Source organism: Paenibacillus sp. NEAU-GSW1 (genome assembly GCF_009737085.1).
Taxonomy (GTDB): Bacteria; Bacillota; Bacilli; order Paenibacillales; family Paenibacillaceae; genus Pristimantibacillus.
In genome coordinates, this window is the sequence record NZ_WOVL01000037.1 from 1 (window position 1) to 43,818 (window position 43,818).

The 43,818-nt window shown below is 49.8% G+C and carries 42 protein-coding genes; 32 read left to right on the forward strand and 10 right to left on the reverse strand.

Annotation, left to right across the window (positions count from 1 at the left end; all coding sequences use genetic code 11):
- The first annotated feature begins 276 nt into the window (after positions 1 to 276).
- The 18 genes from GOM71_RS21730 to GOM71_RS21815 all read left to right on the forward strand — a co-directional run bounded on the left by GOM71_RS21730 (position 277) and on the right by GOM71_RS21815 (position 20,674).
- Complete coding sequence (locus GOM71_RS21730; RefSeq protein WP_156284919.1) at positions 277 to 732, forward strand: hypothetical protein; 456 nt, start codon at positions 277 to 279, stop codon at positions 730 to 732.
- A gap of 33 nt (positions 733 to 765) precedes the next feature.
- Positions 766 to 1,950 carry a transglutaminase domain-containing protein gene (locus GOM71_RS21735; protein WP_156284921.1) on the forward strand — a complete coding sequence of 395 codons (1,185 nt, stop codon included), beginning with the start codon at positions 766 to 768 and terminating at the stop codon, positions 1,948 to 1,950.
- A 46-nt stretch (positions 1,951 to 1,996) separates the two neighbouring features.
- Positions 1,997 to 4,033 (forward strand): peptidoglycan D,D-transpeptidase FtsI family protein, encoded by a 2,037-nt coding sequence (locus tag GOM71_RS21740; protein ID WP_156284922.1) that lies wholly within the window; start codon positions 1,997 to 1,999, stop codon positions 4,031 to 4,033.
- Positions 4,034 to 4,226: 193 nt separating this feature from the next.
- A complete protein-coding gene (locus GOM71_RS21745; RefSeq protein ID WP_156284924.1) occupies positions 4,227 to 5,204 on the forward strand; it encodes a metal ABC transporter solute-binding protein, Zn/Mn family in 978 nt (325 codons plus the stop codon).
- A gap of 28 nt (positions 5,205 to 5,232) precedes the next feature.
- Complete coding sequence (locus tag GOM71_RS21750; RefSeq protein WP_156284926.1) at positions 5,233 to 6,030, forward strand: metal ABC transporter ATP-binding protein; 798 nt, start codon at positions 5,233 to 5,235, stop codon at positions 6,028 to 6,030.
- A 6-nt stretch (positions 6,031 to 6,036) separates the two neighbouring features.
- A complete protein-coding gene (locus GOM71_RS21755; protein WP_156284928.1) occupies positions 6,037 to 6,987 on the forward strand; it encodes a metal ABC transporter permease in 951 nt (316 codons plus the stop codon).
- Positions 6,984 to 7,862 carry a metal ABC transporter permease gene (locus tag GOM71_RS21760; RefSeq protein ID WP_156284929.1) on the forward strand — a complete coding sequence of 293 codons (879 nt, stop codon included), beginning with the start codon at positions 6,984 to 6,986 and terminating at the stop codon, positions 7,860 to 7,862. The genes GOM71_RS21755 and GOM71_RS21760 overlap by 4 nt, the downstream gene beginning before the upstream one ends.
- A gap of 429 nt (positions 7,863 to 8,291) precedes the next feature.
- Complete coding sequence (locus GOM71_RS21765) at positions 8,292 to 9,743, forward strand: extracellular solute-binding protein (RefSeq protein WP_156284931.1); 1,452 nt, start codon at positions 8,292 to 8,294, stop codon at positions 9,741 to 9,743.
- A 166-nt stretch (positions 9,744 to 9,909) separates the two neighbouring features.
- Positions 9,910 to 11,370, forward strand: coding sequence for an ABC transporter substrate-binding protein (locus tag GOM71_RS21770; RefSeq protein WP_156284933.1), 1,461 nt, complete (start codon positions 9,910 to 9,912; stop codon positions 11,368 to 11,370).
- 126 nt (positions 11,371 to 11,496) lie between these two features.
- Positions 11,497 to 12,243: a Cof-type HAD-IIB family hydrolase gene (locus GOM71_RS21775; RefSeq protein WP_156284935.1), complete on the forward strand. Its 747-nt coding sequence runs from the start codon at positions 11,497 to 11,499 to the stop codon at positions 12,241 to 12,243.
- A 16-nt stretch (positions 12,244 to 12,259) separates the two neighbouring features.
- Positions 12,260 to 12,745, forward strand: a complete 486-nt coding sequence (locus GOM71_RS21780) for a DUF456 domain-containing protein (protein ID WP_156284937.1) — start codon at positions 12,260 to 12,262, stop codon at positions 12,743 to 12,745.
- Positions 12,746 to 12,778: 33 nt separating this feature from the next.
- Entirely contained in the window at positions 12,779 to 14,440 is a 1,662-nt protein-coding gene (locus GOM71_RS21785) for a putative polysaccharide biosynthesis protein (RefSeq protein WP_156284939.1), read from the forward strand.
- 109 nt (positions 14,441 to 14,549) lie between these two features.
- Entirely contained in the window at positions 14,550 to 16,148 is a 1,599-nt protein-coding gene (locus GOM71_RS21790) for a copper amine oxidase N-terminal domain-containing protein (RefSeq protein ID WP_156284940.1), read from the forward strand.
- Positions 16,149 to 16,178: 30 nt separating this feature from the next.
- Entirely contained in the window at positions 16,179 to 16,529 is a 351-nt protein-coding gene (locus tag GOM71_RS21795) for a thioredoxin family protein (RefSeq protein WP_156284942.1), read from the forward strand.
- A 242-nt stretch (positions 16,530 to 16,771) separates the two neighbouring features.
- Positions 16,772 to 17,704: a COX15/CtaA family protein gene (locus tag GOM71_RS21800; RefSeq protein ID WP_156284944.1), complete on the forward strand. Its 933-nt coding sequence runs from the start codon at positions 16,772 to 16,774 to the stop codon at positions 17,702 to 17,704.
- A complete protein-coding gene (locus GOM71_RS21805; RefSeq protein WP_156284946.1) occupies positions 17,701 to 19,470 on the forward strand; it encodes a UbiD family decarboxylase in 1,770 nt (589 codons plus the stop codon). The genes GOM71_RS21800 and GOM71_RS21805 overlap by 4 nt, the downstream gene beginning before the upstream one ends.
- 39 nt (positions 19,471 to 19,509) lie before the next feature.
- Complete coding sequence (locus tag GOM71_RS21810) at positions 19,510 to 20,211, forward strand: Cthe_2314 family HEPN domain-containing protein (protein WP_253944971.1); 702 nt, start codon at positions 19,510 to 19,512, stop codon at positions 20,209 to 20,211.
- 274 nt (positions 20,212 to 20,485) lie between these two features.
- Entirely contained in the window at positions 20,486 to 20,674 is a 189-nt protein-coding gene (locus GOM71_RS21815) for a hypothetical protein (RefSeq protein WP_156284950.1), read from the forward strand.
- A gap of 118 nt (positions 20,675 to 20,792) precedes the next feature.
- Here GOM71_RS21815 and GOM71_RS21820 read toward each other — a convergent pair whose 3' ends face one another.
- Complete coding sequence (locus GOM71_RS21820; RefSeq protein ID WP_111148128.1) at positions 20,793 to 21,038, reverse strand: NifU family protein; 246 nt, start codon at positions 21,036 to 21,038, stop codon at positions 20,793 to 20,795.
- A gap of 93 nt (positions 21,039 to 21,131) precedes the next feature.
- On the opposite strand from GOM71_RS21820, the gene GOM71_RS21825 reads away from it, so the two are divergent.
- Positions 21,132 to 21,356: a YuzB family protein gene (locus GOM71_RS21825; RefSeq protein WP_156284951.1), complete on the forward strand. Its 225-nt coding sequence runs from the start codon at positions 21,132 to 21,134 to the stop codon at positions 21,354 to 21,356.
- Here the strand turns inward: GOM71_RS21825 and GOM71_RS21830 are convergent, their stop codons facing one another.
- A complete protein-coding gene (locus tag GOM71_RS21830; protein ID WP_156284953.1) occupies positions 21,357 to 22,424 on the reverse strand; it encodes an NAD(P)/FAD-dependent oxidoreductase in 1,068 nt (355 codons plus the stop codon).
- 81 nt (positions 22,425 to 22,505) lie between these two features.
- Positions 22,506 to 23,609, reverse strand: a complete 1,104-nt coding sequence (mqnE, locus tag GOM71_RS21835) for an aminofutalosine synthase MqnE (protein ID WP_156284955.1) — start codon at positions 23,607 to 23,609, stop codon at positions 22,506 to 22,508.
- Between the two features lie 442 nt (positions 23,610 to 24,051).
- Between mqnE and GOM71_RS21840 the strand changes: the two genes are divergently transcribed.
- From GOM71_RS21840 to GOM71_RS21850, 3 genes are all read left to right on the forward strand, one after another.
- A complete protein-coding gene (locus tag GOM71_RS21840) occupies positions 24,052 to 24,411 on the forward strand; it encodes a HesB/IscA family protein (protein ID WP_156284956.1) in 360 nt (119 codons plus the stop codon).
- Positions 24,412 to 24,681: 270 nt separating this feature from the next.
- Positions 24,682 to 25,488, forward strand: a complete 807-nt coding sequence (locus GOM71_RS21845; protein ID WP_156284958.1) for an alpha/beta hydrolase — start codon at positions 24,682 to 24,684, stop codon at positions 25,486 to 25,488.
- Between the two features lie 93 nt (positions 25,489 to 25,581).
- Positions 25,582 to 26,064, forward strand: coding sequence for a PCYCGC motif-containing (lipo)protein (locus tag GOM71_RS21850; RefSeq protein ID WP_156284993.1), 483 nt, complete (start codon positions 25,582 to 25,584; stop codon positions 26,062 to 26,064).
- A 378-nt stretch (positions 26,065 to 26,442) separates the two neighbouring features.
- Here the strand turns inward: GOM71_RS21850 and GOM71_RS21855 are convergent, their stop codons facing one another.
- A complete protein-coding gene (locus GOM71_RS21855; RefSeq protein ID WP_156284960.1) occupies positions 26,443 to 27,657 on the reverse strand; it encodes a YhgE/Pip domain-containing protein in 1,215 nt (404 codons plus the stop codon).
- A gap of 162 nt (positions 27,658 to 27,819) precedes the next feature.
- Here GOM71_RS21855 and GOM71_RS21860 point away from each other — a divergent pair, with 162 nt between their 5' ends.
- Positions 27,820 to 28,419, forward strand: coding sequence for a TetR/AcrR family transcriptional regulator (locus GOM71_RS21860; protein WP_173275913.1), 600 nt, complete (start codon positions 27,820 to 27,822; stop codon positions 28,417 to 28,419).
- Positions 28,420 to 28,458: 39 nt separating this feature from the next.
- Here the strand turns inward: GOM71_RS21860 and pstA are convergent, their stop codons facing one another.
- The 4 genes from pstA to GOM71_RS21880 all read right to left on the reverse strand — a co-directional run bounded on the left by pstA (position 28,459) and on the right by GOM71_RS21880 (position 32,623).
- The gene (gene pstA / locus GOM71_RS21865; protein ID WP_156284964.1) at positions 28,459 to 29,349 is read right to left on the reverse strand and encodes a phosphate ABC transporter permease PstA; all 891 of its coding nucleotides are present in this window, start codon (positions 29,347 to 29,349) and stop codon (positions 28,459 to 28,461) included.
- Positions 29,346 to 30,323, reverse strand: coding sequence for a phosphate ABC transporter permease subunit PstC (gene pstC / locus GOM71_RS21870; protein ID WP_156284966.1), 978 nt, complete (start codon positions 30,321 to 30,323; stop codon positions 29,346 to 29,348). Before pstC ends, pstA begins: the two co-directional genes overlap by 4 nt.
- An 82-nt stretch (positions 30,324 to 30,405) precedes the next feature.
- Positions 30,406 to 31,257 carry a phosphate ABC transporter substrate-binding protein gene (locus GOM71_RS21875; protein WP_156284968.1) on the reverse strand — a complete coding sequence of 284 codons (852 nt, stop codon included), beginning with the start codon at positions 31,255 to 31,257 and terminating at the stop codon, positions 30,406 to 30,408.
- A gap of 19 nt (positions 31,258 to 31,276) precedes the next feature.
- Positions 31,277 to 32,623 (reverse strand): TolB family protein, encoded by a 1,347-nt coding sequence (locus GOM71_RS21880; protein ID WP_173275917.1) that lies wholly within the window; start codon positions 32,621 to 32,623, stop codon positions 31,277 to 31,279.
- A gap of 194 nt (positions 32,624 to 32,817) precedes the next feature.
- On the opposite strand from GOM71_RS21880, the gene GOM71_RS21885 reads away from it, so the two are divergent.
- The 6 genes from GOM71_RS21885 to GOM71_RS21910 all read left to right on the forward strand — a co-directional run bounded on the left by GOM71_RS21885 (position 32,818) and on the right by GOM71_RS21910 (position 39,182).
- Positions 32,818 to 33,276, forward strand: coding sequence for a MarR family winged helix-turn-helix transcriptional regulator (locus tag GOM71_RS21885; protein WP_156284971.1), 459 nt, complete (start codon positions 32,818 to 32,820; stop codon positions 33,274 to 33,276).
- 147 nt (positions 33,277 to 33,423) lie between these two features.
- Positions 33,424 to 34,308: a pirin family protein gene (locus GOM71_RS21890; protein ID WP_156284973.1), complete on the forward strand. Its 885-nt coding sequence runs from the start codon at positions 33,424 to 33,426 to the stop codon at positions 34,306 to 34,308.
- Between the two features lie 120 nt (positions 34,309 to 34,428).
- Positions 34,429 to 35,154 (forward strand): response regulator transcription factor, encoded by a 726-nt coding sequence (locus tag GOM71_RS21895; protein WP_156284975.1) that lies wholly within the window; start codon positions 34,429 to 34,431, stop codon positions 35,152 to 35,154.
- Positions 35,151 to 36,233 (forward strand): sensor histidine kinase, encoded by a 1,083-nt coding sequence (locus GOM71_RS21900; RefSeq protein WP_156284977.1) that lies wholly within the window; start codon positions 35,151 to 35,153, stop codon positions 36,231 to 36,233. The genes GOM71_RS21895 and GOM71_RS21900 overlap by 4 nt, the downstream gene beginning before the upstream one ends.
- A gap of 260 nt (positions 36,234 to 36,493) precedes the next feature.
- The gene (locus tag GOM71_RS21905; RefSeq protein ID WP_156284979.1) at positions 36,494 to 37,270 is read left to right on the forward strand and encodes an ABC transporter ATP-binding protein; all 777 of its coding nucleotides are present in this window, start codon (positions 36,494 to 36,496) and stop codon (positions 37,268 to 37,270) included.
- Complete coding sequence (locus GOM71_RS21910) at positions 37,245 to 39,182, forward strand: FtsX-like permease family protein (protein ID WP_156284981.1); 1,938 nt, start codon at positions 37,245 to 37,247, stop codon at positions 39,180 to 39,182. The genes GOM71_RS21905 and GOM71_RS21910 overlap by 26 nt, the downstream gene beginning before the upstream one ends.
- A 378-nt stretch (positions 39,183 to 39,560) precedes the next feature.
- On the opposite strand, the gene GOM71_RS21915 is transcribed toward GOM71_RS21910, so the two are convergent.
- The gene (locus GOM71_RS21915; protein ID WP_156284983.1) at positions 39,561 to 40,127 is read right to left on the reverse strand and encodes a PadR family transcriptional regulator; all 567 of its coding nucleotides are present in this window, start codon (positions 40,125 to 40,127) and stop codon (positions 39,561 to 39,563) included.
- Positions 40,128 to 40,142: 15 nt separating this feature from the next.
- Complete coding sequence (locus GOM71_RS21920) at positions 40,143 to 41,696, reverse strand: MDR family MFS transporter (protein ID WP_156284985.1); 1,554 nt, start codon at positions 41,694 to 41,696, stop codon at positions 40,143 to 40,145.
- Between the two features lie 218 nt (positions 41,697 to 41,914).
- Here GOM71_RS21920 and GOM71_RS21925 point away from each other — a divergent pair, with 218 nt between their 5' ends.
- From GOM71_RS21925 to GOM71_RS21935, 3 genes are all read left to right on the forward strand, one after another.
- Positions 41,915 to 42,061: a hypothetical protein gene (locus GOM71_RS21925; protein ID WP_156284987.1), complete on the forward strand. Its 147-nt coding sequence runs from the start codon at positions 41,915 to 41,917 to the stop codon at positions 42,059 to 42,061.
- Positions 42,062 to 42,247: 186 nt separating this feature from the next.
- A complete protein-coding gene (locus GOM71_RS21930; protein ID WP_253944974.1) occupies positions 42,248 to 42,937 on the forward strand; it encodes an AAA family ATPase in 690 nt (229 codons plus the stop codon).
- Between the two features lie 54 nt (positions 42,938 to 42,991).
- The gene (locus GOM71_RS21935; RefSeq protein WP_156284991.1) at positions 42,992 to 43,513 is read left to right on the forward strand and encodes a GNAT family N-acetyltransferase; all 522 of its coding nucleotides are present in this window, start codon (positions 42,992 to 42,994) and stop codon (positions 43,511 to 43,513) included.
- Positions 43,514 to 43,818: the final 305 nt, after the last annotated feature.

A 43,818-nucleotide genomic window follows, 5' to 3' on the forward strand; every position in this document is an offset into this window, starting at 1 on the left:
TCGAAAGCATACGCTTAGTTTTGCGAAGCAAAACTTGCTTCGAAAGCATACGCTTAGTTTTGCGAAGCAAAACTTGCTTCGAAAGCATACGCTTAGTTTTGCGAAGCAAAACTTGCTTCGAAAGCATGTGCTAAGCAGCGTTCATAATCTACTTGTACGTCTAATCGGGACAAGATATGTCTGCACAACGGAAAGGGCGGCGTTTACGGCATATTATGGGTGGGGTATAATGTTTGATAATGGGTGCTCGCCCGCGTTATAATAGGGGGGATAACAATGGATTTTTTGGATTTCTCAAGTTACGATTGGAACACATGGAGCACGTTTCTTAAGGAGCATTGGATCGTGCTGGCGATTGCGCTTGCCGTTCTGCTGCTCATCATGCGTATTGTGAAAACGGTGCTCCGTTGGGCGTTCGCCGCTGTTATCGTCGTTGGCATAGTCTTATACAGCGGATATAGCATGGATGATCTGAAGGCAATCGGGGCTAAAGTGGCCGACAACGTCAAGGAAGAAGCGGTTGACGCCATGGTTGGCGAGATTAGCAATGCCACATTTACAACGAACTCGGACGGCTCGTTTACTGTAAAAACAGACAATTTGACGCTGACAGGCAAACCGGGCGAAAGGGAAGTATCGGTATCTTTCCGCAATACGCCGCTGGGCACCTGGAAGATTGACGATACCATACAAGCATTAATCGACCAAGCGAAGCAGAATAGCAAAGCTTAGCGAAGCAGGTTTATTGGTAAGGAGCGATGATTTATGACAGATTGGGTTCGTTCGGCAGCTTGGTGGGAACCCGTCACGCTTATCGTTCTGGCCTTGCTGCTGATTTCGCTCCTGCAAGGGATGAGGAGAGGCGCGTCGGGTTCTGCGAAGCGCCTTTTCTTTTTTGTTTGGGACGGCATATGGATCGTCGTGTCGTTGTTCTTTGCGGCCAGAATTGCCGAAAGCCTGTCACCGGTCATTGCCAAGTGGCTTGCCGGACGCATTGTCGTGCCGAAGCAGGAGCTCGATACGTTCGCGCAGCTGTGGTACACATGGGTGACCAGCGTCAAAGATTTTGCTTTATTGCGATTTGGCGTACTGTTCTTGCTGTCGTATGGGCTGCTCAGGCTTGCGGTGTCGTATCTGTTGACGCCGCTTATTTGGCGGCTGCCGTCGCTTCGCTTGGGGAACGGCGAAGCGGCGGGCGCCAGAGGAAAGGGCAGGCATGCGGCTGAGCCAGCAACCGGCGACCGCGCCGCAAGCCGGGCAGCCGGCGCATTAATCGGCGCCATTCACGGCTCCGGGCGCGCCTTCGTCTTCATTGCTGCGTTATTTATTTATGTGTCGATGGTACCAAACGGCATCATGGTGGAAACGATTAAGCAGTCTCCCGTCTATCGCGAAGCGGCTGCTGTGCTGGAGCCGGTAGCAGGCGATGTGATTGCCAGTCAAGGACCGGTGCTTGCGGAAGCAGCGCAAGCGGAATTTCAGAACATTTTACAGCGCAAATATGAAATTATTGACTATGCGATTCCTGCAGACATCGAGTCGGCTGCGCTTCAAGTGACGAAGGACGCCGATGATGACGAGGCGAAAGCGCGTGCGCTTTATGCGTGGCTCGGCACGAGAATCGCGTATGATTGGGATAAAGCCCGCAATTACGAGGAGCGGGGTGTGTGGAAGGAGCAGACGCCGCAGGATACGTTTGATACGCGAACCGGCGTATGCATCGACGTTGCCCGCCTTTATGCCGTTATGGCTAGAGCGGCCGGTCTTGAAGTGCGAGTCGTTACCGGACTTGGCGCTGACGGACGGGGAGGATACGGCCCTCACGCCTGGAATGAGGTGCGTATCGGCGGGGAGCAGGGAAGCTGGATTCCGCTTGACGCTACTTGGGCCTCCTCCGGAGATTGGTTCAACCCGCCGGGCTTCGAGCAGACGCATATTAGGGAGACGTAACGAAGTTTAAAGGATATAAGCATTTTATTTACATGGGGTGAGAGCATTGCACGACGATCCGCAAAAGCGGGAAATTACGAACCGGCGTCATTTTTCTTTTCGATTGAACTTTTTCTTCTTTATTGTATTTGGACTTTTCAGCATTCTTATTATTCAATTGGCTATTTTGCAATTCGTCGAAGGACCGACGCTTAGTGCGGAGGGTAACAAGAAGAGCACGCGAAGAGTGCTGATTGCGCCGATCCGCGGCAACATTTATTCCTCGGACGGAACGCCGATCGCGTATTCGACGTCGACGCAATCGCTCTACTTCACGATATCTCCGGATTTCAAAACAAAGAAGTCGGAAGACGCCGAAGCGATTGCGCAAAGGCTCTATGAAATTTTTGAAGAACTCGGCGACCCGCAATATGCGATGACTGTAGAGGATATTATCCGGCAGATGGACCTTGAATTCCGCCGCAACGTTATCTCGACGCCTCGCCGGATTAAATCGGGGTTGACATCGGAGGAAATCGCCTATTTCATGGAGCATCGCAGCGAGTTCAAAGGCATCGACATCATTGAGGAGAGCGTCCGCAATTACAACGAAGACACGGTGGCGGTTCAGCTCGTCGGCTATTTGAAAAAGTATCGCGGCGTTCGCGACTCGATCGATTTTTACAAGGCGAAAGGCGAGGAAGAGGACTCGCTTTATGAATATTTGGATGAAGAGGATGTCGGCTTTGACGGACTCGAATACATGTATCAGGACGTGCTTCGCGGCACGAACGGCGTTAAGCAATATCCGGTCAACAATGCGGAGCGCATTATCGGACCGATGGAAATTACAAACCCGCAAAAGGGAGCGGATTTGTATTTGACGATTAACCAGAACGTGCAGTTGAAAACCGAGGAAGCGATCGTTAATCATATTAAAAAAATTAGCACCTCGCCGTTATCGTTCGAACGCGCGGAATTTGCGAAAACAGGCTATGCAGTAGCAATGGAAGTTGAGACGGGCAAGGTGGTCGCCATGGCGAGCATGCCGGATTACGACCCGAATATTTGGGCGGGCGGCCGAATCACTACGGAGGACTATAACAACTTCCAAACGGCGCTTGGCAACGGGACCATCCGCGAGGTATACGCGAAGTACGATTCCGACAAGGAGCGGGCGAAGCATCCTTCCTCGCTCGTGCCGCCGGGCTCGACGATGAAGCCGCTCTCGATCCTGATCGGGCTCAATGAGAAGCTGTTTACGACGGAAACCCGATACAATGATAATGGCGTATTCTATTTCGGTAAAGAAGGCCATAAAGTGCCGATCAAGAACGCATCGGATCATGCGTATGGCAAACTCGATCCGGCAAAAGCGATTGAGAAATCGTCCAACCCGTTTATGGCAGCGATGGTTGGCAACAAGCTGTATGAGAAATATAAAGGCATTAAAGGCGTAGACGTGTGGGACAGCTATATGAAGCAGTTTGGACTTGGCGTCCTTACGGGGAGCGGGTTGCCGGGCGAAATTACCGGCACGATCGACTACTATCACGAAGCAGAGAACGCGAGCTCGCAATCGGCGCTCATTCGCGCATCGTTCGGACAGCAAGCCCGGTATACGCCGCTTCAGCTCGTGCAATATGCCTCGATGCTTGCCAATCACGGCAAACGGATGAAGCCGCAATTTGTGAATGAAATTAAAAGCACTGACGGGACGCTCATTCAAGGTTTTAAGCCGGAAGTTCTCAATACGGTTGATTTGCCGGACTCGTATTGGAAAGAAATCGAGGCTGGGATGTCTAGAGTAGGCGTACAGGGCTTTGATGGCGTCTCGTACAGCTTTAACCGGAAAACCGGCACAGCCCAGTCCAGCGTTGCCGGACGAATGGCGGATAATGCCGTATTTATTGCCTACGCTCCCGCCGAAAATCCGAAGCTGGCCGTTGCGGTCGTCGTTCCTGACGGCGAGTTCGGCGGCTGGGGCGCGGCGCCGATTGCCCGCCAAATTTTTGACGCGTATGATTACGAGATCGGCTTGAACGGAGTGCCCGGCAAAAGCAAGCAAACGTCCTCTTTGCCGGACGGCGCGGCAGCGCAATAGCATACGATCTAAAGCATAGAACGTAGTGTCTCGACTTCATCTGGAATGAAGTTGAAACACTACGTTCTTTTTTTCTGGCGACCGCATAAAATAAAAAAAAAGTTGCATCAGAGAAACTTTTTTGTATAATAGAAAAAAAGAGTCTTTTATCTAAAAAATGTTCGTCCATGCAAATTAATATACGATTGAGGAGATGATTGTTGTGATTAAACGTCCTATTGCATCTTATCCTGCTTTTAAACGATTCATTTTCACTATTTTGTTTTTATCGCTAAGCGTGACGCTTTTTGCCGGTTGCGCAGCGGACCAACAGGATGTGTCAGGTCCAGAAGGCAAACTGAAGGTAACGGCAACGACAGGAATGATTGCCGATATTGTCAAAGAGGTCGGCGGGGAAAACGTAGCTGCAGAAGGCCTGATGGGAGCTGGCATCGATCCGCATCTGTACAAGGCATCGCAAGGCGACATTAAGAAGCTGGACGATGCCGATGTCATTTTCTATAACGGACTTCATCTGGAAGGCAAAATGGCGGAGATGTTCGAGAAGCTGGAACGGACCAAACCGACAGTTGCTGTATCGGCTAACTTGAAAGAGGAACAGCTTCGCGCAAATCCGCAAGGCGGCAGCGGCTCGCATGATCCGCATATCTGGTTCAATGTGAAGCTGTGGATGTCGGCAACCGAAGTTGTGCGCGATACGCTGGCCGAGAAAGATCCGGCTAACGCGGACGGCTATAAAGAACGGGCGGCAGCTTATTTGAAAGAGCTTGATAAGCTGGACCTGTACGTAAGCGAGCAGATTAAGCTGATTCCGGAGCAAAGCCGCATACTCGTAACTGCTCACGACGCGTTCGGCTACTTCGGTGACGAATATGGTCTTCAGGTGACGGGGCTGCAAGGCATGAATACGATGTCGGAATACGGCTCAAAGGATGTAAGCAAGCTTCGCGACTTCCTCGTGGACAATCAAATTAAAGCGGTATTCATCGAGTCGAGCGTGCCGCGCAAATCGATTGAATCGGTAATCGAAGGCGCGAAACAGCTGGGACATGAAGTAACGATTGGCGGCGAGCTGTTCTCTGACGCAATGGGCGACGAAGGAACGGTCGAAGGCACCTATATCGGGATGGTAAAGCATAATGTAGATACAATCGTCAATGCGTTGAAATAGAAAGAGGGAAGGAATGGGAGGGATCGGGATGAATCGTACAGAGCCGTTGAGAAACGCAGCCAACATCAGCGTCGAGGCAGCTCCGCTGACCGTTCAAGGGTTGAGCGTCGCCTATCAGAAAAAGCCGGTGCTGCAGCATGTTTCTTTTACTGTAAAAGAAGGCGAACTGATTGGAGTCATAGGGCCGAACGGAGCCGGCAAGTCGACGATGATGAAGGCGGTATTGGGTCTCATTCCAAAGCTGAGCGGCGAGGTGCTTGTCTATGGCAAGCCATACAAGCAGCAGCGAAAGCTGGTCGGCTACGTGCCGCAGCGCGAATCGGTCGATTGGGATTTTCCGACGAACGCGCTTGATGTTGTCACGATGGGCCGTTATGGCCATCTTGGCTGGTTCGGCCGCCCCGGCGTCAAAGAGCGGGCAATCGCGATGGAGAGCCTCGCGAAGGTCGGAATGGCCGACTTCGCCGGCAGGCAAATCAGCCAGCTGTCCGGAGGCCAGCAGCAGCGCGTATTTTTGGCTAGAGCGCTGGCGCAAGACGCGAGCCTCTATTTTATGGATGAACCGTTCGCCGGAGTTGACGCAGCGACGGAAAAAGCGATTATTACGCTGCTTCAGGAACTGAAACGGCAAGGGAAAACCGTTATTGTCGTGCATCATGATCTGGCGACCGTTCAGGAATATTTTGATTCCGTTCTTTTGTTGAACGTGGAGCTGCAAGCCTATGGCCCTACAGAGGAAGTGTTCACACAGAAGCTGCTGCAGCAGACGTACGGCGGCCGGCTGGCGTTTCTCGATCGCGGCGGGCGCGAGGAAACGAAAGGGTGATCCGTGATGGCAAGCTTATGGGCGATTCTTCATGACCCGAATATGCAATGGATTTTTTTAAGCTGCACCCTGCTTGGATTAAGCAGCGGGGTCATCGGCTGCTTCTCTTATTTGCGGAAGCAGAGCTTGATGGGCGATACGCTCGCCCATGCGGCGCTTCCCGGCATCTGTATCGCGTTTATGCTGACCGGAACGAAATCGCTGCCGTTGTTTCTGCTTGGAGCCGGAATCGCCGGAATCGCCGCAACCTTCGGCATCGGCTTTATTACCCGCCATTCGCGGATCAAGCATGATGCGGCGATGGGAATTGTGCTTAGCAGCTTTTTCGGACTTGGCATTGTGCTATTAACGATCATTCAGCATGGCAGCTACGGAAATCAAGCCGGTTTAGACAAATTCCTCTTCGGGCAAGCGGCGGCGATGGTCGCTTCCGATGTGGCGACGATGGCGATTGTGTGCCTGCTGCTTGTATCTGTTTGTGTCGTGCTATTCAAGCAATTTAAGCTTATTTCGTTCGATCCTGGCTTCGCTCGGGGAATGGGCTTGCCGGTATCGCTGCTGGAGCAGCTGCTTATGCTGCTGATGGTAATCGCTGTTGTTGTCGGCATTCAAGCGGTTGGCGTTATTCTCGTTGCGGCGCTCATTATTACGCCTGCGGTTTCGGCAAGATATTGGACGCATCGCCTGGGCGCCATGGTAGCCGTATCGGGACTGTTCGGCGCAATCAGCGGAGCTGTCGGGACGGTAATTAGCAGCACGGCGGCGAATTTGCCTACCGGTCCGCTGACTGTACTGGCCGCAACCGCAGTCTTTATTGCTTCAGTGCTGTTCGGGACGCAAAAAGGACTGGTCGCAAAGCGGATTATTCAGCTGCGAGTAAAGCGCAGGCTGGCTGAAGCTACTCCTATTCCAGAGCATCGTGTGCAGGAAACCGCGAAGAAGGAGGCAGCGCTATGAGTCATTTTTGGATATTGCTGACCGGTGCGCTCGTTGCGAGCTGCTGCGGCATTCTCGGAAGCTTTCTCGTGCTTCGCAAAATGGCGATGATCGGCGACGCGATCAGCCATGCGGTCATGCCGGGAATCGTCATTGCCTACCTGCTCAGTGGTTCGCGAGATTCGTTGCTTATGCTGGTCGCGGCGATGGTGACCGGCTTGCTGGCCGTATTTCTTATTCAGCTGTTTCAGCAGCACGGTATTCAATCCGACGCGTCGATCGGCGTCGTGTTTACGGCGATGTTCGCGGCCGGCGTGCTGCTTGTCAGCTTGTTCGCGCGTCAGGCGCATCTGGATCAGGATGCGATATTGTACGGCGAAATTGCCTATGTCCATTGGAACGTATGGACGATTAACGGAATGAGTCTGGGGCCGAAAGCGGTATGGCTGCTAGGCGTTACGTTAGCGGTAATCGCATCGGTTATAGGCTTGTTCTACAAGCAGTTCAAGCTTTGCGCCTTTGATCCTGCGCTTGCTGCGGCTTGCGGCATTCCGGTCGCCTTGTTCCATTATTTTCTAATGGGCCTCGTCTCGATGGCTACTGTCAGCTCATTCGAGAGCGTAGGCGCGATTCTTGTCGTTGGACTGTTGATCATTCCAGCTGCGACCGCCTATCTGTTGACCGATCGGCTTGGCGTGATGATTTTGTTTAGCGTCGCAGCAGGCATATTCAGCACATTTCTCGGCTATGGAGCGGCAACCGTCTTAGACGCTTCGATTGCCGGCTGCATCGTTTGCGCCGCAGCCTTGCTATTTATTCTTGCACTACTATTCTCGCCTTCCCACGGGTTGATTGCCAAAAAACTTCGTATGCGAAGTCTAAAAAGCATCGCATAACAATGCAAGCAAACTACACAAGTGAATGTTCTTACGATCGCTGTTGAATCCGGATTCCAAATTAAACTATTATTAGTCGGAATTCATATACAAAGGCGAGCGCTGACGCTTCTCCAGAATCATTCACTTGCTCCGTTTGTTGCGGATATGCCATACTATTATTTGGTAAATATTGCAATCAAGCTTGCTTCCTTTGAGGCAAATTTATCCAATCACCTCATTAAGAGTGTGGAAGAGAACCGCATAACATTTCGGAAAACATGATGATGCCAAAGCATCCGGTAACGGGAGCTTTGGTTTTTTTCTGTTGTTGGACATTAAAATTAAAATAAAAATTCCCAAAAAAACACCCTAAAAAATGTAACTAAATCCGGTTTAATACCGTCTATCTCATGTTGGAGATAAATATTTTGAGGAGTGTTAGCAGAAATGAACAAATGGTTGAAGCCAAAGCCAATACTGGCTGCCGCAGCGGCAATGATCGCATTAACGGGATGCAGTTCAGGGGGAAACAGCGCCAAGGACGAGCGGCAAACGCTCCGGGTTATGTACTACGAGGAGCAGTCTTTTTATCAGCAGTACGGCATGCTCTTCTCGGCCATTTATCCGAATGTGAACATCGAGGTTGTGTCTACGCAATCGATCCGGCCGGAAGAAGGCGAAGATTATAATAAGCTGATGGACGATTTCATTGAGAAAGAACAGCCCGATATTGTCATGCTTGATTCGGAAAGATATGCGAAAAGCGCGGCGGACGGCAAGCTTGCTGCGTTGGACAGCTTGATTGAGAAGGACAAGTACGATACGGAAGGTTTAGTTCCGGGAATGCTGGACTACTTAAAGGAAAAGGGCGGCGGCCAAATCTACGGCTTGTCGGCTGATTTTTCAAGCCAGGCCTTGTATTACAATAAGGATCTGTTCGACAAGTACGGCATCGAATATCCGAAAGATAAAATGAGCTATTCCGAAATGATACAGCTGGCTAAACGGTTCCCTACGGACGGCGAGGGCAAGGACCGTGTTTACGGCCTGAAGTTCGGTTACAGCGACAGCCTATTTGATATAGGAACTCAGCTAGGCGGCGCGCTTAGCATGAACTACGTCAACGGGACGAAACAGGAAATGACGATCAATACGACAGGTTGGAAGTCGGTATTCGAAATGGCGCTTGATGTGATAAATTCGAAGGCGCTTTATTTGCAAAACCAGCAATCGATGGACGGAGAAAAAACATACGAAGACTATTTAATGGGAGATCCGTTCTTATCGGGCAAGGTAGCAATGATGATTGACGGACCTTATTTTATGACTCAACTGAAACAAGCGCAAGTTTATTTGAAAGATGAAGAGAAAGAAAAGCTGATCAGCAATTGGGATATGGTGACGGTACCGGTCGACCCGGCGAATCCGGAATACAGCAGTATGGTTAACTTCTACAACATCTTTGGAATTAACAGCAAGGCGGCGAATACGGAAACGGCATGGACCTTCTTGAAGTACATTACCGGTGACGAATTTGCCCGCGTAAGTTCTAAATCATACGGATACGGCAACTTCCCGGTTCGTGTCAAATATTTCGATAATCCGGACAACCGCAATTTTGCCGCCTTTTATGCTTTAAAGCCTAACCCGTTTAATATGTACAAAGATTATGACAAGCTGCCAGAGAAATTCAATCAGGAATTTTACGGCGCGGCTCAGGCGGAGCTGGAGAAGGTTAAAGCCGGCAGTGCAACGATTGACGATGCGCTCGCGCAGCTTCAGACGGTAGGTCAAGGGATGATTGATCAAGGGAAAGCCGCTCAAGCGGAGAAGAAGGAAGAGCCGGCAACGGATTCGCAAGCCGCTGAATCGAACGCAACCGAGGGAGCTTCGCAATAAGTATAAGCGTAAAATAAATATACCAAGCCAAAGAATCCGGTAACGGAACCTTTGGCTTTTTTTCATTTTTAATAAATTTTTCCAAAAAATGAAACCGAAACCGATTTTATAACGTCTATTCCATGATGGGGCCTATTAGATCAATATTAGAGGAGTGTTACAAGAGATGATGAAATGGATGAAACGAAAGCCTATGCTGGCTTCCGCGGCAATGATGATCGCGTTGACAGGCTGCAGCTTTGGCGGGGGCAATGACGCTAAAGACGAGCAGCAAACGCTGCGGGTAATGTTTTATGAAGAGCAATCTTTTTATCAGCAGTATGGCATGCTTTTCTCGGCGCTTTATCCGAATGTGAACATTGAGGTGGTGTCTACGCAATCGATCCGGTCCGAAAACGGGCAGGAAGAGTATAACAAGCTGCTGGATGCATTTATCGAGAAGGAACAGCCCGATATTATTTTGCTTGATCCGGAAAGATATTCTAGGAGCGCGGCAGAAGGCAAGCTTGCCGAGCTGGACAGTCTGATCGAGAAGGACAAGTACGAAACGGAAGGCCTTGTTCCGGGCATGCTGGACTTTTTGAAGGAAATGGGCGGCGGTAAAATTTACGGTTTGGCGGGCGATTTTTCGAGCCAGGCCTTGTATTACAATAAGGATCTGTTTGACAAATACGGCATCGAGTATCCGAAAGACAAAATGAGCTATACCGACCTTATTCAACTGGCTAAACGCTTTCCGACAGACGGCGAAGGCGAGGAACGCGTATACGGTTTGAAATTCGGCTATAGCAACAACTTGTTCGATATGGCTGTCCAGATGGGTTCAATTCAGAATATGAGCTATGTCAATCCTTCCAAAATGGAAATGACAATCAATACGGCAGGCTGGAAGACAACCGTTGAAACAGCGCTTGATGCGATCAATTCGAAGGCGCTTTATGTCGAAGACCCACAAAATATGATGGGCGGAGGCTCGTATGAGGAGTATCTGCTCAGCAATCCCTTTTTGTCGGGCAAAGTGGCTATGATGACTGAAGGGCCATATATTATGCAGCAAATTAAACAGGCGAAAAATTTTTTGAAAGAAGACCAGCAATCGAAGCTTGTCAGCAATTGGGACCTCGTTACGGCTCCGGTCGACCCGGCGAATCCGGAATACAGCAGCATGGTCAAATTCTATAACATTTTTGCTATTAACAGCAAAGCGGCTAATAAGGATGCGGCATGGTCCTTCCTGAAATATATAACCGGAGACGAATATGCCCGCGTTACGTCCAAATCGTATGGCTTCGGCAATTTCCCGGCTCGGGTCAAGTACTTGGACAATCCGGACAATCGCAATTTTGCGGCATTCTATACATTGAAGCCTAGCACTTTTAATATGTATAAAGATTATGACAAGCTGCCTGAAAACTTCCAGATGGAATTTATGGGCGCGGCGCAAATGGAGCTGGATAAGGTGAAAAGCGGCGGAGCGACGATTGATGAAGCGCTCTCCCAGCTGCAGACGGTTGGCCAAGGAATGCTTGATAAGGGCAAAAGCGAGCAAGCCGGCAAGAAGGAAGAGCCGGCAGCGGATTCGCAAGCCGCTGGAACGGCTGAAGGTACTGCCACAGGCACGCAATAATGATAAACAGGGCTATCCCCGGCCATCAAAGATGGCTGGGGATAGCCCCTTTTTCATTTGGAATCTCTCCATTTTGTGCTAAAATGGCAGTATAACAAACATTAGAGAGCGAATGCTGGAGGGAACATGGGAGATTACAAGCTGATCGCGCTAGACATGGACGGAACGTTATTGAACGAGCAAAGCGAAATTAGCAAGGAGAATGGTGAATGGATACAGCGCGCTCTGGATGCGGGCATAACGGTCAGCTTCTCGACCGGACGCGGCTTCCGCAGCGCGTTGCCGTTTGCGGAGCAGCTCAAGCTGGAGACGCCGATGATTACGGTTAACGGCAGCGAGGTTTGGCAGAAGCCGCATGTGCTTCACAAACGGACGCTTCTTAGCCCGGGCTATGTGAAACGGCTTCATGAGGTCGCGCAGCAACATCCGGGCACTTGGTTCTGGGCGTATACGACGGAAGAAGTATTCAATCTGGAGCGCTGGATTAATCCGGCAACCGATTATGAGGCGCATCATTGGCTGAAGTTCGGTTATTACACGGAGGATGAGCAAGTGCGTCAACGTATTTATGACGAGGTAGCTGAATGGGGCGCGCTTGAAATTACAAATTCATCGCCTTGGAATTGGGAGATGAATGCGAAGGGCATTACGAAGGCAAGCGCGATTCGTGAGCTGTGCTCGCTTATGGGCATTGAAATGTCGCAGGTCGTCGCCGTCGGCGACAGCTTGAACGACATCGCTGCCATTCGCGAAGCGGGATTGGGCGTTGCAATGGGCAATGCGCAAGAGGCGGTTAAAGAAGCGGCGGATGCCGTGACGTTGACCAACGACGAGCATGGCGTTGCCGAGGTTATTAAGCGATACGTATTGTAGGAGAGGTTGAGCGAGAATGGATATTTTAGGCTGGTCGCTTGTTATTCTGCTGTTTGTTGTCGGCATGGCCGGCGCTATTTACCCGATATTGCCGGGCGCGCTGGCTATTTACGGAGCCTATTTCGTGTATGGCTGGTTTTTTTCTTTTGAACCTTTCGGATGGTTTTTCTGGACGGTGCAGACGCTGATCGTCATTATATTATTCATAGCGGACTATGCGGTCAGCGCTTGGGGCGTCAAGCGATTCGGAGGTTCCAGGGCGTCTGTAATCGGGAGTACGATTGGCATTATTGTCGGCCCGTTTGTTATTCCGGCATTTGGACTTATTATCGGCCCGTTCGTCGGCGCGGTCATCGGCGAGCTGATCATTGGAACGAAATTCGTCGATTCGCTTAAAAGCGGCTGGGGCTCGCTAGTCGGACTGCTGACGAGCGTCGTCGTGAAATTTATTTTGCAGGCGGCGATGATCATCTTGTTCATCGTATGGATCATTTGGTTTTAAGCAGAAACAGAGAAACGTAGAGGGAAATCCGTCATGAAAAAAGATTCTTTAATCAAAGGCACGCTTATTTTGGCCGCTGCCGCGCTTATCGCCCGGTTTCTCGGCATATTCCAGCGCATTCCGCTGGAGCATATTTTGCAAAATGAAGGGGAAGCGCATTTCGCCATCGCCAATACGCTGTATTTGACCCTTCTTGTCATTGCGACAGGCGGCATACCAAGCGCAATCAGCAAGCTTGTATCCGAGCGGTACGCGCTACAGCGGCCGGAGGAGGCGCAGCGCATTTATCAGGCATCGCTCGTCTTTGGCGCTGCGGCAGGCGTATTGTTGACGGCGCTCATTTATGCCGCTGCTCCGTATTACGCTGTACATATTGCGAAAACGCCTGGAGCGGAGCTGGCGATTCGCGCGATCGCGCCTACACTGTTGATATTCCCTATTATCGCGATGATGAGAGGCTATTTTCAAGGCCGTCAAATTATGTCGGCCGGCGGAATTTCACAAATTATCGAACAGATTTTGCGCGTCGTTGTCGGCGTCGGTCTTGCGCTTCTAGTATTGGCATGGGGGTGGGGCGACAGATGGGCCGCAGCGGCAGCGTCGTTCGGCAATGTGCTTGGCGGCGCAGGCGCGCTAATTGTAATGCTATGGTTTGCCTTCAAGCTTAAACGCTCGGATCGCAGGGAACGGGCGGCTGCCAAGTCAAGCCTTACTGAAGCGCCAGAAGCAGCCGAGGTTCCGAAAGGCTCCAGATTGCCCTACCGCACCATTTATCGTGAAATTTTTACGATTTCGATTCCGATCGTGATCACGGCGATGACCGTGCAATTGATCTATACGTTCGACGCTTCCTTCCTGATCAGGCTGACCCAGGGATGGTATTACGAGAACTACAAGGAGGCGCTTGCCGTCCTTGGCGAGTTCAACTTTAAAGCGCAATCGATTGCCGGCATTCCGCCGATTCTCGCCATCGCGCTGAGCACCTCGATTATTCCGGTCATTTCCGCGGCCTATTCGCTTCGTAATATGAGCGAAGTTCAGAGGCAAACGGCGCTCGTTCTGCGAATCGTTCTGTTTACCGGTGTGCCGGCCGCTTTGACGCTCACTGCGGCTGCCTATTCCGTAACGGGACTACTGTTCAGCAGTCCGTCCGGCAGCGGCGTCGCAGCCGCATTGACCGCAGGAACCGTATTTCAGGCGACGATGATGACGACCAATTCGATTCTGTTCGGTCTTGGCAAGCCGCGCCAGCCGATGATGCATACGTTTGTCGGCATCGGCTTGAAGGGGCTGCTGAGCGTTGCGCTGGCTCCGCTCCTTGGCATATACGGACTTATTATCGCCTCGACGGTTTGCTTTATTGCAATTACGTGGCTCAATCTGGAGACGATCAATAAAGAAGTCAAACTAGTCGTGCTGGGACGCCGCTGGGTTCCTTATTTGCTGACGATTATGGTGTCTATCGCCGGCGGCTGGGGTGCGGAGCTTGGCATGCGCAAGCTCGCGAGCGGCTTGCCGGACAAGCTGGAATATTTGGTTGCCGCTGCGGCAGCCGGCATCGTTGTCGTCGTCCTTTACTTGGGGCTGCTTGCTGTGCTCCGCGTCGTGACGTACGAGGACGCAAAGTCGTTCCCTGGTCCTCTTCGCAAGCTGTTTGTTGTGCTGCTGAAGCCATTTCAATCGAAATCGGCTTAAGGGCAGCGCAACCGTAATGCCAGCCTCCAAACATTTTAATCCAAAGCGATTCATATATTGAAACGGACTGGCTTCAACATTATTCACTCTGGGGAGAGGGGAACCAACATTGAAAAGACTGTTCACCGTTAGAAAGGGACTGGCATTGCTGCTCTCGCTTGTTCTTGTCATCGCGGCCGGCTGCCAAGCGGTAGGCGGCGTCGACTTGAACAGCGTATTGAAAAACGTTTTGAAGGTAAGCTCTATGGAAGGCAAGCAAACGCTTGAGGTGAAGCTGCAGCTGAACAAGCATGCGGCGGACGAAATGGAAGCGGAAGAACTTGAGCTTTTGCAATTGTTCTCGAATTTTAAAGTTCAGTTGGATGAAGTGAAGGTGCAAGACGAAACGCATGCTTCCTACAAAGGAAAGATTATTTTCGGCAAGAACGCTACCGTAATCGGATTCGGCTTAAAGCTGTCCGATGAGGCGGCAGTTATCGATATTGATGGGGCGAAAGCTCCGATCTACTTGGATATGACGCAAGAAGGTTTAACTGATATCATTGGCATTGAAACCGAAGGCGCAACAGAAGAAGAACAAGCTTCGCTGACGGAGCTCGGCCATAAGCTTATTGACGGCGCAGGCAACTACATCATTAATAATTTGCCGAATCCGGACAAGCTTACGGTTGAAAAAGTCGAACTGCCGATCAACGGCCAACAGACCGCTTTATTTCATGTTGCAACTGAGCTTGACGGTCCTGCGATTTGGGAATGGATCAAGAGCTACATTGATGCGTTGATTGCCGACAAAGAAGGGCTTAAGCAGTTTGTTGCGACGATGGTAACACTTCTTGCCGAGCACGAGGGCGTATGGGAATCCGCCGACGCGATCGTAAATCCGATCGAAGAGCTGAATCTTGACTTGCAGGGCCAGTCGAAGGAAGATATCATCAATGAGACGGTTAAAGATATTATGGAAACGTTAACGCTAACTAAGCATGACCTTGAGGAATTAGAGTCGGAAGAATGGCGTACGCTTGAAGACTTGTTCAACGAGGACACGACGGTGAAAGCAGAGCTCTATGTGGACAGCAAACTGGATATCCGCAAGCAGGTGCTTGAAGCAACTATTGAGCCGGATCAAAGCTTCTTCTTCCCGATTGACGGGATTACTATTCGTGCCGTAGCTGAGCGCTGGAATGTGAATGGCGAAGTAGTAGCGGATGAGCCGGTTGTATCGGACGATATGTTTTATGCAGATGAGCTTTCATTAATGCCGAGCTTAGAAGTGCTACGCATGTTCGACAAACAATCGGGAGCGTACAACTTGCTTAAAAACAAGTTTCATATGAATCGGCAAATCGTTGAGCTGCCTACTGATTACGTCGTATATCCTGCAATTTTAACACCGGAATATATTACTTTGATTCCGCTGCGTGACGTTGCTGAGTTAATGGGCGCTGAAGTAACCTTTGATAAGCAAACGAAAAAAGTTAAAGTTATGGATAAGGTGACGAATACGACGATTTATGTTGAAGAAGGCAGCGATACAATGTCGGTTAACGGTAAAGACACAACAATGCCTTTCCCGGCGACTGCAATAAATGGCGCTATGTATGTGCCTGCACGCAGTTTTGCAGCGGCGATTAACGCAAAAATTCATTGGGAATCCTACTTTGACGATGGAGATTTAGATACTTTTATCATTGAGCGCGAAGTCGCTTAAACAGATATTATTTCGGGAGGATGAGTGTGTATGAACAAACTGTCAACAGATGCCGCATTCCGCGAAGCGGTGCAAAGCGAAGATATCATTACGGTAGCTGTATTTAAAACGACTTGGTGTCCGGATTGCCACTTTATTGAGCCGTTTATGCCGGAAGTCGAACAAAATTATAACGGAAAAATCAACTTCTATGAAATCGATCGCGATGAACTTCCCGATCTATGCTCGGAGCTTAATATTCTCGGCATTCCTAGCTTTGTCGCTTTCCGCGGCGGGCAAGAGCTGATTCGCTTCGTAAGCAAACTGCGCAAATCGCGCGAAGAAATCGAACAGTTTCTGGAGCGCGCTGTTCAAGTAGCGGAGACGCTGCCTAGAGGCTAAGAAGTAGTAACGACAAATGGCTTCCTCGCGTTTTTCGCGCGACGGAAGCCATTTTCGTTAGGATGCGCAGGTTCGATTCGGGAAGTTGCCGGCGGAAACGGATTTTTTGGGTGACGATGTCGTAACATAAAGTTCAAAGTTGCTTTTAAATACGGAAACGTCACATTTTTAACATGGCTTTTGCCAATTGTTATCGCTATAATGTGAGGTGAAAAGAAAACCCGAAAAAAGGTGATTTTATTATGGTAACCGGCCGTTTTCGCACGCTTGCTCTCGCATCGTGCATCGGAATGCTTCTTGTACTGCTTGCCGGAGCTTTAGTGACGAATACCGAATCAGGGCGAGGCTGCGGTGACGATTGGCCGCTCTGCAACGGTAAGTTTGTCCCTTCTTATACGCTGGAATCATTAATTGAATATTCGCATCGTCTTGTAACAGGCTTTGAAGGGCTTCTCGTGCTAGCGGCTTTTTATGCGACATATCGGCTATACCGCAGCAACAAAGCGGATTTTATTGAACCGCTTTATTATGCTGGCGCAGCGCTTGCCTTTACAATCGTCCAAGCGCTGATGGGCGCGGCAGCGGTAATGTGGCCGCAGTCTCCGCCGGTCATGGCCATCCATTTCGGCATATCGTTGCTCGCATTTGCTGCAACACTGCTGCTCGTCGTATGGTCCTATCGGGTGAAAAATGGACGGCAGGCATCGTTTGTCGTACCGCGCTCGATTTATCCGCGGGCTTTAGCCCTATCGGTTTATTGTTATGTCGTTGTTTATCTCGGGGCATTCATCCGTCATACGGAATCGGCAGGCGGCTGCGTCGGCTGGCCGCTCTGTAACGGGGAAGTCATTCCGGCGTTTGAAGGCGCGACAACGATCGTATTTATTCACAGAGTGGCAGGATTGATACTCGGTTTGCTCATTTTCGGCATGTACGTTCATATTCGCCGGGTAACGAAAGGCAATGAAGGACTGCAGGTGTCTGCGGCTTGGGCAGTCATTCTCGTCGTCTGCCAAGTGCTGAGCGGCGCGTGGCTGACAGCTACAGTATCGAACGAGGACTGGTTTATTTTCACAAGCTTGCTTCATAATTTAATTATTACCGGTTTGTTCGGCATATTGCTTGATATGCTGATACGTTCCAAGCGGTTGCAGGAGAGGACGGATAACGGTTGATTTTTAACAACTTACGCGAATTTATTGAGGTATTAAAAAAAGATAACGACCTTGCGATTATCGATGTGCCGGTAGATCCTTATTTGGAGCTGGCTGAAATCCATCGCCGGGTAATCGAACAGGAAGGACCCGCGCTGCTTTTCACTAATGTGAAGGGCAGCTCTTTTCCTGTCGTAACGAATTTATTCGGCACGAGCCGCAGAGTAGATCTTGCATTCGGCCCGCGCCCGGAAGCGCTGATGAAGCAAATTGTCGGAGCTGCGGACCGGATTATGCCGCCGACGCTCAAAGCGATCTGGGGAGAGAAAAACTTAATATGGGACATGCTTAAAGTAGGCATGAAAGAGACGCCACCGGCAAACTCGCCTGTATTGCAGACGCTTCGCAAGGATCGGCCGCTTGCCGGACTTCCTGCGGTGACGAGCTGGCAAGAGGACGGAGGCCCGTTTATTACGCTGCCGCTTGTGTATACCGAAAGTCTGCAGGCGCGCAAAAAGCATAATCTCGGCATGTACCGGATGCAAATTTTCGACGATTCGACGACCGGCATGCACTGGCAAATACATAAAGGCGGCGGCTTTCACTATTATGAGGCGGAGCAGCGCAACGAAGCGCTGCCGGTATCGGTATTTCTCGGAGGGCCGCCGGCGTTGATCGCATCGGCAATTGCGCCGCTTCCGGAGCATTTGCCGGAGCTGCTGATGGCTTCGCTTATTCTTGGCGACAAATTGCCAGTCGTGCAAAACCCGCAAGGCGGCCATCGCATCCCTTCGGAAGCAGAGTTCGTTATTAGCGGCAAAGTGCCGCCGCATCTGCGCCGTCCGGAAGGACCGTTTGGCGATCACTTTGGTTATTACTCGCTAACGCATGATTTTCCGATTTTCCAAGTCGATCATGTATGGCATCGTAAAGATGCGATTTACCCGGCAACAATTGTAGGTAAACCGCGTCAGGAAGACTACTACCTTGGCGAGTATTTACAACGGCTGCTTGCACCGGCGTTCCCGATGGTTATGCCGGGCGTTCGCGAGCTGTGGGCTTATGCGGAAGCCGGCGTTCATGCGCTGGCCGCAGCTGTCGTCAGGGAGTCCTATTCCCGCGAAGCGCTGTCGACGGCGTTCAGCATTCTCGGCCAAGGCCAGCTGACGCTCACGAAGTTTCTGATGATTACCGATCAGCCGATCGATCTGTCGAAGTTCGACGTTCTGCTGGAAACGGTGCTTGAGCGTTTCGAGCCGCATGCCGACTTGTTCGTCTTCGACGAGACGTCGCATGATACGCTCGATTATACGAGCGGCAAGCTGAATCACGGGAGTAAAGCGGTTATGCTTGGCGTTGGCGCACAAGTTCGCGAGCTGCCTTCCACTTATGAAGAAGGCGTTATTGAAGAAATTACGAACGCGCAAGTGTACTGCCGCGGATGTCTTGTGGTGTCGGGCGCTTCTTATGAAGCGGAGCCGGAGCTTGCGCAAAGGCTGCTGCAGCGATTGTCCGAGCGCAGCACCGAGTGGCCGCTCGTTATTTTGGCTGATGATGCTAATATTGCTCATGCACAGACGCCGTTTCTATGGACCGTATTTACACGGTTTAACCCGGCTGACGACATCTATGCGAATGCAGATATTCGCCGCCATCACTTTGGCTATAAGCTGCCGATCGTCATTGATGCCCGCATGAAGCCTGGTTATCCGGACGAGCTGTTCCCGCGTGAAGATATTACGGAGCTTGTAGATCGCCGTTGGAATGAATATTTCAATAAATCATGACGTTACAATAGAAGGGCGCTGATCCTTTTGCTGCGTTTCATGTTTGACGAGCCGGAGCGGAAAGCAGAAGGCCAGCTGGCTGATGCAATCCGCTTAATGAATCAATTTGCTGCCATGCTGCAAAGCCGGGTTGAGGCTGGGCAAGATACCGACCACAAGCTTAGAACCTACGAGATATGGACTAAGGGGCTGCTGGCGTCATTAAATGAGCTGGAACAAAGCTGTTATGCGGCAAACCGTTACCGCGAGCGCGTACAGGCCGTTTCCGTCAGCCAAATGTCGGAGGAAGAATTGCTCGATTATCGACGTTACGTCTATTTTGACAAAAATGCTTTCATTCGTGTGTTTTCACTAATGGATAAGCTTAGCATTTTGCTTAACGATATGCTGGAAATGAAGACGGAACGAATCAAGCCTCATTTCTCCTACTTTACGGTATTGCGCAACATGAGGGAGAAGAATGCCCATCCGGGGTTAACCTGGAAGCTGAATGATGTGAAAGAAAAAAACAAAGAAGCGATGAACCGACTGCGGAAACGGCGGAATGTCGAGGTTCATTATATGAATTCGGAAATGCAGGATGACCTGGTGCAAAGCCACAAAGATTACGGCGAAGAAGTGCGGCTTGAAAATATCGCATCGCAAGCGTCTGATCTGGGGCAAGGGCTGGAGCTCGTTGTCGATTCATTGTCGCTTACCTTTCAGTACGCCTGCGAAAAGCTTCAAACTAGAAAAGCGTAACCGGCGGCTTTGATGCGATCCGGAACAAGATCAAGTAAGTTGTGTAAGAAAGCACCGGTATAATCCGGTGCTTTTTGTTGTTTAGGCAATCGTGTGCAGCAGCCGTGATCGGAATAGCGAGGCCGGTTCGCTGAATAGCGACGTAGAGTTCGTCAGAGCAGCATCGTGCGGAATCATGTGCTGAATAGCGAAGCCGGTTCGTTGAATAGCGAAGCAACTTTCTTTGCAAAGCTTTGAAATGAAGCTTTGAATATGAATAGGGAACTAAAGTGCGTTGTTCAAGAATGTTGGTTCGCTGATAGAGAAACTGGATTCGTTGTTTGTGGAAGTGTGCGGCAAAGCAACCTTTACAGCGAACTTGGATTCGCAATATTGCGAAGCTGATTCGCTGTTTGCTTGGGACGAGGCAGAAGGACTGTTCGCGAAGCAGAGGCCGATCTCTAACAAATTTTTAATCCGTTAGGAGAAGCATACACTTCTTGGATGATTCGAAAGAGTCTGCGAGGCCGTTACAGCAGGGTGGATGGCCGGAAAAAAAGAAGGAGCCACCTCTAAACAGGCGACCCCTTCTTTTACATCATTTAGAATACTTGTACGACCTCTTGAACGCCTTCTACCTCTTCGAGAAGGGCACGTTCGATGCCGGCTTTCAATGTGATCGTCGAGCTTGGGCAGCTGCCGCAAGCACCCATAAGGCGGAGTTTAACGATACCGTCCTCCACGTCTACGAGTTCAACGTCGCCTCCGTCGCGTTGCAGAAACGGACGCAATTTATCGAGTACATCCAATACTTCGTCGTACATAGTGTCTTGTGTTTGTTCACTCATTGCAATCATCTCCTTTCTCCCCTATTATAGTACAAAGTGACGCGAATGAAAATGGATATCAAACCTTTATAAGATAGGACATGGTGAAACCAGTTGAGCAAGCCGTTGATTGAATTCTGTGCCGGCAACATGCATCACGACGGCGCCCAAAAACTGTTAAAGCAATTCGAACAAAACGAACAATATCGCGTTATTGAATACGGCTGCCTTGGCAACTGCGGCGAGTGTTACTTAAGGCCATTCGCTCTGGTCGACGGTCAAATCGTTGCAGCGGAGACAGCCGATGAATTGCGTGAAAAGGTGCAGGCTGCGATTTAACTAGCCGAAGTGCCTTTTCGATTTCCAGAGCACGCCGCTCTTAACGAGCCGCGGAATTTTGCCGACGAGCGGCGTACCGCCCATCATGCCGAAGCCGCTTTTTTTGCCAAGCGATCCGAGAACGCCTTTAAGATTTAGTTTGCCGAGACGAGGCGTTTTATCATTCCATACCGCATGCATAACTTCGGCGATTTGTTTGCCTTGCGCGCCAGCTGCTTGTCCGCTAGGGGACAAAGGCAGGGAAGCACAGTCGCCGACGACGAAAACGTCAGTATGATCAGGCAGCTGATGCCATTCGTTAATGATGAGTCGTCCTTGCTTGTCCTTCGGAAGATTTATCCGTTGTACGAGCTCAACAGGCTGAATGCCTGCCGTCCATACTGTAACGTCTGTCAAAATCGTCTCGTCGTTATGCTGGTCGTAAAGCGAGCCTTGCTCTAGACGCGAAAGCGATACGTGGCCGCGCATTTCAACGTGATGCTCGTTAAACCATTGCGCAACGAATTTTTGCAGCGAGCCAGGGAAGGCGGAAAGTACGCTCGGGCCGCGGTCGATAATACGAATGTTCAAGTCCGGACGGCTTTCGCGCAATTCAGCCGCAACCTCAACGCCGCTCAAGCCGCCGCCGATGATTGACACTTGACCGTACGGTTTTACATCGTTCAGAAGCTGGTAAGTACGGCGTGCAGCCGAGAAGGTTTGAATGCTTGTAGAATATTGCTGAGCGCCTTCAATGCCGTGATAATTATCCGTACAGCCCAGGCCGATGACTAGCCATTCATATTCAAGGGGATCTTGCCCTTCGAGATAAACAAGCTTTCTCTCCAAATCAAGCTCGGATACCTCGCCGTATTTATTTGTAATGCGCGGATCAGTCGGGAATTTGACGCGAAGCTCCAGGTCCGAAACTGTTCCCGCCGCAAGCGCGTAATATTCCGTTTTTAAACCTTGATAAGGCATCCGGTCGATAAGCACGATTTCCACATCAAGAGGGAGCTGCTTTTCGAGCAACTCCGCTGCAATAGCTTGGCCGCCGTAGCCGCCGCCTAGTATGACAAATTTTCTCATCCGATCTCACTGCTCCACATTCTATGTTTATTAATTTTGATAAAGGCCTTATTTTGCTAATATGCTCGTCATTGAGAAGGATTACTCATAAACCTTTACTTCATTATAAAATGTATCTCGTTCAACAGGAATTCGGCCCGCGCCTTTAATGAGCCAAATCAAATCCTCGCGTGTAATGCCCTCTGGCGTCAATGCGCCTGCCGAATGGCTAATTCTTTCTTTCACAATGGTTCCATGCGCGTCAGATGCGCCCATCGTGAGAGCTACCTGCGTCAATTGCGTGCCGATATTAATGAAATAAGCTTTAATATGCTGGATATTGTCCAGCATCAACCGGCTTATCGCGATTGTTTTCAAGTCTTCGAACGCCGAATTGCGGCGGCGAATGCCTGCCTTCGGATTAATCGGCTGCATGGAAAGCGGGATAAAGACGAGAAAGCCGTTCGTTTCGTCCTGAAGCTCGCGAATATGAATCAAGTGCTTGATCCGGTCTTCATGGGATTCAATCGAGCCGTACAGCATCGTCGTATGCGTGCGCAATCCGAGACCGTGAGCAGTACGATGCACTTCCAGATACTGGCTGACGTCCGCTTTGTCGACGCGCATTTTTTTACGATAATGATCCGATAAAATTTCCGCGCCGCCGCCAGTCAGCGATTTCAGTCCGGCTTTCATCAGCTCCTGCAGCACTTCCTTATAGCTCAGGCCGCTAATACGCGAGAAGAAATCGATTTCCGCCGCCGTGTAAGCCTTAAGAGTGACTTCCGGAAAACGTTCATGCAACGCTTTTAACGAATCAACGTAGTACTGAAATGGAACATGAGGATTATGGCCGCCGACAATATGGAATTCGCGTACGCCAGGGTGGAAATGCTGCTCGACATACTCGATCATCTGTTGGCCGCTTAACGTGTAGGCGCCTTCCTGGCCTTCATCCTTGCGGAAATTACAGAAGGCGCAATGCGCTTCGCAAACATTCGTAAAATAAAGGCTCATATTTTCGATAAAATAAACCTTTTTCCCGTTTTTACGAAGATTGACTTCATTCGCAAGCTGTCCTATCGTCAGCAAGTCGTCGGACTGGTAGAGGAATACGCCGTCCTCCAGCGTCAGCCGCTCGCCTTGCCGCACCTTTTCGATAATTTGCTGCATATGCGTGTTCTCGCTATGCACAGCCATATTCATGCTGATAACCTCCTTAATAAGCGCGAAGGAACAGGAATATTCATTTCCTTTGCTCACTTATTTGCTGGATTTAGTTTGTGAAAAAAAGAACTTGCCTGCGCCGATTCAGAAAGCTGAACCTATTATAAACCTGTTCGGAAAGTCGGGCAACCTTAAAGTTTATTCAAACGCTTTCAATAAACGCGCGGCGCGGGCTTTGCTTTCGAACGGCGTTCATCTCTTGAGGAAGCGGCGAAAGAGGAGTATACTAAAAGTAAGTAAGGATGGCTTTTACAGTTATGTTAGGGAAAGATCCTGATGTATCAAATGAGTGACTTTAAGCTCCGCTTAAAGATCCTGATGTATCAAATGAGTGACTTTAAGCTCCGCTTAAAGATCCTGATGTATCAAATGAGTGACTTTAAGCTCCGCTTAAAGATCCTGATGTAAGGAGTGATTCGGCATGATCACAATTAGTGAATCGGCGACAGATAAAATAAAAGAAATGCTCGAGGAGGAAGGCACTCCAGGGCTGTTCCTTCGTATCGGCGTAAAGGAAGGCGGCTGCAGCGGCTTCTCGTACGGTATGGGTTTCGATGATGAGGAGCATGACAACGACAAAGCGCTTGAATTGTCCGGCCTTAAAGTTGTGGTGGATGAGGATAGCATGAAATATTTGAACGGTCTTCTGATTGATTGGAAAGACTCTGCTATGGGCGGCGGCTTTACGATCGACAACCCTAACGCTACCGCTACTTGCGGTTGCGGCTCGTCGTTCCGTACGGCGACAGCTGCTGGCAATCCGTCTGCGGATCCTTGCTAATTTGGTCAAAAATTAAACCTCCGGACTTTTGTGTTTATGACACAAAGGCTCGGAGGTTTTTAATTAGTACCAATTTAGTACCAGTTGCCTATCCAGCCAACAACCAGGATGACGCCAAAGGCCGTAAGAACGATGAGCAATTTTTTCTCCCAATAGTTGTGCTTTTTCATGAGGAGCACTCCTTTAACCGTTTATAGACGCTTGCCTGTAAAAAACGATATAAACCTGCTATCATTAGATGACAACGCTTTTATGGAGGTGCCTAGCGGAATGAATAAATTCCCGATTTGGCCAGAAGGTACAGTAAGCGATCAGGGCGAAATTCCGGCATTGACGCCGTATTTGCTGCAATCGGACAAGCCGCTTGCGGCTGTTATTGTATTTCCGGGCGGCGGCTATGAATATAGAGCCGATCATGAGGGTCATCCGGTAGCGGAATGGCTGAACGACATTGGGCTTCATGCCTTTGTTCTTGATTATCGCGTAGCGCCGAACAGGCATCCGATTCCGCTCAACGACGCAAAGCGGGCGATTCGGACCGTACGCAGCCGCGCTGCTGAATTCGGCATTGATCCAAGCCGGGTCGGCATACTTGGCTTCTCGGCAGGCGGCCATCTCGCTTCGACTGCGGGAACGCATTACGATGCAGGCGATACGGCGAATGTTGATCCGATTGAGCGCGAGAGCAGCAGACCGGATCTAATGGTGCTCTGTTATCCGGTCATCTCGTTGGGCGAGTACCGCCATCACGGCTCGCTCGTAAATTTGCTCGGAGAGGATGCTCCGCAGGAGCTTCGCGATTCCTTATCCAGCGAGCTGCAGGTTACGGCGGACACGCCGCCAACGTTTTTGTGGCACACGGCTAACGACGAAGCGGTTCCGGTTCAGAACAGCTTGATGTTCTCGCAAGCGCTCAGCGCCTACGGCGTTCCATTTGAACTGCATGTATACGAGCAAGGCAAGCATGGACTTGGGCTGGCTTATGATCATCCGGAAGCCCATACATGGACGCTGAATTGCGGGAATTGGCTGAACCGCCGGGGATTTGTAGAGGAGCTGTCACCGGTAGAAGAATAAAGCGAGCGCTCGAACAAGCTCGGACAAGCTCGAACAAGCTAGAGGAGTTGGAAAAATAAATTGAGAAAGCTTGCTTATATAGGACTGCTGTCTATGATGCTATTATCCGCATGCGGCGATGGCGGAGAAGAAAACGATCACAGCAATCATAATAGCGGGGAAATCCAAAGTCATGACAAAACAACGCATGCGGCAAACGGCGATTTGCAGGAAAAGACGGCTTCCGCTGACGTCATGCCATCGTTTCTCGCTAATCAGCCGGAAGATATTCGGATCGTGTATCAGGTTGCAGGCAAAGCAACAGATTTGCTGGAGTGGATTCCTTGCTATTGCGGCTGCGGTGAAAGCGCCGGGCACAAAAGCAATTTGAACTGTTTTATTGCTGAAGTGCAGGAAGACGGCTCGGTCGTATGGGACGACCATGGCACACGCTGCGGCGTATGTCTAAAAATTGCCGCCCAATCGGTTCAAATGAAGCAGGACGGCAAATCGACGCTGGAGATCAGACAGTGGATCGACAAAAACTATGCGGAAGGGTTTGCAGCCCCGACGGATACGAAAATGCCATCTGCTTAAAGTGTTTTGGTTAAACAGCGAACTGCGCATTCGAATGTTCTTCCTATCGCCATTGTTCGGGGATTCCTTGTATCAACGAAGCAAGGTCGGAATCCCCGAACAAAAGCGACCGCTGACGCTTTTACAGAATCATCCGAATGCTCCGTTTGTCATTAACCTGCTCACTAAAAAATCGCAAAAAAGCTGTGCAGCCTTCTGCACGGCTTTTTTTTTACGAGCGATTCGCTATGGAAATAGCTCTTTTTTTAACCTGATGGCAAACAAACGGAGCAAGCGAGTGATTCTGAAGAAGCGGAGCGTTCGCCTTTTTATCCGGATACAACAGCGATCGTAAGAACATTCGCTTGCGCAGTTTGCCGATGCCAACATGCTATACTTTTACACTGTCGTTTCTTCAGCAGGTACAGCTTTGGATGCGGCGCGATATGGCAATGCCGACGCTGCGATCAGCGACAATACAAACGCGACGGCTGCTGAAATGACAAGCGTCGTTGTTGACGAAGAGGACAATGACGCTCCGCCAAAGTAGAGCGATTCGCGCAGCGTTTCCGCTCCAAAACGCAGCGGAATCCATGAATACAGCCAATTCTGCGAGAAGGCCGGAAGCATTTGCGAGGGCAATCCCAAAATAGGCGAGCCGAAGAAAAAGATGAGAATGACGATTGGCATCCCTTTCATTCCGAGCCAATTGAGCAGGCAGGTTTGCAGGAAGAAAAAGCTATAGCAGACAAGCGCGAAATATACGCTGAAATTCCCGATGTTCTCGATGCTCATGCCTAGCGTACTCTTCGCAAGCAGCAGCGTTGCTCCCAGCGCCGCCGCACAATATAACAGCCCAATAATCGCTTGAACGGCAATAAGTCCGGCATTGCCCAATCGGTTTGCGGAGCGAAGTTTGCCAATAGCCAGCGTTGTCAAGACAGATGCGATAATCGCGCCGAACCAGGCCAAAATCGTAAACGCAACCGGAGCATTGCCGTTAGCGCTATGCGCAGGCACAGGATGGACGGTTTCTGCTTGGATCGCAATAGGCGAAGCGAGCAAAGCCGCTTGAGCGGTATTGAGCGAATCGCCCTGCGCCTTGATCGTTTCGAGCAGCTGCTCCCGGAGATGATGATTTACACTTTCTCCGATTTTCGTTATAACCTGGCTGGCCATATTGGCCCCGGTCGTATTCATCCCTTGATTGACATAAGCTTTAATCGTCGCTGCTTGCGGTGAAGGGCTAAGCAAGGAAGCGACGTTTGCGCTCAAATTATCAGGCAATACGAGGACGCTGTAATATTCCCGCGCATCCAGTCCTGCCAATGCTTCATCGACGCTTCCTAACACTTCCCACTTTAGCGGAGCGTCCGTTCCTTCCGCAGGCGCGGCAGTAACCTGTTGTAGAATAAGGTTGCCGATGGCGAGCGATTGACCGTTAGGCAATTGCACTTCCTTATCGAGCATGACGACGGCGACAGGCAAATTTTTCGGCACCGGATTCGACGACGAACCCAGCTGTGCGAGCCCCATAATGAAAATAACGGCAACGACGCCAATCAGTCCAATCCAAATCAGTTTGTTTGCCATTATTTGTTTGGCTTTCTCCATAAGATTATCCCTCCATTTAATAGACAAAGTGTTCAATAAAGATCATAATGTTAATTATAAAGAGGATTTAGCGACGATCAATAATCAATCGAGATGCAAAATGTCGTTTTATTGACAGTATGCATCAATGTGTTCATTAACGGAGAAAGCAGGGGCTGCGATATGGAAGAAAAAGCGGATTTGCGAAAAAAACGGACAAAGCGTTTGCTGCGGACAGCGCTGTTGGAGCTTGTGGAAGAGAAAGGGCTGGAGCGAGTGACGGTACGGGATTTGACGGAGCGGGCGGAAATCAATCGAGGCACCTTTTATTTGCACTATCGCGATGTGCCTGATTTTATGGAGCGGCTGTCGGGAGAAATATTCGATGGAATGAAGTCGCTGTTAACGCAGCTTAACCCGTATGAGATTAAGCAATATGCGGAAAAAGGAGTGCCGTATCCCGGTGCGGTGCAAGTGCTGAATTATGTCGCTCAAAATGCCGACTATTTTCGTGTCATTCTCGGCCCTAACGGAGACACCCGATTCTCAATGAAGGTGAAAGAGTTTATGAGCGATCATTTATATTCGCATGTATTCTCTAAAGCATCCGATGAATTCAAATTTCCGCGCGATTATTTAATCGCCTTTATTACATCCGCCAATATTGGACTGTATACGCATTGGATCTTGAACGGTATGTCGATGCCGGTGGAGGAACTGGCGCTGTTTATAACCCGGATTTTATATAAAGGGCCGCTGGCTGTAGCGGAAATATTAAAGTAGAAGAAAGCCTGGCCGGACGGCCAGGCTTTACTTGAGGTGTTAGCCCCGCATCTTCCGCGATTTCAGCCAAAGCGGTATGCGGAATAAGAGGTTGATGAGCAGGACGATGAATACAAGTACAGCAGCCGCTTTCTGAGCGATCTCTTGCGCGTCAGGCACGATCGCTTCCGACTGGACGTACCATAAGTGGACAGCCAGCGTAGCTCCTGGAGAGAAGAGGCTGAAATCCCACATCTCGCCCGAAGTCGTGACGCCTGCTGTCAGTATAATAACCGCGCTCTCGCCGAAGGCGCGGCCGGCGACGAGACAGATGCCGGTCACGATGCCGGTAAGCGCAGCCGGAATGAGGACGCGCATAATCGTTTGCAGATGCGTCGCGCCAAGCGCGAAGGAAGCGTGCTTAAGCTCTTTCGGCACAGCTCGCAGCGATTCCTCAGTTACCCGCGTCAGAACGGGCAGGTTCAAGAAGGCAAGGCTGACGGCGCCTCCCAGAATCGTCAAGCCGATCTGAAACATTTCGACGAAGAGCGCGATGCCGAAAAGTCCGAAAATGATCGAAGGGACGGATGCCAGCGCTTCGACGCAAACCCGCGCAAAGCTGATCAGCTTATTGTCCGGAGCAAACTCGGCCAAATAAATGCCGGCCGCCATGCCAAGCGGGATTGAAATGAGCAATGACAAAATTAAAATATAAAAGGAATTGAGCAGCGTCGGACCGATGCCGCCGCCTTCATCAATTTCGCTTGGCAAGCCAAACAGAAAATCCCACGTCAGCTTCGGCAGGCCGTCCTCAAGAATAAGGAACAGCAGCCCGAAAATAAAGAGCACCGATGCGATGCCGACAAACCAAACGAGCCAGGTAAAAAGACGGTTGTTGAGCTTGTTAAGTCCGCCGTTGCCTCGAAACGGATTAGCAGCCGCGTTTCTCATCCTTTATACCCCCTTTGCTGCAGCCAGCGAACAGCCGCAATCATAATAAGCGAGATCATTAGGAGCAGGAAGCCCATCATATACAGCGCATAGTTCCAAGTGGAATCGAACGGCACATTGGATATTTGCATAACGATATTACTCGTCAATACCGAAGTCGGCTTGAGCAGGCTGTCGGCTAACTGCGCCGTATTGCCAATAACCATAACGACAGCCATCGTTTCGCCGATCGCGCGGGCCATGCCCAGAATGACAGCGTACATAATGCCGCTGCGCGCGGAAGGCAAAAGCACCTTCCACACAGTATGGAAGCGGGTGGCGCCAAGTGCGTAAGAGGCGTCGCTATATTTTTGCGGAACGGCGGAAATAGCATCATCGCTTATCCGGCTTATCGTCGGCAGCACCATAATCGTCAATACGAGCGCGGCGGCAAGCAGGCCATCGCCCATGCCGCTGCCCGTTACGGTGCGGATCATCGGAATGAGGACAGTTAAGCCAAGATATCCGTAGACGACGGAAGGAATGCCTACGAGCAGATCGAGTATCGGCCGCAGCATATTTTTAAGCCACACCGGCACGAAGACAGACAAAAATATGGCGATCGCAATCGAAATCGGAACGCTGATGAGCAGCGTAAGCGCGGTTAATGCAAACGTGCCGAAAATGAACGTAAGCGCGCCGTATTGCTCCTCCATCGGATTCCAATTGGCGGAGAGGAAAAAGTCGGCCAGCGAAATGTCGCTGAATGTCAATATGCCCGTTCGAAACATGAGGATGAGAATAAGAAATAATATAAGGCAAACGAAGCAGGCGCTCGCTATGCAAATGTAACGGAACATGCGGTTCATCGCGAATAGCCTTTTTTTTCGGTCGAATGGTTTGCCGCTGCCGGTCATCATGCTGCCGCCAAGCTCGTTTCGTTTGGAAACGGTATGTGCCGGAGCAGAAGACGGAGAGATTGCCGTTGATTCCATGATCAAAGTGGCTCCTTTCAGCAAGAACGCCGGCTCACGCCAATTTGCGCAAGCCGGCCGCTCTTTATTGGACGAATCGTCCTTATTTCATTGCGGAAATCGGAATGAACTTCAGTTTTTTAAGCGAACCGTTTTGGAACTTGGAGCTTTGAACATAAGCGATGAACTCTTTAACAGCGCCTTTTGGTTGGCCTTTAGTCATGTAGTAGCCGTAGCCCCATACTTTGTATTTGCCGTTAATAACGTTTGCTTCCGTTGGCGCGACGCCGTTGATGGAAACAGCAGTCATTTTGTCCGATACATAAGCAAGGTCCATATAACCGATTGCGTTAGGCGTCGTCTCGATTGCCGTCTTCATGTCGCCGCTCGTTTTTACTTCTTTATAGTTGTCGCCTTTGGTCATAAAATCTGTGCCTTCGAGCGCCTTCAGCTGGAAGTTGACGCGAGTGCCGGAACCGAACGTACGGTTAACGACGATAATTTCAGCATCTTTGCCGCCGACTTCTTTCCAGTTTGTAATTTTGCCGGAGAAAATGCCTTGCAGCTCTTTCGTCGTCAATTTCGTAGCCGTAACGTTTTTGTTCACGACTGCGGCGAATGGAATGACTGCAATTTTATGTGCGACTTGACCTTCGAATTTTTTGAAGCCCGGTACGTCTTTTGTTGCATCCCAGTCTACAGCGCCGATGTCGGCGATGCCTTTGCGCACGGATTGAGGACCGGTAATCGAGCCTGCAGCCGATGCGGAAATTTTCACTTTCGGATGCAGCTTTTTAAATTCATTGGCTGCTTGCAGCGTCAAAGGAAGGAGTGCCGAGGAGCCGTTAATAACGATTTTGCCCTTCAATTTGCTTGCCGCTTCTGCGACATGCACCGAACCGAAGCCGATGACGGCAACGAGTGCCATAATTGCGATCTGCTTAAACCATTTCATTGCGAAATTCCTCCAATAGTTAGTTTGTGATTGTTACAAATTTCCCGTTGTTCTCAACAGCAAGAACGCCGTTGCTCAAAGCAGCGAGCTTCCCGACATTGGAGACGATCAGTTCCGTAACGCCGTCCGACACGGTTTGCACAAGCTTGGCGCTGCCCGTTACGGCATCAACCGAGTAGATGGCGTTGCCGTCGCCTTTAGCAGTCAGCAAGTATAACTGACCGTCCCGTTGAACGAGCTGATAGACGTCTTGTTCAGCGAATAGTGTTGTTGCTGCCTTGCCTGCATTGTCGACTGCCGCAAGCGAACCGATGCTCTCTTCATCGCTGCCCATGCTGACATAGAACAATCGGGAACCGTTTGCCGCGATCTGCGGGAAAGCCTTGTCGTTCTTGTCAGTAGTCAATTGGAGCGGCTTGGCGCTGCTGTCAGCAGAGTTGTAATAGAACAATTGAGGCTCTGTTCCCGCAGCGTCGATTGCAACATCGTCCAAGTCGACTTCTTTGGAGCTGTCAGCCGTTACTTTCGGCTGTTTGATTACCGCGTAGCCGAATTGTTTGCCGTCGATGGAAACGCTCAAGTTCGCTTTGTAATCGACTTTGTCTTCCAGCAATTTCGTTACTTTACCGTCCGCAAGATCGACTTTGGCGATTACGGAGTTTTTGTCCCCTTGCAGGAAGAAGAGCGATTTGCCGTCGTTTGACCATTGCAATTCGTTTTTGATCGAGCTGTCTGTGCTAGCGACCACATCTTGTTTCGTGCTCAGCGTAATAATATGTACCGCGCCGCTTGGATCGGTATATGCCGCTTGGGAGCCGTCTTTCGATACGACCAGATCAGAGGTGTCGGAAGATGCGAGCAGCAGCTCGTTTCGGCCGGTAGCAGCATCGACAACATAATCTTCGCGGCCGTTTTCAACGGTTTTGGAAACGATAAGCTGTGATGCATTTGCCCATACAGCGTGGTCGATGCCCGACAGCAGCTTGATTGTCGCTACAGTATTGCCAGTGCTGGCATACGTCGCGCCAAGACCTTGGAGCAGCGAAGCAGGCTCAGCAAAAGCGTTCCCGCCAACCAGCGTCAAAGCATTGCCTTCCAGAGTGACGATGTTGTGGTTCAATTGAACCTTGATCGTTCCGCCGGAAACGCTAAGCGAAGCTTCGATTGCGCGAGCGATATCGCGAACCGAGACGAGCGCCACGCCGTCTTTGTCGATCGTGCGAATGTCTGTCGCTTTGCCGTTGACGGAGAAGGACGCCGTCATAATCTGGAGCGATTGCTGAGAAGACGATTGCGCCATGATTGGACTTACCGCTGTTGCGCCCAATGTTGCTGCGAGCATGGAGATGACCACTACTTTTTTCATTTGCATCGTTTTTCGTCACCTTTCTCGATATCAATCTCTTATTCACCGTCAGTCTATCAACCAATTATTATCCCATTATTTAGAAAAGGTAATGATTTTGTAAATGAAGGGGAAAGGTAAGGTTGACAAATTATTCGAAAAGATTTATCTTGAATTCAAGATATTTTAAAGGCAAAAGCGGAGGAGGCGATCGGATGGCGCAAATGAACGATGAAGCGGAGCGAACAGCATTGAAGCTGCTGGTCGTACTGTCTAAAGCATACAAAAGCGTGATGGAAGAAGCGGTTAAAGATATTAAAACGTATGGGTTGTCTGCATCCGAGTTCGGTATTTTGGAAGTTCTTTATGCAAAAGGTCCTATTCCGCTTCAGCAAATTGGCGACAAAATTTTAATTACGAGCGGAACGATAACGTACAACATCGACAAGCTTGAAAATAAAGGATTATTGAAACGAGTTCCATGCGAAGCGGATCGAAGAGTCACTTTCGCGGAGTTAACAGAAGCGGGAGCCGCGCTTTTTGACGAAATTTTCCCCCGGCACAGCAATCGAATGGAATCGGTGATGGGCGGACTTTCGACAGAACGACAGAAAGAAACGATCGAGCTGCTGAAGGCGCTTGGAAAAGGAGTGGCTTTGAGTAATAAGGAGTGACTTTGAGTATAAGGAGTGACTTTGAGAATAATGAGTGACTTTGAGAATAATGAGTGACTTTGAGCTCCGCTCAAAGATCCTGATGTCATGCTCAAAGATCCTGATGTCATGCTCAAAGATCCTGATGTAGCTAAGGAGTGAACGACAATGACAAAAAACTATCGAGCAATTGAAGGCATCATGCAAGGAGCGCCGTTCCATATGGTGGGAGACGGATTCCGCGTCTCGAACTATTTTCCCGGAGGCAATGACCTGCGGCAACGATTCAGCCCGTTTGTCTTAATGGACTACGGCGCGCCGTTCGAATTTCCGCCGACTGCCGAGGCGAAAGGCGTCGGCGCTCATCCGCATCGAGGCTTTGAGACGGTTACCATCGCATACCAAGGTTATGTCGAGCATCACGATAGCGCGGGCAATCACGGCATTATCGGGCCGGGAGACGTGCAATGGATGACGGCCGGCTCCGGCGTGCTTCATAAAGAATATCAAGAGAAGGCTTTCTCCCGGCGCGGCGGCGTTATGCAAATGATTCAATTGTGGGTTAATTTGCCGCAAGCGCATAAAATGACGGAGCCTGGTTATCAGGAGCTGCTCGCCGCACAAATGGGACGAACGGAGCTTGATAACGGAGGCGGGCAAGTCCGAATTGTAGCAGGCGAATATAACGGCGTTCGCGGACCGGCAAAGACGTTTACGCCCGTTCATTTGTTCGATATCGCCTTCAACAAAGGAGGCGCGGCCCGGTTCTCGCTTCCTGCGGCGTTCAATACAGGCTTCCTTGTCCTTCGCGGCGAAGTTAAAGTAAACGAAGAACGGAAAGCGTCCGAGAATGATTTCGTATTGTTCGCGAACACCGAAGGCGAGATATCCGTTGAAGCCTTGTCGGAAGACGCATTAATCCTCGTCTTAAGCGGCGAACCAATCAACGAGCCAATGGTGCAGCACGGACCGTTCGTTATGAATAACGAGCGTGAAATTGTACAAGCCTTCTCCGATTTCCGTTCGGGCAAGTTCGGAAATTTTGACTTTTAATCGCTTCAGCCCTGGCCGTTTGGCCAGGGCTTTTGTTTGATTGGAGCGTCGGCAGCTGGTATCATATGGATGGTTATTGTTGAACATTTTCTACGCAATGATTTGGTGGGGGCATGCAGGATGTATCGTATTTTTATTGTAGAAGACGATGATAAGATCGGCGGCATATTGAAATCAAATATGGAAAAGTACGGATTTGAGGCGCGCCGCGCCGTTCAGTTCAAGGAGCTGCTGGCGGAGTTTGTGGAGTATGATCCGCATTTGGTGCTGCTTGATATCAATTTGCCGTATTTCGACGGTTTTTACTGGTGCAGGCAAATTCGTACTCGCTCCAATGTTCCTATTATATTTATATCGGCGCGGGCCGGAGAGATGGACCAGGTGATGGCGATTGAGAACGGAGGCGACGATTATGTCGCGAAGCCGATTCATCTCGATCTGCTGATGGCAAAAGTAAGAGGCGCCTTTCGCCGCGTCTACGGCGAATACGCGGCTCCGGCAGCCCAAACGGGCATCGGCGGAGATGTTGAAATAGACGGTCTTGTTTTGTATTTAAGCCGCAATGAATTGGAGTGGCAAAACCGAAGGATGGAGCTGACCAAAAATGAATTGCTGCTGGCCGAATGCTTCATGCGCAGCTATGGGCAAGTCGTTTCCCGCGAGCAATTGCTGGAGGCGTTATGGGATGACGTGCAATTTGTCGATGATAATACGCTTACCGTTAATGTAACCCGGCTTCGTAAAAAGCTGGAGGAGCTCGGTATCGTAAAAGCGATTGAAACGGTTCGGGGGCAAGGCTATAAGCTGCAAGTGCCGGCTATCGAGAAAGGGGCGGGCAAAGGATGAGCTTCAAAGCCTATTTGTGGGATCGCAAGCTGTTGATTGCCGTTTATCTATTAGGCGTCGGCATCGCATCGGCGCTTTTTATGCTGGACAAGCTGCGCTACTCAGAGCAGGCCGATCCCGGCTTGCTCTATTATTTTATCGAGCTTGCGCTCGTTTTCCTTGCAGCGGGGCTAGCCGTCGATTATTTCAGGCAGCGCGCCTATTTTCGCCAGCTTGATGAGGCGACCCGATTAGCTCCGGTAAAGCTTGATGCTTCAACGCTGATCAAGTCTGGCGTAACGGCGGAGCAGGGTGCGGTTCAAAAGCTGCTCGATGCGCAATACAGCGCCTATATGACCGAGATTAATAAATACAGGCGGCAGCAAGAGCAGCACAACCATTTCGTCATGCAGTGGGTACATCAGATGAAAACGCCGGTAGCGGTAATCGATTTGCTTGCTCAACAGGGCTCCGGCCAGTCTCAATCGGATGAACAGCTGCAGTTGTTAACGAGCCTGAAAGAGGAAACCGAACGGTTGAACCGGGGACTTGAAATGATGCTTCATACGGCAAGACTCGATAAGTTCGAGCTTGACCTGCATCCGCGCCGATTGCCGGTTCACGAAATGATCCGCACGGCGATTAATGCGCATAAGCGGCTATGTATCCGCTATTCGATATACCCTCGTGTCGTTGGGGAAGCGGAGGCAGAGACCGATGAGAAGTGGATAACCTTTGTCTTGAATCAATTGATTAACAACGCGATTAAATATTCCAAGCATAAGGCCGGAAACAAGAAGCTTACGGTGACCGTTAAGCCGTATAACGCGAATGACGGCGAAGGAGCAGGAGGAGTCATGCTATCGGTCGAGGATGAAGGTATCGGCATTGCGCCGCAGGATTTGCCGCGGGTATTCGATCCGTTCTTTACCGGAGAAAATGGGCGCGCGGTCGAGGAATCGACCGGAATGGGCCTCTATTTAGCCAAACGGGTATGCAACCGGCTTGGGCATGACCTGCAGCTGGTGTCCGAGCATGGACAAGGAACCGTGGCGACGATTTACTTTAAACCGAAGGGCATCCATCGGATTGAAAACTGATGCGGGATCCAAAGCGAATACCCTCCCTTCAAAACTTGCCGCCAAGGACGGCGAAGCGTTATAGCTTGCTATTCGATAAACGCTCGGCTGAAACTTTAGATGTCTTCATCGCAATCGCTAGCGTTAACGCAAAGCCAGGTGACAAGTTTGTAAGGTTCCTTTTACCGAAATGAAAGGAAATTCGATGGGAGCGTCTGACTGCCTGAGGCTATACTGGAAATGCAAGCAGACAACCGAAAGGAATTGGGAGGCTATTCATAATGAGTGTTCTTCGTACGCAAGGTTTAGGGAAAATATATAGTTCTAAAGGCAATGTGTCTTACAAGGCGCTGGAGGATATCGATTTGAAAGTAGAAGCAGGCGAATTCGTCGGCGTAATGGGGCCGTCGGGAAGCGGGAAGACGACGCTGCTTAATTTGCTCGCGACAATCGACCGGCCTACATCCGGCGAAATAGAGATTAACGGGGTTAATCCTGCAAGGCTGGACGACCGCAAGCTGGCTTTGTTTAGACGCCGGGAGCTTGGTTTCGTGTTTCAGGATTTTAATTTGCTGGATACATTGACGATTAAGGAAAACATTATTTTGCCGCTCGTGCTTGAGGGAGTTGCCCCTAAGATCATTGAGGAGAAGCTAAAGCCGCTTGTTGAGCTGCTGCAAATTACGGCGATACTCGGCAAAAGAACGTATGAGGTTTCCGGAGGACAGAAGCAGCGTGCGGCAATTGCCAGAGCGATCATTCATCAGCCTTCGGTTGTATTAGCCGACGAGTTGACCGGCAATCTTGACTCGAAATCGGCGAAGGATGTAATGGATTCGTTGAAGGACATGAATGAAAGGCTTAAGGCAACGGTTCTGATGGTTACGCATGATCCGTTCTCCGCGAGCTACTGTCAGCGGATCGTCTTTATTAAGGACGGCAAGTTTTTCTCGGAAATTCGGCGCGGATCCAATCGGCAGGCGTTCTTCCAACAAATTCTCGACGCGCTGAGCGTGCTGGGGGGTAACTTCGATGACGTTCCGTTCGCTCGCGCTTAGCAATATTCGAGGCAATTGGCGTTCTTACAGCGCGTTTTTCCTAAGCAGCGTGTTCTCGGTTATGATTTTCTACATCTATACCGCCTTTATCTACCATCCTGATGTCGTTAACGGACATATTATGCAGGCGCAAAAAGTCCGGAAGGGCATGGAATTTTGCTTGTACATTATTGGCATCTTTTCATTCCTGTTCGTGCTTTATTCCAATTCGGCCTTCCTTAAGACGAGAAAGCAGGAATTTGGTCTGTTCTCGCTGTTCGGTATGACCAGATCGCAGCTCAGAAGGTTAACGATCTATGAGAGCACGGCTGTCGCGGTATTGTCGGTTGGCATCGGCATTGGCGTCGGCATGCTGTTCAGCAAGCTGTTCTTTATGGCTCTTGGCCTCATGCTGCGTGTCGAGGAGCCGATCCCGTTCGCCGCGCCTTTGCAGGCGATTGCTTTGACCGCCATCGGATTTGTCGTTCTTTTTCTCACCATTGCGATCATTACTTCGCTGCGCATCGGCAAATCGGAAATTATCGATCTACTGAAAGCGGCGCGCAAACCAAAGGGCGAGCTTGTGTTTTCAAAATGGCTTGTCGGTCTTGCAGTTGTTTTCCTCGGCGGCGGATACGCGATGGCTCTAGTGATGGACGCAGGCAATTTTTTAGTTTTAGCGCTGCCGATTCTCGTTACAGTCGTTATTGGCACATACTTTTTATTTACCCAGCTGAGCGTCCTGTTTATTCGCTTCCTGCAGCGCCGGCTGTCGGTTTACTATAATCGGACGAATATGATTATCGTGTCGCAGCTTGGTTACAAGCTTAGAGACAATGCGCGCATTTTGTTCATGGTATCGATTATGGGCGCCGTTATTTTGACAGCATCCGGTACGTTCTATTTAATGCAGGTGGGCTATAAGGCAATGATTTCGTCTTATGAGCCGTACTCGATTTCCATTACCGAAAAAGGCTTGAATACGCATGAGGTTATGGATTTGGACAAAATGAAGGACGTGTTGAAAGAGAACGGCCATCCGGTCGTAAAAGAAGATAAGCTGGTTGCCGTCAAGTTCAATAAGCTGGTACTTGCTAATGATGAGGGATTAGATAAAAATATATCCTCATTTGCGGAAGGCATTGTCATTTCCGGTGAGAGCTACAATCGTAGAGCGGAGCAGCTTGGCAAGGCGAAGCAAAACGTAAAAGCAGGAGAAGTTTTACTGCAGACAAACTGGAACGATAAAGTAGGTTCTGTGAAAGGCACTGTAAACGGCGAGCCGACGACGCTCAAAGTGTCAAGCACTTTGAAAGAGGCGGTTGTTAATACGTCGGGCTCACAGTTCATGATCGTCATGGACGATACGGCGTTTAATAAACTGATCGCATCGGTTCCGGAGCAAGAGCAGCTTGCGATCTACGCCTTTGAGGTGAAGGATTGGGAGCACTCCGCCGATGCTGTCTCGAAAGTGCAGCAGCTCGTGCCAGAGCAATTCGGCGACAGTGTAAAAATGAACCGGGCAGAAGCTTATCAGAGTTACATGGAAACGGTCAATTTGACGCTGTTTATCGGCTTATTTATTAGCCTGTTGTTCTTTATCGCATCGGGAAGCTTGATTTACTTCAAGCTGTTTACAGAGCTGCAAGAGGATCGGCAGCAAATAAACGCTTTGAAACGGATCGGGATGACGCGCGAAGAGATCAGACGAATTTCCGTATCGCAAATCGCTCTCATTTTTTACCTCCCGTGTCTTGTCGGTACGGTTCATGCGCTTATTGCAATGAAGGCATTGGATACGCTGATGGATTCGTCGGTATGGGTGTATTCGTTTGTTGTCATCGGCATTTACGTCGCGATGCAGTCGCTCTACTTCCTGTATTCCTCCGTGAGCTATCTGAAAAGCGTCAATCGCAGCGGAGCTGCATCATAAAAATGTAGGGGATGTCCTGTACATCATCATGATGTGATGATGATCAGGACATCCCCTTTTAAATGTATGGCTAGAGGCCGCTGCGCGCGGCCGTCGTCCAGCCGCCGGAAGCAACAGCGAGCCTGCTTCGCAATATTGCGAAGCAGGCTCGCTTTATTTGCACATGTATAGCCTGCTTTTGGCAATAACGAACCGGATGACGCTATTCATGAAGGACAGTTCGGTAATAGCGCAATCCGGTTCGTTTTTTGTTCGAACGGCGGCTGGAATCGTCAATTTAGCGAAATTTGCTTCGTTAAAATGCGAACCCGATTCGCTGTTTGTTTGGCGATGTCAGTTTTTTCGCTTTGTTATGGAAAACAGGCTTGCTTCCGCGATTTATGGCATTGAGCAAGGAGGAGCTTCAGCCAGTCGGCCGTTTCGCGCCTCCTCCAATACATGCTCCAGCCATTCTTTTTCCGCCCGATTGAACCGGAGCACGCCTTCGATCATAACTAGCGCTCCGCGCGGCAGCCATTCTTTCTTATAATCCAGCACGCTTTCAATATGATTGATACGGCAGATGCTTGCTTCCAGCTGCTGCTCGACAAGCGTTGAGACACAGCTTAAATCGGTATGCCGCACGAATGGCAGCGTCATAAATAGCGGATGCTGCGGATAAAAGCCTTGCTTCATTTGCTCGTATATCATTTCAAGCAGCTTCGCTTTGCCGCTTTCTGTGATGCGGTATACGGTTTTGTCCGGGCGATTGTCGCCGGGAACCGAAATCATCTCAGCAACCTCGATCAAACCTTCTTGCTTCAACTGATCTACCGCATAGTAAAGCGAGCCGTCCTTTACCCGGAACGTTTGGTCCCAATTGCGCCCTTTGATCGTTTGGCGAATTTCGTAGGGATGCCGGTCCTTCTCCATAAGCAGTCCCAGCACTAGCAGTTTATTGGACATATGGCTCAGACCTCATCAATGGAAGGTAGGTTCAGGCTTGGCGCCGCCTTCTGGCGAGCCGGAGGTTTGCGTCGTCTCCATTCGAGCACGGCCCATAAGAACAACAAATACGAGCGCAACAACCGGAAGCAACACCGACCATTGGAAAATGTACAAAATGGAATCGGACAATTTCGCAATCAACAAGTTGACCATCTCAGGCGGCATATGCATTTGCGCTTGAAGGTCAGGATCGAGCAGCGCCTGTCCGCCTTTAATTTTTTCGGCCATCTCAGCGGGAATTTGCTCGATTTGCTTGATGCCTTCCTGGAATTGATGCTTTTGCAGCGAGCCGAAAACCGCAACGCCGAGCGCAGAGCCGATCGTCCGGAAAAACGTAATGAGCGACGATGCCGAGCCTTTGTATTGCGGAGGAACGGCATTCAGCGTCGAGATGTTCAGGAGCGAGAATGAAACGCCCATGCCAAGGCCGATAATGACCATGAACAGCGTAATAAGCGTACGGCTAGTTGACGGGTCCATAACAAAGCCAAGCAGGAAGGAACCGGTAATCAGCGTTATCACTGAGACGAGCATGACGTCCCGGTAGCGGAATTTAATGCCGATTCGGCCGCCGAGCTGCGCGCTGATGACAACGCCAAGCATCATAGGCGTCAGGACCGTACTCGTTTCCGTTGCGGTTTTGTGAAACACGCCTTGGATAAAGATCGGAATATATGTCGCGGACGCCATCATCACGCCGCCGTAAAGCACGCTGATGCCCATGCTGCTCGTAAACAAACGTGTTTTAAACAAGCTGAGCTGAATAATCGGGTCTTTGGCGTATTTCTCGGCAATAAGGAACAAGACGAGAAGAACGCCAGCACCGGCAAACAGCGATATCGTCTTTGCAGACCCCCATGCCCAGCCGTCTGTACCGCCCAATTCGAGTCCGAACATCAGGCATAGAATAGCCGCGGTGAGCAGTATTGCGCCAAACCAGTCGATGCTCTGCTTCTTCGACACTCTTAGTTCTTGATACCCTTTAGCGATAAAAATAACCGCTAGAATGCCAATTGGCACATTAATGTAGAAAATCCAGCGCCAGGACAAATGATCGGTAATGGCGCCGCCCAATATCGGGCCAAATACGCTGGAAAGGCCGAATACCGCGCCGAATAAGCCCATCATTTTGCCGCGTTTCTCTGCAGGGAACAGATCGAAAATAATAGTGAATACGATCGGCATAAGGGCGCCGCCGCCGATGCCTTGAATGGCCCTATAAATGATGAGCTGATCCATGTTTACGGCAGTTCCGCAAAGGATGGAGCCGATCAGGAACAACAACAGACCGAGCAGAAATAACCGTTTTCGTCCGTACATATCAGACAGTTTGCCGAAAATCGGCGTAGAAACGACCATAGCGATCATGTATGCGGAGTAGACCCAAATAAAGCTTTCAAATCCTCCGAGTTTTTTAATGATCGTCGTCATTGCCGTCGAGACGATCGTTTGATCGAGCGAGGCCATGAACAGTCCAAGCAGCAGGCCCGCAACGACCAGCTTGATGCTGCTGTTTTTTGCATCCATGCGTAAATTCCTTCCTCTCTTATGTAGAGTAGTGATGAGGTACTCAAATTTGAGTACTTTCTAAGTATACTCCTATTATGACCATTTTCAACCCTGATTTCCTATTTCTAGAATGGAAGAATGGACAGCGGCGGTTTTCTCGCTTCACAACTTTTCGTTTCGCTGCTGCGTCTAAATAGTCAGTTGTTAGCTCGGTTCTTTCAAGGAGAATGTCCCATATGAAAAAAGATTATTTGCCAGCCATTGCCGCAGCGAAGATCGATACCGAGCCTGTCTATTTGGTCGAGGAATCGTTTTTGGAGGAGAAACGCCCATGCTTCCGTTATCGGATCGATCTCTATTCAAGAGCAGAAGAAAGTTTTTGAAGCGATCGTAACTGTCGAAGAAACGAGAGACAATGGAGAACTTATACGAGCATATTCGTTTTTTTTTGAAAGATAAAACCGCTGACGCTCAGTGGGGAATTATAGATATCGATTAAACACAGGAGGAGAAGCATGCCTTTTTTAAAACGGATTTCTTTCGATTGGGAGACGGCGAGAACGGCCGGCATGATTGGCAGCTATCCTTTCCATATACCGGCGCTGCAGCAGATTGAACAGCTGCCTTTGGACAGCAACGTCACCTTTTTTATAGGAGAGAACGGCTCAGGGAAATCTACGCTGCTGGAGGCGATCGCGTACCAGTGCGGCTTTAACCTCGTTGGCGGCAAACATTCGCTGCTGGCGAAGGAAACCGACAACGTGGAGCTCGCATCCATTATGAGACTGTCTTGGCTGCCGAAAGTGACTGACGGCTTTTTCTTTCGTGCGGAAACGTTTAATGCGTTTGCGGATTATGTAGACGAGCTCGCCAAGGAAAACGGCGGCAGAGTATATGATTCATATGGAGGCAAATCACTGAACGAGCAATCGCATGGCCAAGCGTTCTTATCTTTGTTTACGAATCGGCTTGGAGGAAAAGGCGTTTACCTGCTGGATGAACCGGAGTCTGCATTGTCTCCGCAAAATCAGCTGGCCTTTATGCGCGCAATCTGGGAACTCGAGCGTCGCGGGAATGCGCAATTTATCATTGCGACACATTCGCCGATTTTGCTGTCCTACCCAGGAGCGACGATATGGAGCTTTGACGAAATGCCTATCGGACAGGTTGAATATGAGGACACAGAGCAATTCCGGCTGACGAAAGATTTTTTGAACAATCGCGGCCGGTATTTCCGGACGTTGTTTGCGGAAGAGTGAGCGCTTTTCGCTTAGAAGAAAAGGTCATAACGAAACAAATGGAGGATTTCGAAAATGATTATAAAAATGGCGCAATCAAATCTATGTGATTTTAACAAGGCGAATGAAGGTTTCATAGTTTCAGGGCGAATCATCCCTAAGTATGAAAACGACATTTGGACCTATTCGGAAGAGGTGTTTTCCAAGCCATACTTTAAGCAATATGATAATGAAGAAATCGACTCAACTTATATTGAAGATACAGGAAAAGCTGTTTTTTTATATTATGTTGATAATATGTGCATTGGACAGATTAGGCTACGTTCGAATTGGAATGGATATGCTTATGTCGAAGACATTGGGGTATCTAAGAACTGGAGACAAATGGGTATTGGAACCAAATTGTTGGAAAAAGCAGTACAGTGGGCAAAACAAAATAATCATATTGGTCTTATGCTTGAAACGCAAGATGTCAATGTATCTGCTTGTCGTTTTTATGCAAGAAACAACTTTATAATCGGTGGAGTTGATCGTATGCTCTACTCAAAATTTCCCACCGCTAATGAAAAGGCAATCTTTTGGTATCATAAGTTTTAATTTCTAACACACAAACGGAGAAAGCGAATGATTCTGGAGAAGCGGAGCGTTCGCCTTTGTATCCCGGATTCCACCCGATAGGACTAGTTGAAAGAATCCGGGCTACAACAGCGATCGTAAGAACATTTGCTTGCGCAGTTTGCGCGGTGTTATGTTTTTCATCATTAGATGTTCGTAATTGAGCTTTTGAAGAGAAATGGCCTAACACCACAAACGGAGAAAGCGAATGATTCTGGAGAAGCGGCAGCGTTCGCCTTTGTATTCCGGATTCCACCCGATAGGACTAGTTGAAAGAATCCGGGATA

Coding starts and splice junctions, on each gene's coding strand:
- GOM71_RS21785 (WP_156284939.1), top strand. CDS start 12,779: ATGAAAAAAGATTCTTTAATCAAAGGCACGCTTATTTTGGCCGCTGCC.
- GOM71_RS21735 (WP_156284921.1), top strand. CDS start 766: ATGACAGATTGGGTTCGTTCGGCAGCTTGGTGGGAACCCGTCACGCTT.
- GOM71_RS21915 (WP_156284983.1), bottom strand. CDS start 40,127: ATGTCCAATAAACTGCTAGTGCTGGGACTGCTTATGGAGAAGGACCGG.
- mqnE (WP_156284955.1), bottom strand. CDS start 23,609: ATGAATATGGCTGTGCATAGCGAGAACACGCATATGCAGCAAATTATC.
- GOM71_RS21895 (WP_156284975.1), top strand. CDS start 34,429: ATGTATCGTATTTTTATTGTAGAAGACGATGATAAGATCGGCGGCATA.
- GOM71_RS21745 (WP_156284924.1), top strand. CDS start 4,227: ATGATTGTTGTGATTAAACGTCCTATTGCATCTTATCCTGCTTTTAAA.
- pstC (WP_156284966.1), bottom strand. CDS start 30,323: ATGGAATCAACGGCAATCTCTCCGTCTTCTGCTCCGGCACATACCGTT.
- GOM71_RS21770 (WP_156284933.1), top strand. CDS start 9,910: ATGATGAAATGGATGAAACGAAAGCCTATGCTGGCTTCCGCGGCAATG.
- GOM71_RS21775 (WP_156284935.1), top strand. CDS start 11,497: ATGGGAGATTACAAGCTGATCGCGCTAGACATGGACGGAACGTTATTG.
- GOM71_RS21845 (WP_156284958.1), top strand. CDS start 24,682: ATGAATAAATTCCCGATTTGGCCAGAAGGTACAGTAAGCGATCAGGGC.
- GOM71_RS21810 (WP_253944971.1), top strand. CDS start 19,510: ATGTTTGACGAGCCGGAGCGGAAAGCAGAAGGCCAGCTGGCTGATGCA.
- GOM71_RS21855 (WP_156284960.1), bottom strand. CDS start 27,657: ATGGAGAAAGCCAAACAAATAATGGCAAACAAACTGATTTGGATTGGA.
- GOM71_RS21800 (WP_156284944.1), top strand. CDS start 16,772: ATGGTAACCGGCCGTTTTCGCACGCTTGCTCTCGCATCGTGCATCGGA.
- GOM71_RS21780 (WP_156284937.1), top strand. CDS start 12,260: ATGGATATTTTAGGCTGGTCGCTTGTTATTCTGCTGTTTGTTGTCGGC.
- GOM71_RS21820 (WP_111148128.1), bottom strand. CDS start 21,038: ATGAGTGAACAAACACAAGACACTATGTACGACGAAGTATTGGATGTA.
- GOM71_RS21905 (WP_156284979.1), top strand. CDS start 36,494: ATGAGTGTTCTTCGTACGCAAGGTTTAGGGAAAATATATAGTTCTAAA.
- GOM71_RS21750 (WP_156284926.1), top strand. CDS start 5,233: ATGAATCGTACAGAGCCGTTGAGAAACGCAGCCAACATCAGCGTCGAG.
- pstA (WP_156284964.1), bottom strand. CDS start 29,349: ATGAGAAACGCGGCTGCTAATCCGTTTCGAGGCAACGGCGGACTTAAC.
- GOM71_RS21890 (WP_156284973.1), top strand. CDS start 33,424: ATGACAAAAAACTATCGAGCAATTGAAGGCATCATGCAAGGAGCGCCG.
- GOM71_RS21930 (WP_253944974.1), top strand. CDS start 42,248: ATGATTGGCAGCTATCCTTTCCATATACCGGCGCTGCAGCAGATTGAA.
- GOM71_RS21850 (WP_156284993.1), top strand. CDS start 25,582: ATGATGCTATTATCCGCATGCGGCGATGGCGGAGAAGAAAACGATCAC.
- GOM71_RS21925 (WP_156284987.1), top strand. CDS start 41,915: ATGAAAAAAGATTATTTGCCAGCCATTGCCGCAGCGAAGATCGATACC.
- GOM71_RS21910 (WP_156284981.1), top strand. CDS start 37,245: ATGACGTTCCGTTCGCTCGCGCTTAGCAATATTCGAGGCAATTGGCGT.
- GOM71_RS21765 (WP_156284931.1), top strand. CDS start 8,292: ATGAACAAATGGTTGAAGCCAAAGCCAATACTGGCTGCCGCAGCGGCA.
- GOM71_RS21875 (WP_156284968.1), bottom strand. CDS start 31,257: ATGAAATGGTTTAAGCAGATCGCAATTATGGCACTCGTTGCCGTCATC.
- GOM71_RS21885 (WP_156284971.1), top strand. CDS start 32,818: ATGGCGCAAATGAACGATGAAGCGGAGCGAACAGCATTGAAGCTGCTG.
- GOM71_RS21935 (WP_156284991.1), top strand. CDS start 42,992: ATGATTATAAAAATGGCGCAATCAAATCTATGTGATTTTAACAAGGCG.
- GOM71_RS21795 (WP_156284942.1), top strand. CDS start 16,179: ATGAACAAACTGTCAACAGATGCCGCATTCCGCGAAGCGGTGCAAAGC.
- GOM71_RS21920 (WP_156284985.1), bottom strand. CDS start 41,696: ATGGATGCAAAAAACAGCAGCATCAAGCTGGTCGTTGCGGGCCTGCTG.
- GOM71_RS21755 (WP_156284928.1), top strand. CDS start 6,037: ATGGCAAGCTTATGGGCGATTCTTCATGACCCGAATATGCAATGGATT.
- GOM71_RS21880 (WP_173275917.1), bottom strand. CDS start 32,623: ATGAAAAAAGTAGTGGTCATCTCCATGCTCGCAGCAACATTGGGCGCA.
- GOM71_RS21830 (WP_156284953.1), bottom strand. CDS start 22,424: ATGAGAAAATTTGTCATACTAGGCGGCGGCTACGGCGGCCAAGCTATT.
- GOM71_RS21840 (WP_156284956.1), top strand. CDS start 24,052: ATGATCACAATTAGTGAATCGGCGACAGATAAAATAAAAGAAATGCTC.
- GOM71_RS21760 (WP_156284929.1), top strand. CDS start 6,984: ATGAGTCATTTTTGGATATTGCTGACCGGTGCGCTCGTTGCGAGCTGC.
- GOM71_RS21900 (WP_156284977.1), top strand. CDS start 35,151: ATGAGCTTCAAAGCCTATTTGTGGGATCGCAAGCTGTTGATTGCCGTT.
- GOM71_RS21730 (WP_156284919.1), top strand. CDS start 277: ATGGATTTTTTGGATTTCTCAAGTTACGATTGGAACACATGGAGCACG.
- GOM71_RS21860 (WP_173275913.1), top strand. CDS start 27,820: ATGGAAGAAAAAGCGGATTTGCGAAAAAAACGGACAAAGCGTTTGCTG.